The 57671-nt window shown below is 53.1% G+C and carries 44 protein-coding genes, 1 tRNA gene, 1 pseudogene and 1 CRISPR repeat array (2 of these 47 cut by a window edge); of the genes and pseudogenes, 29 read left to right on the top strand and 17 right to left on the bottom strand.

The features are described from left to right. The 4 genes in view from cas7c to cas2 are tightly spaced (at most 23 nt apart) and all read left to right on the top strand, a layout consistent with a single transcriptional unit that may run on beyond the window. Positions 1–365: the 3' portion of a type I-C CRISPR-associated protein Cas7/Csd2 gene (gene cas7c / locus M6D81_RS18325; RefSeq protein WP_262678361.1), read on the top strand. 514 nt of this gene lie to the left of the window's left edge; 365 of the gene's 879 nt are visible here — the last part of the coding sequence; the start codon falls outside the window, past its left edge; the stop codon is at positions 363–365. A 19-nt stretch (positions 366–384) separates the two neighbouring features. Beyond that, entirely contained in the window at positions 385–1053 is a 669-nt protein-coding gene (cas4, locus tag M6D81_RS18320) for a CRISPR-associated protein Cas4 (RefSeq protein ID WP_262678360.1), read from the top strand. 23 nt (positions 1054–1076) lie between these two features. After that, positions 1077–2108 (top strand): type I-C CRISPR-associated endonuclease Cas1c, encoded by a 1032-nt coding sequence (gene cas1c / locus M6D81_RS18315; protein WP_262678359.1) that lies wholly within the window; start codon positions 1077–1079, stop codon positions 2106–2108. Between the two features lie 12 nt (positions 2109–2120). Continuing rightward, complete coding sequence (gene cas2, locus M6D81_RS18310; protein WP_262678358.1) at positions 2121–2411, top strand: CRISPR-associated endonuclease Cas2; 291 nt, start codon at positions 2121–2123, stop codon at positions 2409–2411. Positions 2412–2583: 172 nt separating this feature from the next. Continuing rightward, positions 2584–5832: a CRISPR direct-repeat array (repeat unit 32 nt; unit sequence GTCGCTCCCCATGCGGGAGCGTGGATTGAAAC). Positions 5833–6030: 198 nt separating this feature from the next. On the opposite strand, the gene M6D81_RS18305 is transcribed toward cas2, so the two are convergent. Then, positions 6031–6780 carry a GNAT family N-acetyltransferase gene (locus tag M6D81_RS18305; RefSeq protein ID WP_262678357.1) on the bottom strand — a complete coding sequence of 250 codons (750 nt, stop codon included), beginning with the start codon at positions 6778–6780 and terminating at the stop codon, positions 6031–6033. 246 nt (positions 6781–7026) lie between these two features. Here M6D81_RS18305 and M6D81_RS18300 point away from each other — a divergent pair, with 246 nt between their 5' ends. The 4 genes from M6D81_RS18300 to M6D81_RS18285 all read left to right on the top strand — a co-directional run bounded on the left by M6D81_RS18300 (position 7027) and on the right by M6D81_RS18285 (position 15467). Next, complete coding sequence (locus tag M6D81_RS18300; RefSeq protein ID WP_262678356.1) at positions 7027–7659, top strand: hypothetical protein; 633 nt, start codon at positions 7027–7029, stop codon at positions 7657–7659. A gap of 356 nt (positions 7660–8015) precedes the next feature. Then, positions 8016–9803, top strand: a complete 1788-nt coding sequence (locus tag M6D81_RS18295) for an S-layer homology domain-containing protein (RefSeq protein ID WP_262678355.1) — start codon at positions 8016–8018, stop codon at positions 9801–9803. Between the two features lie 28 nt (positions 9804–9831). Beyond that, on the top strand, positions 9832–13947 hold the full coding sequence (locus M6D81_RS18290; protein ID WP_262678354.1) for a cohesin domain-containing protein: 4116 nt from the start codon (positions 9832–9834) through the stop codon (positions 13945–13947). A gap of 149 nt (positions 13948–14096) precedes the next feature. Continuing rightward, complete coding sequence (locus M6D81_RS18285) at positions 14097–15467, top strand: extracellular solute-binding protein (protein ID WP_262678353.1); 1371 nt, start codon at positions 14097–14099, stop codon at positions 15465–15467. A gap of 110 nt (positions 15468–15577) precedes the next feature. Here M6D81_RS18285 and M6D81_RS18280 read toward each other — a convergent pair whose 3' ends face one another. The 3 genes from M6D81_RS18280 to M6D81_RS18270 all read right to left on the bottom strand — a co-directional run bounded on the left by M6D81_RS18280 (position 15578) and on the right by M6D81_RS18270 (position 18189). Next, positions 15578–16375 carry a M55 family metallopeptidase gene (locus M6D81_RS18280; RefSeq protein ID WP_262678352.1) on the bottom strand — a complete coding sequence of 266 codons (798 nt, stop codon included), beginning with the start codon at positions 16373–16375 and terminating at the stop codon, positions 15578–15580. 494 nt (positions 16376–16869) lie between these two features. Next, positions 16870–17769, bottom strand: coding sequence for an RNA polymerase sigma factor SigJ (gene sigJ, locus M6D81_RS18275; RefSeq protein WP_262678351.1), 900 nt, complete (start codon positions 17767–17769; stop codon positions 16870–16872). Between the two features lie 15 nt (positions 17770–17784). Beyond that, the gene (locus M6D81_RS18270) at positions 17785–18189 is read right to left on the bottom strand and encodes a hypothetical protein (protein WP_262678350.1); all 405 of its coding nucleotides are present in this window, start codon (positions 18187–18189) and stop codon (positions 17785–17787) included. 45 nt (positions 18190–18234) lie between these two features. On the opposite strand from M6D81_RS18270, the gene M6D81_RS18265 reads away from it, so the two are divergent. The 5 genes from M6D81_RS18265 (at position 18235) to M6D81_RS18245 (ending at position 24083) form a co-directional block, all read left to right on the top strand. Further along, positions 18235–20061 carry a cache domain-containing sensor histidine kinase gene (locus M6D81_RS18265; protein ID WP_262678349.1) on the top strand — a complete coding sequence of 609 codons (1827 nt, stop codon included), beginning with the start codon at positions 18235–18237 and terminating at the stop codon, positions 20059–20061. Positions 20062–20084: 23 nt separating this feature from the next. Continuing rightward, on the top strand, positions 20085–20849 hold the full coding sequence (locus tag M6D81_RS18260; protein ID WP_262678348.1) for a response regulator transcription factor: 765 nt from the start codon (positions 20085–20087) through the stop codon (positions 20847–20849). 105 nt (positions 20850–20954) lie between these two features. Beyond that, positions 20955–22262, top strand: a complete 1308-nt coding sequence (locus tag M6D81_RS18255) for an ABC transporter substrate-binding protein (RefSeq protein ID WP_262678347.1) — start codon at positions 20955–20957, stop codon at positions 22260–22262. A gap of 68 nt (positions 22263–22330) precedes the next feature. Then, positions 22331–23245, top strand: a complete 915-nt coding sequence (locus tag M6D81_RS18250; RefSeq protein ID WP_262678346.1) for a carbohydrate ABC transporter permease — start codon at positions 22331–22333, stop codon at positions 23243–23245. After that, entirely contained in the window at positions 23229–24083 is an 855-nt protein-coding gene (locus M6D81_RS18245; RefSeq protein WP_262678345.1) for a carbohydrate ABC transporter permease, read from the top strand. Before M6D81_RS18250 ends, M6D81_RS18245 begins: the two co-directional genes overlap by 17 nt. 176 nt (positions 24084–24259) lie before the next feature. On the opposite strand, the gene csaA is transcribed toward M6D81_RS18245, so the two are convergent. Next, entirely contained in the window at positions 24260–24589 is a 330-nt protein-coding gene (gene csaA / locus M6D81_RS18240; protein WP_262678344.1) for a chaperone CsaA, read from the bottom strand. A 101-nt stretch (positions 24590–24690) separates the two neighbouring features. On the opposite strand from csaA, the gene M6D81_RS18235 reads away from it, so the two are divergent. The 4 genes and pseudogenes from M6D81_RS18235 (at position 24691) to M6D81_RS31855 (ending at position 28419) form a co-directional block, all read left to right on the top strand. Next, positions 24691–25170 (top strand): DinB family protein, encoded by a 480-nt coding sequence (locus M6D81_RS18235; protein WP_262678343.1) that lies wholly within the window; start codon positions 24691–24693, stop codon positions 25168–25170. Between the two features lie 166 nt (positions 25171–25336). After that, positions 25337–26488 carry a glucose 1-dehydrogenase gene (locus M6D81_RS18230; protein WP_262678342.1) on the top strand — a complete coding sequence of 384 codons (1152 nt, stop codon included), beginning with the start codon at positions 25337–25339 and terminating at the stop codon, positions 26486–26488. Positions 26489–26595: 107 nt separating this feature from the next. Then, positions 26596–27234 (top strand): annotated as a pseudogene (locus M6D81_RS31860) (glycosyltransferase); the annotation flags it as partial. A gap of 135 nt (positions 27235–27369) precedes the next feature. Then, entirely contained in the window at positions 27370–28419 is a 1050-nt protein-coding gene (locus M6D81_RS31855) for a glycosyltransferase family 2 protein (RefSeq protein WP_262678373.1), read from the top strand. Positions 28420–28482: 63 nt separating this feature from the next. On the opposite strand, the gene M6D81_RS18215 is transcribed toward M6D81_RS31855, so the two are convergent. Continuing rightward, the gene (locus tag M6D81_RS18215) at positions 28483–29700 is read right to left on the bottom strand and encodes an RCC1 domain-containing protein (RefSeq protein WP_262678341.1); all 1218 of its coding nucleotides are present in this window, start codon (positions 29698–29700) and stop codon (positions 28483–28485) included. Between the two features lie 14 nt (positions 29701–29714). Further along, positions 29715–31691: an S-layer homology domain-containing protein gene (locus tag M6D81_RS18210; protein ID WP_262678340.1), complete on the bottom strand. Its 1977-nt coding sequence runs from the start codon at positions 31689–31691 to the stop codon at positions 29715–29717. Between the two features lie 330 nt (positions 31692–32021). Between M6D81_RS18210 and M6D81_RS18205 the strand changes: the two genes are divergently transcribed. From M6D81_RS18205 to M6D81_RS18195, 3 genes are read left to right on the top strand one after another with little or no spacing between them, the layout of a single operon-like run. After that, on the top strand, positions 32022–32393 hold the full coding sequence (locus M6D81_RS18205; protein WP_262678339.1) for a hypothetical protein: 372 nt from the start codon (positions 32022–32024) through the stop codon (positions 32391–32393). Next, a complete protein-coding gene (locus M6D81_RS18200) occupies positions 32390–34138 on the top strand; it encodes an ABC transporter ATP-binding protein (protein WP_262678338.1) in 1749 nt (582 codons plus the stop codon). Before M6D81_RS18205 ends, M6D81_RS18200 begins: the two co-directional genes overlap by 4 nt. A 1-nt stretch (position 34139) precedes the next feature. After that, positions 34140–36278: an ABC transporter ATP-binding protein gene (locus M6D81_RS18195; RefSeq protein ID WP_262678337.1), complete on the top strand. Its 2139-nt coding sequence runs from the start codon at positions 34140–34142 to the stop codon at positions 36276–36278. 58 nt (positions 36279–36336) lie between these two features. Here M6D81_RS18195 and M6D81_RS18190 read toward each other — a convergent pair whose 3' ends face one another. Further along, positions 36337–37212, bottom strand: a complete 876-nt coding sequence (locus tag M6D81_RS18190; RefSeq protein ID WP_262678336.1) for a helix-turn-helix domain-containing protein — start codon at positions 37210–37212, stop codon at positions 36337–36339. Between the two features lie 134 nt (positions 37213–37346). Here M6D81_RS18190 and M6D81_RS18185 point away from each other — a divergent pair, with 134 nt between their 5' ends. Further along, complete coding sequence (locus M6D81_RS18185) at positions 37347–38009, top strand: peroxiredoxin (protein WP_262678335.1); 663 nt, start codon at positions 37347–37349, stop codon at positions 38007–38009. A 136-nt stretch (positions 38010–38145) separates the two neighbouring features. Then, positions 38146–38667 (top strand): GNAT family N-acetyltransferase, encoded by a 522-nt coding sequence (locus tag M6D81_RS18180; protein ID WP_262678334.1) that lies wholly within the window; start codon positions 38146–38148, stop codon positions 38665–38667. 72 nt (positions 38668–38739) lie between these two features. On the opposite strand, the gene M6D81_RS18175 is transcribed toward M6D81_RS18180, so the two are convergent. Beyond that, complete coding sequence (locus M6D81_RS18175) at positions 38740–39600, bottom strand: phytanoyl-CoA dioxygenase family protein (RefSeq protein WP_262678333.1); 861 nt, start codon at positions 39598–39600, stop codon at positions 38740–38742. Positions 39601–39846: 246 nt separating this feature from the next. Here M6D81_RS18175 and M6D81_RS18170 point away from each other — a divergent pair, with 246 nt between their 5' ends. Further along, entirely contained in the window at positions 39847–40740 is an 894-nt protein-coding gene (locus M6D81_RS18170; protein ID WP_262678332.1) for an AraC family transcriptional regulator, read from the top strand. 45 nt (positions 40741–40785) lie between these two features. On the opposite strand, the gene M6D81_RS18165 is transcribed toward M6D81_RS18170, so the two are convergent. Then, positions 40786–41646, bottom strand: a complete 861-nt coding sequence (locus tag M6D81_RS18165) for a helix-turn-helix transcriptional regulator (RefSeq protein WP_262678331.1) — start codon at positions 41644–41646, stop codon at positions 40786–40788. Positions 41647–41748: 102 nt separating this feature from the next. On the opposite strand from M6D81_RS18165, the gene M6D81_RS18160 reads away from it, so the two are divergent. Further along, a complete protein-coding gene (locus tag M6D81_RS18160) occupies positions 41749–43284 on the top strand; it encodes a sulfatase family protein (protein ID WP_262678330.1) in 1536 nt (511 codons plus the stop codon). A gap of 145 nt (positions 43285–43429) precedes the next feature. On the opposite strand, the gene M6D81_RS18155 is transcribed toward M6D81_RS18160, so the two are convergent. The 5 genes from M6D81_RS18155 to M6D81_RS18135 form a co-directional block, all read right to left on the bottom strand. Further along, positions 43430–43726, bottom strand: coding sequence for a hypothetical protein (locus M6D81_RS18155; RefSeq protein ID WP_262678329.1), 297 nt, complete (start codon positions 43724–43726; stop codon positions 43430–43432). 573 nt (positions 43727–44299) lie between these two features. Then, positions 44300–45025, bottom strand: a complete 726-nt coding sequence (locus M6D81_RS18150; RefSeq protein ID WP_262678328.1) for a hypothetical protein — start codon at positions 45023–45025, stop codon at positions 44300–44302. Then, positions 45022–45732, bottom strand: coding sequence for a fluoroquinolone export ABC transporter permease subunit (locus M6D81_RS18145; protein ID WP_262678327.1), 711 nt, complete (start codon positions 45730–45732; stop codon positions 45022–45024). The genes M6D81_RS18150 and M6D81_RS18145 overlap by 4 nt, the downstream gene beginning before the upstream one ends. Further along, positions 45729–46586: an ABC transporter ATP-binding protein gene (locus M6D81_RS18140; protein ID WP_262678326.1), complete on the bottom strand. Its 858-nt coding sequence runs from the start codon at positions 46584–46586 to the stop codon at positions 45729–45731. Before M6D81_RS18140 ends, M6D81_RS18145 begins: the two co-directional genes overlap by 4 nt. Before the next feature lie 5 nt (positions 46587–46591). Beyond that, on the bottom strand, positions 46592–47212 hold the full coding sequence (locus M6D81_RS18135) for a TetR/AcrR family transcriptional regulator (RefSeq protein ID WP_262678325.1): 621 nt from the start codon (positions 47210–47212) through the stop codon (positions 46592–46594). A gap of 478 nt (positions 47213–47690) precedes the next feature. On the opposite strand from M6D81_RS18135, the gene M6D81_RS18130 reads away from it, so the two are divergent. Further along, on the top strand, positions 47691–48092 hold the full coding sequence (locus tag M6D81_RS18130; protein WP_262678324.1) for a secondary thiamine-phosphate synthase enzyme YjbQ: 402 nt from the start codon (positions 47691–47693) through the stop codon (positions 48090–48092). A gap of 1683 nt (positions 48093–49775) precedes the next feature. Here M6D81_RS18130 and gluQRS read toward each other — a convergent pair. After that, on the bottom strand, positions 49776–50750 hold the full coding sequence (gene gluQRS / locus M6D81_RS18125) for a tRNA glutamyl-Q(34) synthetase GluQRS (RefSeq protein ID WP_262678323.1): 975 nt from the start codon (positions 50748–50750) through the stop codon (positions 49776–49778). A 92-nt stretch (positions 50751–50842) separates the two neighbouring features. After that, positions 50843–50919: transfer RNA gene (locus M6D81_RS18120), tRNA-Asp, on the bottom strand. 278 nt (positions 50920–51197) lie between these two features. Here M6D81_RS18120 and M6D81_RS18115 point away from each other — a divergent pair. The 4 genes from M6D81_RS18115 to M6D81_RS18100 form a co-directional block, all read left to right on the top strand. Beyond that, positions 51198–52826, top strand: a complete 1629-nt coding sequence (locus M6D81_RS18115) for a response regulator transcription factor (protein ID WP_262678322.1) — start codon at positions 51198–51200, stop codon at positions 52824–52826. A gap of 575 nt (positions 52827–53401) precedes the next feature. Then, a complete protein-coding gene (locus tag M6D81_RS18110; RefSeq protein WP_262678321.1) occupies positions 53402–54979 on the top strand; it encodes a HAMP domain-containing methyl-accepting chemotaxis protein in 1578 nt (525 codons plus the stop codon). A gap of 25 nt (positions 54980–55004) precedes the next feature. Continuing rightward, complete coding sequence (locus tag M6D81_RS18105) at positions 55005–55445, top strand: chemotaxis protein CheW (RefSeq protein ID WP_262678320.1); 441 nt, start codon at positions 55005–55007, stop codon at positions 55443–55445. A gap of 15 nt (positions 55446–55460) precedes the next feature. Beyond that, positions 55461–57671, top strand: partial view of a chemotaxis protein CheW gene (locus tag M6D81_RS18100; protein WP_262678319.1) — the 5' portion only. It continues 363 nt past the right edge of the window; the window shows 2211 of its 2574 coding nt (coding positions 1–2211); its start codon is at positions 55461–55463; its stop codon lies off the right edge, out of view.

Below are 57671 nucleotides of genomic sequence, written 5' to 3'. Positions count from 1 at the left end.
CAGAGAAGGAGCGCACGATGGGGCGCAAGAGCATTGTACCTTATGGCTTATACCGGATGGAGGGCTTCATCTCGGCTCCGCTTGCGAATCAGACGAACTTCGGAGAGGAAGATTTGGAACTGCTATGGTCAGCGCTAGTGAATATGTTCGATCATGACCGATCCGCATCGAGAGGCAAGATGGCTGCGCAGAAACTGATCGTATTCGAGCATGATTCGAAGCTTGGCAACGCTCCGGCCCACAAGTTGTTCAAGCTCGTTCAAGTCGAGCGCAGACCGGAGTCGGAAATGCCACGTTCTTTCGACGATTATGAGGTGACAATTGGTGATGCGCCTGGCGGCGTAACCATATTGGAGAAGCTGTGAACTGATAGGGGGCGGGGCGATGATAGTGGAAATAGAATCGGATGATGATTATCTTATGATTTCGGGTATTCAGCATTATGCCTTCTGCCCCCGTCAGTGGGCATTGATTCATATCGAGCAGCAGTGGAAGGAGAATGTGCTGACGACTGAAGGCAATGATGTGCATGAACGGGTGGATGATGACAACTTCGATGAAACCCGAAAGGATAAGCGCATCGTTCGCAGAATGCCCTTGTTATCGGAGGAATACCGTATACGGGGATTCGCAGATGTCGTTGAGTTTAAACGGGTCGATCTGGATACGCCTGGAACAGTCAAGCTGGAAGGACGCGACGGCTGCTGGCTGGTAAAACCGATTGAATACAAGCGTGGCAAGCCGAAATCGGACGATCGGGATGCGTTGCAACTATGTGCACAAGCGATGTGTCTGGAAGAAATGATGCATGTAGAGATTACAGTAGGTGAAATCTATTATAACGAGATTCGGCGGCGAGAGAAAATTGAGCTGACAACAAGGTTGCGAGAACGAGTTATCGAAGTGATTGGACATATGAGAGAGTTGTATGATTCGGCTCATACGCCTAAAGCTGTGTATAAAAATCATTGCAAATCATGCTCGCTGTTCACATTATGCAAGCCTAAGTGGAGTCAAGATCATGCGAGATCAGCAGCTTATTACGTTAAGTAGGCGATTAAGGAAGAGGTGGAAGCATGAGACGATTGCTGAACACCTTATATCTCACTATGGATCAGGTGTATGTGAGCTGCAAGGGCGAGACATTACTCGTTCGTGCAGAAGGCGTGAAGGAAATACAATTACCCATTATTAATCTGGAATCTGTCGTCATATTTGGGTATCAGGGGATGAGTCCAGAAGCGATGAGTCTTTGTGTGGAGAATAACGTTGCGCTTATCTTTCTCACGCCTGCGGGAAAATTCAAAGCTAGAGTGACTGGGGAGACGACGGGCAATATTCATTTGCGTCGTACGCAATATCGTTGGTGTGATCAAGCGGAGCAGTCTCTGCGGCTTGCCAAACGGTTTATTTACGCCAAGATCGTGAATGCTCGTGTCTCAGTGAAACGTACCTTGAGGGATTATGGGGATCGGGTGGATGTGCAACAGTGTGAGCGAGTTGTGTCATTGCTGAGCAGACAATTAAGAGAAGTTGAGCAGAGCCAGACTTTGGATGAGCTGCGAGGGGTAGAAGGGTTGGCTGCCAGACATTATTTTTCCGCGCTTCCTGAGCAGATTATGGCAGATCGGGCGGACTTCCCTTTCATGGGGAGAGTTAGACGACCGCCGAGAGATCGCGTGAATGCTTTGTTATCATTTTTGTATACATTACTTGCCAGTGATGTGACTAGCGCTTTGGAGACGGTGGGACTAGATCCTCAAGCTGGTTATCTTCATCGGGATCGGCCGGGAAGGAATGGGCTGGCATTGGATTTAATGGAAGAATTTCGCGTGTACTTGGTGGACCGGTGCGTATTGACGCTTATTAATCGGAAGCAGGTAGTGCGCGATGATTTCATTGAGAAAGAATCGGGAGCATTCGTACTGACGGACGACGCTAGGAAAGTTGTGCTGACTGAATGGCAGAAGCGCAAGAAAGAAGAGATTCGTCATCCTTTCTTCGATGAAAAGATAGCGATCGGATTATTACCGTATGCGCAAGCGATGTTGTTAGCACGACATATGAGGGGTGATTTGGATGATTATCCACCATTCTTCTGGAAGTAGAGGAGAACGCTTATGATGGTGCTCATTACTTATGATGTCAACACATCGTCGGAGGGAGGACAGCGAAGGTTGCGTCATGTAGCCAAGACCTGCGAAAATTACGGTCAACGTGTTCAGAATTCCGTATTTGAGTGTTTGGTTGATCCACAGCAGTTTAAAGAATTGCAATTGAAATTGGAGAAAATCATTGACCCGTCCGTAGACAGTTTGAGATATTATCAACTAGGAGCGAAATGGAAGAGGAAAGTCGAGCATGTCGGTGCGAAGCAAGGTTACGATGTGGACGGCTTGTTGTTGATTTAATTGTGCGAACCCCAAGTGAACATGAAAACCCGGGGAGGTTCGCAATCCCTTACTGGGACTGGGGTTACGGGCAGTTTTCAGGGAATCGGACATACGGTTTTTTTGCAAGTTCAGGGGGTTCGCGCAAATTGCCTTATTACTCCTAGAGCCATCAGGCTTTTCTAGGGATGCTGTCGCTCCCCATGCGGGAGCGTGGATTGAAACCGCTATCATCGGCGGGCGCTCCGAATACTACCGGTCGCTCCCCATGCGGGAGCGTGGATTGAAACTCACATACGATCAAGTTGCCGTAATCCCACCTGGTCGCTCCCCATGCGGGAGCGTGGATTGAAACCCGCAGCCTGATTCTCTCTTCTCTGTTCCTTCTGTCGCTCCCCATGCGGGAGCGTGGATTGAAACGGTTTTTAGGCAGCAGTTTGACCACCGCCTCGCAGTCGCTCCCCATGCGGGAGCGTGGATTGAAACCGTTATCGATCAAAAATACCACCCGGTCATTTAGTCGCTCCCCATGCGGGAGCGTGGATTGAAACTGTTCGTCGCCCATTCAATCAGCCGTTGCTCATGTCGCTCCCCATGCGGGAGCGTGGATTGAAACATTGCGTCTCCCACCTTTCTTCACAGTTTGGGGTCGCTCCCCATGCGGGAGCGTGGATTGAAACAGCTCAGTGAAGTGGTCCTTTTGCTTTTGAATGGGTCGCTCCCCATGCGGGAGCGTGGATTGAAACAGCTCCTCCGTCTGTTTGGCGCTAAATTGCACGTCGCTCCCCATGCGGGAGCGTGGATTGAAACATTGTCTATGGAATGCGTTGGATCCTTAACATTGTCGCTCCCCATGCGGGAGCGTGGATTGAAACTAGCGGCTTTGGGTATCCAGCGTAATGCTTTTAGTCGCTCCCCATGCGGGAGCGTGGATTGAAACACTGACTGCGGGATCTTTACGCGAGCAGCTACAGGTCGCTCCCCATGCGGGAGCGTGGATTGAAACTTCAAACCACTTTCTTACTTCTCGTTCTCTGTGGTCGCTCCCCATGCGGGAGCGTGGATTGAAACAAATTCATCGTTCTCATGAACACCATGGGCCATGTCGCTCCCCATGCGGGAGCGTGGATTGAAACGCTTGTTGTCTCGCCCTTCTTCCGGTGCATGTCCGTCGCTCCCCATGCGGGAGCGTGGATTGAAACCATTTCTCGGCGGCATTGTGCCGCTTTTACATGGTGTCGCTCCCCATGCGGGAGCGTGGATTGAAACTGTTTCGAACTCGATCTGCAACGTAAATTCGCCGGTCGCTCCCCATGCGGGAGCGTGGATTGAAACAGCAATAGTCAGGTAGTCCGTGCCGGTAACGCCGTCGCTCCCCATGCGGGAGCGTGGATTGAAACCTTATTGGTCAATGTCTGGAGAGGTAAGCGGTCAGTCGCTCCCCATGCGGGAGCGTGGATTGAAACCTGTAACAGTATCACGAACGCCAGATGTACTAAGTCGCTCCCCATGCGGGAGCGTGGATTGAAACTTACGCCTTCGTACTTTACCAGCAGTTCGCCCCGGTCGCTCCCCATGCGGGAGCGTGGATTGAAACCGCAGGCAGATCGTTGACTGTGAGCGGGACAAGTGGTCGCTCCCCATGCGGGAGCGTGGATTGAAACCGCAGGCAGATCGTTGACTGTGAGCGGGACAAGTGGTCGCTCCCCATGCGGGAGCGTGGATTGAAACATGGTGCTGGAGGAAGTGGTGTAAATCTCTGTATGTCGCTCCCCATGCGGGAGCGTGGATTGAAACCTCCAGGAGCGTAATAGAGACTCGTTTTGTCTGTGGTCGCTCCCCATGCGGGAGCGTGGATTGAAACTGATTGCGATGGGTTGCTACTGCTTCGGCCTTACGTCGCTCCCCATGCGGGAGCGTGGATTGAAACTCAAAAGGTTCATCGTACAGCGGCAGTACCCAGGTCGCTCCCCATGCGGGAGCGTGGATTGAAACTTTACTAAGAAGTAGTGATCAAGTTCAGCAATTGTCGCTCCCCATGCGGGAGCGTGGATTGAAACACTTTCACAATATCAAAATGAAAGTAGTCTGCAGGTCGCTCCCCATGCGGGAGCGTGGATTGAAACCCTTCACGCATTTTGTTATATGCCCACTTTGCCGGTCGCTCCCCATGCGGGAGCGTGGATTGAAACTTGAAATCTTTTGAATGCTCCGCTCATCGTCCAAGTCGCTCCCCATGCGGGAGCGTGGATTGAAACGTCGTATAGGCTGAGTGAATCCAGTTGAAAACAGTCGCTCCCCATGCGGGAGCGTGGATTGAAACAAAATCCTCTCTTGCTCTCGCTGCATCTGCCGTGGTCGCTCCCCATGCGGGAGCGTGGATTGAAACGACTTCCATCCCTCGTTGAATCTGGTACGTGTACGTCGCTCCCCATGCGGGAGCGTGGATTGAAACACGCTCTTTAATCTTCTTTACTGAGATAGATCCCGTCGCTCCCCATGCGGGAGCGTGGATTGAAACTCAGTTCAGCAGTCACCTGCTCGTCAACCGCCAGGTCGCTCCCCATGCGGGAGCGTGGATTGAAACACAATATGGGTCACTCGCGGCATTCGTCACACAGTCGCTCCCCATGCGGGAGCGTGGATTGAAACCAAAGTATCCGCAGTATCTCCCGTGCGCGATCAGGTCGCTCCCCATGCGGGAGCGTGGATTGAAACTATAGGGGCTATTGAACTAACATCAACGTCTGTGTCGCTCCCCATGCGGGAGCGTGGATTGAAACCTATGTTTGCAAAAGTTATTGCCGAAACCTTGAGTCGCTCCCCATGCGGGAGCGTGGATTGAAACCTCGAATCGACTCAATTGTAATCCCCCCGCGCAAGTCGCTCCCCATGCGGGAGCGTGGATTGAAACTAAAGCTTAAAGCTGACAAGATGGCGGTTGGAATGTCGCTCCCCATGCGGGAGCGTGGATTGAAACTAAAGCTTAAAGCTGACAAGATGGCGGTTGGAATGTCGCTCCCCATGCGGGAGCGTGGATTGAAACACAGTTTTGGGTCTACAAGGCGATACACCGCCCTTGTCGCTCCCCATGCGGGAGCGTGGATTGAAACATGAATGACTGCATAATAATAATTCTTTGAATCGTGTCGCTCCCCATGCGGGAGCGTGGATTGAAACTGTGTCGGTCAGTTCGTTGCGGTCGAACTGATCGTCGCTCCCCATGCGGGAGCGTGGATTGAAACAATATCGGTGCCGCATGTTGAGCAATGTTTAAACGTCGCTCCCCATGCGGGAGCGTGGATTGAAACCTTGAGGATATCCTGAGCGATACCGTTTATCTTGTCGCTCCCCATGCGGGAGCGTGGATTGAAACAATGCTTTCCCAAATGAAAATATAAGATCAGAAAGTCGCTCCCCATGCGGGAGCGTGGATTGAAACTGCATAGCTGCGTAGGTTGCATTTGATAGCATATGTCGCTCCTCAAGCGGGAGCGTGGATTTCCCTTTATTGTTCATGATTTAAAGGAGAATTATGGTTCAGGATGCGATGAATTCAGCTCAACCTCGATTACCCAATCGAAGCGCTGGCGAACGCACAGCTGAACTGGACACCCAGGCCAGTTCAGCAATCTCCTGATTATCGATCTTCAGCACATATCCGATACCAATACGTATACTCTTCCTTATACCCCAGCTTGGCGTATAGCCTAATCGCAGGCCTGTTGTCCGCCACGACTGCCAAGTAGCTGTGCTTGGCGCTATTATCGCGTCCCCAGTGCAGCAGATGCAGAATCATCTGCTCGCCATATCCGCGATTGCGGTGCTGCGAGGCCGTTACAATGTCGTACAAGCCGATGTATTCTCGTTCCACAACACCTAGTCCGCAAGCCACAATCTCCCGTGCATCATCATAAAGCATAATGTATCCGGTTCGCCCTTGTATTTTTCCCAGCATTTGTTCCATCGTATGCCTATGCCTGCTGGTCACGCCGCTGAGTCGGCTATAAGTGTCCAGCCATTGTTTACTTGCCCGTTTCTCTAGCGATACGGATGTTATGACAGGGACTTTCACCTCATCCAGCGACCGCGTCTGCACACTTGTCCGATCCACGATTTTGTACCCTCTACCTGCCAGCAGTTCATCCAGACGGGGCGGAGAAGCGAAGGAAGTCAATTTAAAGATGGCAGGCTGCTTCATGACCTTGTAGCGCTGCTCGCATTCGACGATCTTCTCATCAAGCGGAAGATATGAATCATATAGCGGACTAATGGAGTTAGCTCGCTTCGTATAACCGCTAGAAAAGCGCAGCAACCAGCCGTCATAGACGACAGTTGATAATGACGGCCAACCGTTTAAGGACAATTCTTCAATAAATTTGGCATTCACCTTATTCTCTCACGCTCCTTTATTTGTATAATAATACGAAAAAATGATTATATATACAACGCTAAGGATGGACTATCCGTATAATGTTGGAGATGTAGCATCATGTCATTAGCAACGGAACGCGTGTTGTCCTGCACTCTGAATCCCGGCATTCAAGAATTGGCAGGGCTTTGCTGGGCTCAAATGAAGGCGCCGCCATTTAGTTCTCTCTCCAGAAATGGTATGATGGAGTGGGTGGTGTATACAATGACGAAAGAAACGGCGCAATCGAAATCGACGGCCGGAAATAACGATCAAGCAGCGAATAACAACGAGAAGATGGTTGAATTGCTGAAGGCCCTTTATCACAACGGCATGACGGCTTTGAAAATGTTCTTTGATGACGTATCCGGACAAGTGATGAATCAGGAAAGATACGGTCCGATTTTTGTGTTTCAAGTGACAGATGCTGATAAAAATGCGTATGCTTGCGGATTTTTCTTGAAAGAGCTTGTCGCAAGATTCCAGTCGGGCAACGACCCTGCACAATGGATGGCTTCCTTCTACTTCGAGATGATGAAGGCGGAAGGCGGCAAGCCGCTTCCTACTCCGCCCTCAGGCGAAGAAGCGACAAAAGCGTTTATTGATCGTACGCTCGTTCCGCATTGCATAGAAGCGGTTAGAGGCGAATTCGCGCCGGAGAGCGTTCATGCAGGTCTTGGCATCGTGCCGGAGCAAGGCCCGGTATTCGAAGCCGGATTCCGCGACATAAAGGACGGAAACAATGTGTGCGCGGTACCGTTGCATGTATTAATGGCTTATTGGCATTTAAATCGCGACCCTGCCGATCTCTTGATTGAGGGAATGTACAATATTCGCGAACAGAATAAGAAGTCATAATTGTTGATTATCAATAACGAAATTTTCATTGCTGAAATGCACCTTGCCTATCAGGTTTGCAGTCGGACATTGCCGGCGGATAGCCTCATATCGCATAGGTGCATTTTTTGGTGTTCTGATTTTATTCAGGTCATATCATCTTCTTCATTCCACAAAAAAACGTAATATTAGAGATTGACAGCGCTAACAAAGCTGAAATATGATGGGATACGAGACGGATATGATTCAGATAAATACCAAAAAAGAGATTGTATAAAGGAGGGGGGATTGGCGGAAGGAGGATTAGTTGATTCGAACAGGTGCAGAGGGGAGTAGGCAGGAAATGAAATCTGGAAGAATAGAGGTGGCGCAACGGAATGAAGAAACGATTGGCAATGGTCGGGATTATCTCAATGCTTACTGCATTTATAACGGTTGGCGGCGCGTCGGCGAGCGCAGAGGCGAATGCCGGGATTAAGCTGTCCGTCGGCAGTGCGTCAGTGGAGTTGGAATCCATGGTGGATATCGCTGTGGAAGCGACAGATGTCGCCGATTTATACGCTATTGAAATACGGATTAGATATGATTCAGATTACCTGGAGTATCGCGCGGGTGAAATTTCCGATAGCTATACAGGACTGGACGCTGAGAAGGTGGAGGAAGGTACGCTATTGCTCCCGCTGGTCAGAAAAAATTCGGAGGATGAAGTGTTGCATGAGAACGTTGCTTTAGCTGCGCTCCGATTCTACGCTCTGAAGAGCGGAACGACGGAATTGAAACTGGAAAGTGTGAAAGCGGTTACGAGTGAAATTTACCTGAACGATCAAGGGAAGGAGGATTTGCGCACTCTGCCGTTGCAAGTACAGTCGTCGCTCAAGCTGTCGATTGTCCATGACTCCGGGACGGAAGAACCGGGCAATCCGAGCGTGCCTTATGTGCCGGTTGGCAGAACAGGGGATACGGCGGATTCATTAATAGATGCATTGAAAGGTGCGAGCGACTTCGCCGTTGCGGAAGAGATTGCAGACAAGCTTCTGCAAATGGTGCGCAAAAATACTGCGGTGGAGCAGAAGAGCAAGATCGGGCAAGCGTTGCAGAGTTATGTGGACGGGCAGCTTCTATGGACCAGCGAGACCGGTGTGGAACAGCTGACTAAAGCACTCGAGCAGATCGAGAGGCTGAAGAAGCTGGCGGACGGCAAGGGGATAGAACTGAAAGCAGACGAAGTGAAATTGGCTGTGAAGAACGGGGTTGTGAAGTTGGCGCCGGAAGAGATTCGCGGTCTGGACCTTAAAGGACGTCTCCGTCTGACGGAACAGAAGCTGGAACGAGTCGTTCAGGAGGGAGCTGAGTTGGAGCTGTTATCGGGGATCAGATTGCAGTATACGCTGGAAGACGGCTCGCAGGGCAAGATGAAGCCTTATCGGGTGACAGTTCGTGTGCCTGTCGCTTCCGCGGACAACGACTACTTGGGCTTGTACCGTTACGACGAGACCGCTGAGCGCTGGATTTATGTAAGAGATGCGGTTCGCGAAGCAGACGCCTTCTCCGCGCAAGCCGACGAACCGGGCATTTACGCAGCAATTGCGTACAGGAAGAGATTTGAAGATCTTGCGGGGACTTATGCTGAGGCAAGGCGGGCGATTGAAATACTAGCATCACGTCACATTATTGCCGGCACCGATGAGATGCATTATTCTCCTGACCGCCACGTGACGCGCGCCGAGATGGCCAAGCTTCTCGTAGGAGTGGGGAATCTTCCGTTGCGAACTCCATCGGGCAGCTTCTCCGACGTTCCGGCGGATGCTTGGCATGCTTCGTACATCGCCGCTGCGGAAGCGGCCGGATTGGTGAACGGGTACGCGGATGGCAGCTTTCAGCCAGATCGGGTTGTAACAAGAGAGCAGGTTGCTGCTATCGCGGTCTCCCTCTATGAAGCGGCCGTGGGGCAGATCGAGGCGCCTTCTCCAGAGGAGTACGCTGACGATTCCGGCATAAGCGAGTGGGCGAGGAAGGCCGTCTACAAGGCGAAAGCGGTCGGACTGCTTACGGGTGCGGGGAGCAATCAATTCCATCCGCAAGCGGCGATGAGCAGGCAAGATGCGGCGGTCATACTGTTGCGACTGTCCGAGCATCTGAAGGTGAACAGAACGGAAGGTCAATAAGACAAGACTCGAAAGGGCGTGATAGGGAATGAAACGGTGGTATAAACGGTTCGCTGGCGTGGCGCTGACATTGGCATTGATCGGGAGCGCCTTGCTGACGCTTCTGACGGATGCGGACAGAGCGAGCGCCAGCTCCATCGCGAAGCTGTCGGGCAGGGAATTCGGCGCGGCTGTCAGCAAAGGTCCGCAGGCGTTCTCAGTCAGCTTGAACGATGCGGTGGTCGGGCAAGAGGACGGCAGAGATGTCATGTATACGACGGTATCGACGAACAATGCCGTATTTAACGTGATAGATATTAAAGACAACAAACTGCTGCGCTCGTTCGCTCTGACGGGGGTGCAGCAAGTATGGCGTCATTCGATTGCCCCGGACGGAACAGTCTACATAGGGACAGTCTCTTCTCCCGGCAAGGGCGAACTGTGGAAGTACTCGCCTGTCACGAAGACGGTTGTCAATCTGGGCGAGCCGCTGCCGGGCGAGAAGTCGATCTGGTCGATGACAGTGGCGCCTGACGGCAAAGTGTACGGCGGCACGTTCCAGCGAGGCGAGGTGTTCCAGTACGATCCCGGCACAGGCTTGTTCCGCGATTACGGCTCCATGATCGATGGCCAGCAGTACGTGCGCTCGATGGCTTATTATGAGGGTTATCTCTACGCGGGCATTGGCTCGCAAGGGGATATTATCAAGCTGGATGTCGCTACGGGCGAGAAGGAATCGATTTTCGGCCCTGTGCCCGGCATGCTGGGTGTTGCGCCGGAGGACGTACCGTTCGTTTACGATATGGCGATCGTGGACGGCTATTTGCTGGCGAAGATTCAAGGCTCCGGATTCATGGATCTGCTGTTCTACGATATGGGAAGCGGACAATGGATGCCGAACCGGATCGGCAAGAGCGCAGAAGGCGGCCTAACGGGTACGGGCGTGTTCAACTTCAATCAATTGGAATCCAGGGACGGGAAGATCTATCTCGGGGCGAACGGCCATATTACCGAGATCGATCTGGCTACGCAGACTGCTTCTTCGACAGGAATTGCATTCGGAAGCTCTATGCGCAGTGCGGCATGGGTGACGTTCGACGACCAGACGAACTTTCCGGGCGAATCGCTAGTAACGATGCAGTCAAGCGGGAAAATGACAATCTTTAACTTCACCTTGGGCACAAGGACCGACCGGGTATCCGTCGTGAACGGGGTGCCGATCGCGCGCCACAATCTGGAGCGAGGGCCGGACGGCAAGTTGTACATGAGCGGCTATCCCGGAGGACTGATCTCCGTATTCGATCCCGGGACGGATGAGACGGTCAACTTCCCGCTTGGGCAGGCGGAAGGGATGGCCGCGCTGGGCACGGACATGTACTTCGGGGTATATCCCGACGCCATCGTCTATAAGCTGGACACGACTTCCCCATCAGCTCCGGCGGCACAGCAGCTATTCGAGATCGAGCATGATCAGGACCGCCCGTATATTATGAAGGCTTTCGGAGACAAGTTGTACATCGGCACCATTGCGGGATACGGCAAATTGCCCGGGGCGCTCACGATCTACGATCCCGCTGCGGGCGGGGTGGAAGTGTATGAGAATGTCGTAACCAATCAGGGTATTGTTGGTCTGGCGGAGAAGGACGGCATATTGTTCGGTTCCACCACGATTACTCCGGGGTTGGGGGTCGAACCGACAGAGCAGATGGCGAAGATATTCGTCTGGGATACTGCGCAGAAGAAAAAAATAATAGATTTCACCTTGAATATTCCGGAGCTCGACAAGCCAAAGCTGATCAGCGGACTGACATTCGGAAGCGACGGCCTGCTATGGGGCGCTGTGGACGGCGTTCTATTCGCCATGAATCCGGACGATTATTCCGTCGTGAAGTACAAGGACATCTATCCGGCGGTCAAAAATTATGGGATGTGGCGGCCGATCCATACGCATTGGGGCGAGGACGGACTGCTCTACACGGATCTTGCGGGCAAGCTCACAGTCGTCGATCCGAATACGATGGAACATGTGACGCTTCCGTCCCTTGGTTCAGCCGTTACCTTTATGACGATCGCCAAGGATGCCGATGGTCAGGAGAATATCTACTACTTGAAGGATGATGCCCTCGAGCTGATGATGATCCCGGTGACCGACGAGGTTGTACAGCCGCTTATGAAGCCTGTTCAATACGCTTACACGGCCAACACATCCTTCGACAATGAGCCTCTCGGCAACTGGAATCCGTTCGGCGCGATTGACGCCAGCTTGTTCTTCGGCAGAAGCGAGGACAGAAGCCACAGCGGGACTGCAAGCTTCAAGATTGTGGACAATTCCAATACGCTGGGAGGAAGGTATACGACATATCCGGTCGCCGTACAGCCGAATACAACATACACCATTAGCATGTGGCACTACGTAGCCGAAGGGCAGTCCAGCGACGACGCCATACTTCAAGTCTATGTATATGACTCTGTGAGAGGCAACCTGGCTGATTACAGAATGGATGTGACGGACAGAAGCTTGACGCAGCGGTGGGTGCAGGAGAAGGTGACGTTCACAACGCCGTCCAATGCCGACCATATCCGCATTATGCCGAACAGCTCGGCCTGGAATACATTCACGGCTTATTATGACGATGTCACGCTTACTGTAGAGACCGATGCTTCGAATCTACCAGGTGAGCTGGCGCTTGGCGATGTACCGGGAATGGTAGTGAAAGGCGATACGATTTCTATCCCCGTGCTGGTGAATGCCGCGAAGTCGCTGCACAAGGTTCAAGCCATTATGACGTACGACGAGACGTTGTTCGACTTCGTCAGCCTCGAGCCGTCGGATTCGTTCAAGAACGGTCATGACGTCAATGTGAAGGTTCATACGGATGTGGCCGGTACGGTGGATTTCAATCTCTCCCATACGGATGCGGCGAATGCCGTGACCGCAGATCGTGTAGAGGCAGCAATGCTGGTTCTCGAGGCGAAGGAAGCGGCCGCCGGGACAAAGCTTGTCTTGAAGCGAGGATCGGAGCTGTCGGCAAGCGCGCCATATGGCGGAGTGCTGAATGAAGATGTGGTGAAGGAAGTGGCAATCGGTTCCGGTCTGCCCAAGGTGAAGGTGACGGTACCCGTCACGAACGACTCGTTCGAGCAGCCGCTGGCAAGCGGCGTTATTCCAGGCTGGAGCAAGCATTATGCAGACGGACTGGACTTCGCACTCAGCACGGAGAGAAGCCGCAGCGGCAGCTCGGCCTTGAAAATCGTGGATGAAAGCACATCGACGATGGGAGGGTATATGTCGTATCCGCATGCGGTTCATGCCAATCAGAAGTATGAGGTCAGCATGTGGATCAATATCGCGGATGGCGAAGCGTCGGATGATGCCGTTATGCTGGTATATGCGTATGCGGCAAGCGGCTCTGATCCTATCGCCACTTACCGGATCGATGTGAAGGCGGAAGATCGCGACAAGCGGGACGCTTGGACGCGGCAGTCGGTAGAGTTCGTGACGCCGGACGATGCGGCGAAGATACGGTTCATGCTGTACAGCTCCGCCTATAATACGTTCACTGCTTATTACGATGATATCGCGCTGACTACAGAGCTCGAGACGGCTGACACGACAGGTGCGCTCATGCTTGAGGCGCCATCGGATCATGTGCTGGTCGGCGATCGGGTCGAACTGCTTGTCTCGACGAATGATGCGGTTGACGTGAGTAAAGTAAGAGCGGGCGTGACCTTTGATGCAGACAAGTTCGAATTCGTCAGCTTCGAGCCATTGAATGGATTCGGCAACGCGATAGCTCCGAATGCAAGCGAGGCTGGCGTCATACGGTTCCAGATTGCTCAGAGCGGTAGCGGCGCCGTCAATGGCGATGTGGATATCGCCAAGGTGATGCTGAAAGCGAAGGACGAAGCTGAAGAGACCGCCGTTCTGCTGGAGAGCGGGGCGGAAGTGTCCAGCACGGCTTATGGCAACAAGTCCGCCGTGCTGGAGGAGCAGCCATCCGTAGATCTGGCCATAACGCGCGTCGATTCCACTTACGTTAAGGCTGCGGCGCAAAGCATAGGCGATGAGCTCGCAGAGGCGAATCGCAAGTTCGATAGGAACGGCGACGGCCGGATTGATATCGTCGATGTCGCACTATTGTATTTGAAGCTTTCGGAGAGATAGGAAGCGAAGTGTCTGGCGAGAGGCTGTCCCGGGGGCAGCCTCTCTTGTCCCGTTGGATCGTTTGACAGCCGGCGGAAGTGAATTTAACATAGTAATGATGCCGGATGAACAGGTTCCGGCATGACATTGTTCACGAGGAGTCCATAGGTATGAGTAAGCCAAGCCGTACGACCTTTCGAGAGCGGTTAACGGATTTCACCAATAGATTGCGGGAAGAGATTATTGCGGGGAAGCGCGAGCCGGGACAGTATCTGCCTTCCGAGGCTGCTCTCAGCGAACAGTTTCAATTGAGCAAGAGTTCAATAAGAAAAGGGCTGGATACGCTCGTAGAAGAAGGGTTGATCGAGAAGGTGGCCCGAATAGGCAACCGTATCGTGCAGAAGGTTGAAGAACCTGCCGTGATTCTGAATCTGGGTTATTACTCTTCGCTGGAGAAGGAAAGCATGATTCTGCAGCTTGTGGAGCGCTTCCATGCGAAGTACCCGCATATTCGCGTCAAGCTGATTCCGCTTCCCTACGATGAGGAGCATCAGACGGTTAAAGTTTTTTTGCAGCAGGGACTGATTGATGTTGTCACACTCAACTATTCGGACTTCAGCTCGCTTAACGAGACTGGGGAGCAATTCTTTGAGCCGTTAACCGCCAATCCCGGCATCTATCCGCACTTGACGGAGACCTTCACGGCTTCGGGCGAGTTGTTCGTTCAACCGTTCATTTTCTCGCCTGTCGTGCTGTGTTACAATAAGGACCACTTTGCCGAAGCGGGTTGTCTGGAGCCGGACAGCAGCTGGAGCTGGGAGCAATTGGTCGAGACAGCATCCAAGCTGACCAGCCCGTCCAAGGAGAGATACGGTTTTTGCTTTCATGCGCTTTCGGAGAATCGGTGGCCTGTATTTTTGCTGCAGAGCGGCATTCAGTTGAATCGCGACAAGGCTGTGGAGCTGCACAGCGGGGACAAAATTAAAATTATGGAAAGCGTGAACGTGTTCCGAAGCATTATTTCCGATAAGAATGTATTCCCGTTCTATTTGTCCGAGAATGATGCGGATGTGGAGAATCTGTTTTTGAACGAGAATGTGTCCATGATTATGACTTCTTACTTCAGTCTGAATTATTTGTCCGATGCCCCGTTCCGGTACGATATCTCTCCGCTTCCGCGCATCCATGACCCGAAGACGCTGCTTCTTATCATCGGTCTGGCGATTAACAAGCGATCGAGATGCAAGCACGAAGCGCGCCTGCTCGTCGAGCATATGGTGTCTATGGATTCCCAGCTGGCGATACGGCAAGGGACGTTAAGCATTCCGAGCCTGAAGCCGGCAGCCGAATGGAGCGGCGAGGAGCATGGCAATCGTCCGTCCCGCTATCATATGTATCGGGAGATCGTCCCTACTTATCATCTGTTTACCGATATCGGGCTGGACAGCGAGGGGATGGCTTCCTTCAGGCATGCACTGAAGCTGTATTTGGCCAAGATGGAGGAGCAAAAGTTTTATGACAGGATCGATATGATTTTGTGAAATCAGACCTGAATTCCTGCCGCCAGCTGGGCCCCGGTAGAAGCCGAGGCCTGTAATCGCAGCTTTTGCGGCATACCGGGACTTTCAGAGGGAGAGCAGCTGTGCAATTTTTAAAATACCATCGCCAGCAAATCCGTCAACGACTCATGGCGATAACGTGCCGTTACGCCGTCGATTCGTTCCGAATGGACGTTGTCGTATCTGCGGCTGTCCGCCTGTTCGGTATGGTGGAAGCGCATCGTCACTTCATACGGACCGGGCAAGGCGTAAGGCTGGTACCGCGCTGGTACGTTCTCGACAGCGGCTTTCACGGCTTCCTTCAGCTCCGCATGAGAGCGGGCGAGCGGCTTGATGATGGCGGAATGCCGCCCGGTAGCCGTCTTCGTAGCGTATACGGATACATGGCCAAGCTCTTCCTTCGCTTCCTTGCACGTCTTGTCATCGCCGGACACGAAGCATACGGGAACCCCTTGCAGCCCGAACAAGAGAGCATCCAGTCCAATCTCGCCGATCATTCGCCCGTTCAGCTGGACGGATTGCCAGCCTTGCGAAGACATCGTGTGGTCTCTGACCGCTTCGCGCGTGCCGCCCATTGCATGGTAGCCGATAAGTAGCGCGGCTGCGAAGTCCGAAGTAAGCCCGGGGAAGCGATGCTCTATTCGCGTAGCTCCCATAGCGTAGTCTGCAGCGGGATGAAGCAGCTCCGGAAGCAGATTATATCCGCTTGCATGTGCATCCTTCACAATGATCTGAGTAGCTCCCGCTTCTACCAGCGCTTCTGTAACAGCGTTAACCTCCAGTGTGAGCAGTCGCCGCGCTTCCTCGTATAACGCTTCTCCCCGGAATAGCTGCTCCCGCAGCATAATGCCGGATATCCCTTCCATGTCTACGCTTACATAAACCTTCATGCGTTCACCGCCTGTTTCGTTTAGAATGTCTCTTGAATATCGTAGTTGCTAGACTAGATTATCTGAGTTGCTAGAGTTGTCCAATATTGTATATTTTCTTCGGAGAGGATGCAATCCCATCGGGGCAATCCGGTTCAGATTGGCGTGGAGAATAGCGTGGAGATCGCACACTGAGCTGTACCGGAAAGTTTAATGGATTTTATGCAGTTATGATAGTTGAAATCTACGAATTTACACCTTTTAAGTGGAAAAGGTACAGTTAAAACCGCTTATCCCGCACACGATTCCAACGATTGCTCAAAATAACAGCATGAAATCCATTTCATTGCGATAATATGGTTCATTGTGGAAGAATACCTGAGTACCTTATATTTACTTTTGATTTCTCATGCCAACTCAAAAAGGACTTTCTCAAGAGTCTGATGAAATCCGGTTAGTTGTGTTTGGGAGGAACGGCTAGTGGCTGAGAGTTAGTGGAATGGAGCGAAAATAAGCTAGGGCATCTGCCCCAGCTTATCCGGATTGCGCACCATATAGAGGTAGCGGATGCCTTCCGGCGACCAGGCGATAGAGATCGCCGTAGTCCAGCGGCCGCCTTCGCTTACGCCGAATCCGAGCTCGCCGTTAATGATGAGCGGCACCAATGTCGCATCCGCAACCTGTGAGGACTGGAGCTGCGACATGAGTCCGATAATGAACGCCGCTACGCGATCAGCTCCGGCAATCGGCCTGACGGCGGCATGTACCTTGCCGCCTCCATCCGAGAAGCAGACGGCTTGCTGATGCAGCCACTGAAGCACCTGCTCGTGGTCGCCGGAATAGACGGCTCTCAGGAAGCGCTCCGACATGAGCCGCGCTTCGGGGAGCGGCGGCGGATCTTGCGGCCTGTCGCTCTGCAGCTTCTTGCGCGCCCTGCTCATCAACTGGCGGCACGAAGCCTCCGTCCGTTCCAGCATGGCTGCGATGTCGGGATAGCTATAGCCCATTATGTCGTGCAGCAGGAAGACTGCCCGCTCGCCCGGGGACAAGCGCTCCATCATGACGAGCAGCGCGTAGCTGACGGCCTCTGTATGAACAAGCGTATCGCTAACATCCTCCGGATAACGCGCAACTTCGGGCTCCGGCAGCCATGGCCCGACATAGTTGACACGCTTCATCCGGGCCGACTTCAGTACATCCATGCTGCGATTGACGATCATGCGAGTCAGGAAGGGCCGAGCCTGCGAGATGTCGGCAGGATTCAAGCTGTGCAGGCGGACGAACACATCCTGTACGATATCTTCCGCTTCCGTATAAGAGCCCAGCATGCGATAAGCGACAGCCAGCAAATATCGCCGGTGTTCGCCATACCATTGCGTCAGCCAATCTTCCCGAACAGGAACGTCCTTCTCCATTTGTGCCACCCTCCATCAGTTAGACAATACCAGCTCTGAGGCCTTCTCCGCGCTTGCCGCGCAAGCGTCCAGCAGCAGACCTTCTTCTCCCGTCCAGTCGCCAGCCGCATAGATGCAAGTCAAGCCGGTGCGCACAGCGGGACGATCCAGTGTGCCCCGCAGCACTGTCGTCGGCTTGGCTTCATCTGCGGTGATCTTCTTATCAGTATACCGCATAGCGTGGATGACTGCATGATCCTGATGCTCGGTCAAGTGCGACCGCTGCGGGTGGACGGAGAAGTTCAGCGGCCCGTGCCTGCCCGGCGCACGGAGCTTCCTTTCGGTCGAGGCAGCCCGTTCGGATGGAGGTCGATTCAGAACACCGGCAACGTTCTCTGAGGTCCCAAGACGATGAATACCGACGGATTGTGACAGAATCACAGAGATCATCTATAATAGGATTTATTTTTGAAGGCGATCCGAATTATGCACAATGGGGTGATTGACATCAGAAGCATCAAGGGATGGTCATCAAGATTAAATTTTCGCAAGAAGCTGCTCATATTGTTTATAGCGTTAATTCTGCTGCCATTGAGCCTGCAGGGAGCAGTGACGTATCGATACTTTTCCTCCACGATGGACGACAAGACAGAGCGGTACACTATTGACCTCGTCAGGCAGATCAACTTGAATCTGGACCGGGCATTGCGGGAGATGCAGCGCTTGTCTCTTATGCCGGTGTACGATGAGAAGGTGCTGTCCATATTGAAAAAGTACGACGGGACGATGGGCGATGCCGATCGGGCATCCTCGGAGGATTACCAGAAGATGAAGCTGTATACGTCCGCACAGGCATATAACCGGGAGGAGATCCGCGGCATTCATATCGTAAGCAACAGCGGCATCTTCTTCTCCAATGTCGATGCCATGGATGTGCCGAACGTCTGGGATGGAAGAGGCGACGCCTGGTTCGATGAAGTAGAGCGCTCAAGCGGCGCTTGGGTGCTCGTTCCCCAGCATAAGCCCTCCTATTACCTGAAGCCTGTGGCAGAGCCTGTGATTTCCGTTGCCAGAGCCATTCGCGAACCGAGCACGCTGGAGAGGATCGGCTACATCATAATCGATATGAAGCTGACGGCTTTCCGTACGATTCTGGCTAATCTGAACTTCGAGCCCAATGCGCATTTGATCATCATGGACGGCAATCAAAGACTGTTGTTCGAGACAGAGCGTCAGGCGGGTGTATCCGCTTACGAGGCATTGCTGCAGAACGGCAGCTCCTTCCATCTGAACCAGACGGACAGAGTCACATTGCATGAGGTGGACTATATGCTGGTTCAACAGCATTCGTCTTATTCGGGGGTGTCCGTACTGGGACTTATTCCGACGAATATGATTCAGAAGGAATCCCGGCAGCTGGGCTTGTTCACGATGTGGTTCGCCTCCTTGTGCGTGCTTGTCGCCGTGCTTCTGGCCATCATAGTGGCTTATCGGCTTACTCGCCCGTTAATTCGGTTGAAGAACCGCATGATCTTAGCCGAGCAAGGCCAATTCAACCAGCGAATCACAATCGAGCAGCAGGATGAGCTTGGTCAGCTGGGAAGGGGCTTCAACCGGATGATGGAGGAGATTGAGCGATTGTTCAAGGAGGTGCTGCTGCTGGGAGTCAGGGAGAAGGAGGCGGAGCTGGCAGCTCTGCAAAGTCAGATTCGTCCTCATTTTATTTACAATACGTTAGAGTCGATCAGCATGATGGCTGTAAGGAGCGGGGCGATGGAAGCTTCCGATATGGTATCTGCTCTTGGGAGGCTGCTGCGCTATACGATAGATAAGGCGGATAGGCTGGTGCCGCTGCGCGAAGAGATGCAGTTCGTCAGGTCATATGTGCAGATTCAGCAGATGCGATACGGCGAAAGGCTTCGTGTGGAATATGATATCGAGGACGGGGCGGAGCATATTCTCATCCCCAAGCTGACGATTCAGCCGCTAGTTGAAAACGCTGTATTCCACGGCATTGACCCGAAGGAGCGGGGCGGGCAGGTATGGATTTCCGCCCTGTGCCTCGAGGAAGTATTGCTCATTACGGTGCGAGACGACGGTGCGGGACTGGAGGATGCGGAGATAGCGGAGTGGAATGCTCGCCTGCGGGAACGCACCTCCACGAACAGTTGGAAGAAGGGGGCCGGGCATGGAATCGGCATTTCGAATATTTATGAGCGAATATCGTTTATTTACGGAAATCAAGGCGATGTAACGGTAGACGGAAGCAAAGGATACGGATTGACGGTTACCGTCACCATTCCATTGACATAAGTCAGCATTGAGAGGTGAGCGATATGTATAAGGTTCTGCTTGTAGAAGACGAGAAGGTGATACGTGAGGGGCTGAAGGAGCTCATCCATCAGTCAACGGGTGAATTCGCGGTCGTTGCCGAAGCAAGCGGCGGGGAGAAAGCGCTGGAGTATCTTCGCATGGAATTGCCCGACTTGCTCATGACGGATATACGCATGCGGGAGATGGACGGACTGACGCTGGTTTCCAAGGTGAAGGAGATATACCCGGCTCTGCCGGTAATCATCATAAGCGGTTACGGAGAATTTCAATATGCGCAGAAGGCGATCAATTACGGTGTCAGGGAATACTTGCTGAAGCCGGTCGAACGCCTTGAGTTGGCAGCGGCGCTGGATAAAATCAAGCGGCTGCTGGACGAGTCAAGAGGCGTAAGTTATTGCGGTGCAGGGGGAGATGAGAGAGGAGCAGAAGGCGGAGAGGACGGCAGGAAAATTATTCGTGACGTTAAAGATTACGTCAAGCTCCATGTCGACGGCGATTTGCGCCTGCAGACTGTGGCCGGGATTGTTCATCTGAACGCCTCCTACTTGAGTCAGTTGTTCAAGAATGAGACGGGAATGAACTATTCCGAATATGTCTCGACGATCCGGCTGGACAAGGCCAAGAGCCTGCTCTCGCAGACGAGCCTGAAAATTTATGATGTCGCCAGACTTTCGGGCCATCAGAGTCCCAAGCATTTCATGCTGATGTTCAAGCAGCAGGAAGGGATGACGGCGACGGAGTATCGCGATCGGTACGGCTCGAAGTAAGATACGAAAATTCCGTACCATTTCTGAAGCTCACGTGATTTCTTCCATTCACGCATCCTCCTATACTGAAGATGTTCGAGAAAACAAGAGATGAGGGGGAAAGGTATGAAGCGGACAATCGCATTTGCTATTATTGCTTTTTTGATGGCGCTTACAGTCGGTTGCAGCGGCGGGGGGAATGAGGACAAGCAGCCTGCCGGAGGTAACGGCAATGAAGCTGGCGGCGAAGAGACGGTCGAGCTCAAGTTTTTGATGTGGGGCAATCAGGCGCATATGGACCTGTATAATGACTTGATTGACAGCTTTACAGAGAAGCATCCGCATATCGCAGTGAAGATGGAATCCGTGCCTTATCCGGATTATCAACAGAAGGTATCCGTACTGGCAGCGGGGCAAGAGCTGCCGGATGTCGCATGGGTGGCGGAACGGATGGTGCCGCAGTTCATGGCGAACGGCATATTGGCGGATGTATCCGGCTTCAAGGACGACGAAGCGTTCCATATGGAAGATTACATTCCGAGCACCCTGGACCTGTTCCGCAAGGGGGATGAGCTGCTGGGGCTGCCATTCTCCACGCCTCCGTCCGTCATGTTCTATAATGAATCCCTGTTCCAAGCGGCAGGCTTGACGGACCCCAATACATTGGCGAAGGAAGGCAAGTGGACTTGGGAGGAATTCGAGAAGGCGGCCAAGGCCATTACGAATACGGATGTGAAGAATCGTGTCTACGGCGCCAACTTCTTCCGGGATTGGAGTACATGGATTGTGCTGTCCTCTTACTCCTGGTCGAACGGCAGCGGGCCGTTCAACGCGGATATGACGCAATTTACTTGGAACGACCAATTCGGTGTCGAGACATTCAAGATGCTGGAGAGAATGATGTTCCAGGACGGCTCTCATCCGAAAGCGGGTGAACAAGTGTCCTTCGAGGCAGGCAATGTCGGCATGTTCTTCGATGTGTACAGCTATGTATCCAAGGCGAGGGAAGTGACAGACTTCGAATGGAGCATCGCGCCTCTTCCATCCGGGTCCGAGGGCTCTGTGCCGATGCTGGGCCAAGCCGGTTACGTGCTGTTCAAGGATTCCAAGCATCCTGAAGAAGCGAAGCTGCTGTTGAAGCACTTTGCCGGTCAGGAGGGCATCCAGGCTACATCGTCATTCTTCGTGCCGCCGCGCGAGTCTGTGCTTGAATCGGAGCTCTTCATCAATCAGCCTAACAATCCGAGCGAGGAGCATATTCGTCAAGCGGTCATCGAAGAGATGAAGAAGGCCAGAATATTGCCGGGCCATATCAATTGGCAGGTTATCGACAATGCTATTCTGCAAGGCTTTGACCGCTTATTCGGTCAGGCTATGCCTGCGGAAGAGAATTTGAAGCTGATGGAAGAAGAGGTTAACCGCAGCCTGCAATAAGAGCTACGGGTAATAAGCAGTCGGGGACGGTTCAGCTTGAACCGTCCCCTTCCTTAAGGGGGATGCGGATGAGAGACGCTAACAATAAACGAAGGAGAGGACCTCTTTACCGGGAAGCGCAGTGGTCTGGATGGTTGTTTGTTTCTCCGATGGTGATTGGATTTATGCTGTTTTTGTTCTTTCCCATGGCGATGTCGTTATACATGAGCTTGAATGAATGGCCTCTGCTGGGCGATCACAGGTTTATCGGATTGGAGAACTATAGCGAAGTCGCAGCAGACAAGCTCTTCTGGCAAGTATTCGGGAACACGGTATATTTTACGGCGGGGCTTGTCCCCTTGAATATCGTGCTGGCCTTGCTGCTGGCCTTGCTGTTGTCCAAGCCGCTCAGAGGAATAGGGCTGTTCCGTACGGCTATATTCGTACCGGTGATGACCTCCCTGATCGTGTGGGCGATCGTGTGGAAGTATATGTTCGCCACAGATTCAGGGCTCATTAATCAACTGCTTCTTATGCTTGGGGTGCAGGGGCCGTCTTGGCTGTACGATACGAAGCTGGCGATGCCTGCGGTCATTGTTACGAGTGTGTTGAAAAATGTCGGACTCAATATGGTGCTGTTCATTGCGGCGCTGCAGCAGGTGCCGCGCTCCCTGCATGAAGCAGCCGTTATTGACGGTGCGGGCAAAGTGAAGTCGTTCTTCAACGTGACTCTCCCCATGATTACTCCGACGGTGTTCCTGACGGTAGTTATGACGATTATCGGCTCATTGAAGGTGTTCGGACAAATCTATGTGATGACCAAAGGCGGACCAAGCAATAGCACGAAAGTGCTCGTCTATTATATTTGGGAAAAAGCGTTCAAGCTGTTCCAGCTAGGCTACGCTTCCGCACTGGCCTATATTTTGTTTATCGTCGTTTTGCTGTTGACGCTGCTTCAGTGGCATTTCAGAAAGAGGTGGGTATTCCATGAGAGTGAAGCGTGAAGCCGCCGTCTCGGGCAGAGTAGAAGCCGCAGCGGTATATGCCGTATTGCTGCTTGTATCGGGCGTAATGCTTATTCCGTTTTTATGGATGATCGGCACATCGCTTAAGGAGCCGCAGCATATTTTTTCATACCCGCCGAAGCTGTTCCCGACAACGTTCCAATTCCACAACTACGCGGAAGTGTTCGAGCGCATTCCGTTTCATCTGTTCTACTGGAACAGCCTGTATATAGCCGCTTTGGTAATCGGAGGCACGGTCTTTTTCGCTTCGCTGGCCGGTTATTCCTTCGCAAGAATTCCGTTCGTCGGGAGGAATATCGTATTTCTGATCTTGCTGAGCGCCATGATGATTCCCCATGAGGCGACGGCAATTCCGATGTTTCTGTTCATGCGGGAGCTGGGCTGGATCAATACGCATATTCCGCTAGTGCTGCTGCCCATATTCGGCGCCGGGGGCGTATTCGGCATATTCGTGATGCGGCAATTTTTCATAGCCATTCCGAAGGATTTGGAGGAGGCCGCCATGATCGACGGCTGCTCGCGCTTCCGCATTTATGCTCAAATTATGCTTCCTATCGCGAAGCCGGCTATTGCCACGTTAACGATTTTTACGTTTGTAACCAATTGGAACGAATTTTTTGACCCGCTGATCTTTATTAACGATCGTGAATTGATGACACTGCCGTTGGGCTTGTCCTTGTTCACGGATGAAGTGGGCACCGCATGGCATCTTCTGATGAGCGCTACAGTTATGGCCACACTTCCATTGCTGATCGTGTTCTTCCTGGCGCAGCGGCACTTCATCGAGGGGGTAGCGATGACCGGACTGAAGGAATAGCGCTCGAACCGCCGCATATCGAACAGTATGTGCGGTGTTGGAAGGCGGGCTGCGCAACGAATGGCAGCCTCCTCCTTACCCGATTGACGCTATCCAATCCGATAATCGCCATGCATGAACTATAAGCTGTCTTGCTGATTCTGTCCCGACGCGCGGATGGATTGAGCGAAGCTCCGTCATGCAACAGGCGTGCCGTTCCCGACAGGCTGATCGGGCTTCAGCAGGACAACATCTCCTTCGCCTGGCACTCCGCCCAGCACCAGTACCTCAGAGCGGAATCCGGCAATTCGCCTTGGCGGGAAGTTAACGATCGCCACAACTTGCTGGCCGATGAGGTCCTCTGCCTTATATCTCTCCGTAATTTGCGCCGACGATTGTTTTATGCCGAGCTCTCCCAAGTCAATTTCCAGCTTAATGGCGGGCTTGCGCGCTTCTGCGAAAAACTCTGCTTTTACGATCGTTCCGATACGAATATCCAGCTTGTGAAAATCCTCAATCGTTGTCACTGTTCATCCTCATTTCTTGTTCGTATTGTTGGCTAATTATTGTCTATTTCCCATATAATTGGTATAGTAAACCTGAAAAACAAGCAAAGGGGCTGCGGTTATTGCATGCAACGGATTTATTCTTATTGAATTGTGAAGAAGTTAGGCGCAGAAGCATTATGGTGTGGAAAGCGATACCGGATGACATGCTGCATTGGAAGCCGGACAAAACCGCCATAACCTGTGCCGAGACGATTAGGCATTTGCTGCAGGGCGAATTTCTATTTCATCAAGTTCTTGTCGGAAGAGGCGGCAAGGCGCTAATCGGTTTGCACAACCCTTTCGAAGGGAGGGAGTTCCAATCGGTCGATGACGAAATCGCATTCGCGCAGCCTTATCGCGAGCAATTCCTGGCTTATATTAAGGGCGTTGATATAAACGACTTGAACAGCGTACAAATCGACCTGCAAGATGAAGGCGGCTATAGGAGACCGCTTGGAGATATGCTGCTGCGCATTCCTTACCACGAGGCGATTCATACCGGACAGCTGTTGAATTATATGAGAACGATGGGGGTTGACCGCCCGCAAATATGGGATTGACAGCCGTCATTAGAGTCTGCCGGTCAGCTTCTGCCACAAGCTACAGATCTAAGGATAGCATAATTATTCAGCATGAATGATCGTTATAATCAAATTGTACCAGTTGTCACGATCACAGCTTCCGCTGTTTCTTCCATTTACGAGAGGTGTAGGAGGGACACGATATATGAAAGCGATTGCGTTAACAGGAGGGCTGGAGCTTCAAAAGGTAGACTTGATCAATGCGGAAATGCCGGGGAGACGCTATCCGGGCGATGTGCTTGTGCGGGTGTTGTCAGTCGGACTGGACGGCACGGACAGGGAAATCATCACTTCGGGGTACGGCGTTATGCCGGAAGGCGAAGACAAGCTTATTATCGGCCATGAGATGCTGGGCGTTGTCATGGAAGCCGACAAGGGGACGGGCTTTCGGGCCGGCGATCTCGTCACCGCGCTTGTGCGACGGCCTTGCCGGGACTATTCCTGTGCAAGCTGCCGCAACGGACAGCAGGACTTCTGCGAGAGCGGCCAATATACGGAGCGCGGCATTCGGGCGGCGCACGGATATCTGAGCGAGTATATCGTGGAAGACAGCCGATATCTGGTGAAGGTGCCTGCGGATTGCGCCGCGTATGGCGTGCTGATCGAACCGCAGAGCATCGTGGAGAAGGTGTGGAATCAGGTGCTTCGCATTCAGCAGCGTCTTATATGGCAGCCGCAAGCGGCGCTCATTGCCGGCTCCGGTCCACTTGGCTTGCTGACAGCGCTCGCTTGCAGAAGCCTTGGGCTCGATACGCATGTATGGTCCAAGTCGCCTTCCGATAGCGTGAATGCCGAGCTGGTCAGGCAATGCGGGGCGGTCTATGCGGAAGCAAGGGACGAGGGGGAGACGTTGACGGAATACGCGACGGCTGCAGGGCAGACATTCGATATGTTATGGGAATGCAGCGGGCATACGCCTTATATCTTCGAAGGCATGAGGCTGCTAGCAAGCAATGGCGTGCTGGCTATGCTCGGCGTCAGTGCAGGAGATCGTCATATTAGGATTCCGGCGGATCTCATTAATCAGGAGATTGTGCTGCGCAACAAGTGTGTGATCGGCTCCGTCAACGCTTCGCGCAAGGATTTCGAGACGGGCATTCATCGGCTCGAGGAGATCGAGCGGCAATTCCCGGGTATCCTGCAAGGGCTTATGACGGAGAGAATGCTTATAGATGAGGTGCCTGGAATCGACTTCGCGACCATTCGCATCAAGGCGGTCGTCGATCTTGCGCCGCCTTCGGAATGGCCGGGTCTGATACATGCGGAATGCCGCCCGCGTTACAGCTTCTCGGTGTAGCTGAATGAGTTGTTCAATAGTTGTTAAGCGGCATGCCCTACAATAGAGCGATCGGCAGGAGAAGAGTGCCAGCAAATTAACGAACGACTATGGGGTGAGTGCAAGCCATGAGCAAGATGACAGATATTGTACTGCTGGCCGAGCATGAAGAAGCGGTGCATGAATGTGTGGTGAACATCAGGCTGGCGACGGAAGAGCCTTATCGGCTTATTGTCGTTGTCGCTGAGGAGCAAGTCGAGCTGCTGTCCTGGCTTCGACAGAATAAGCAAGTGCATGTCGTGCCGGCGCGTTCAGGATACAGTGTAGCGGAAGGGTATAACCTGGGATTGAAGGAAGCCCGTTCCCCATTCGTTGTGTTGATGAGAGAGCATATGTATGTGACGGAGGGATGGCTTCCACGGCTTAGCCAATGTCTGGAGGCCAATGAGAGCGCAGCGGCTGCAGGTCCGGTTAGTCATGGCTTGAGCGGCGTTCAGCATTGCTCGCTGAATACGGACAATACGTCGGCCATGATTCATTATGCGGAGGGCGTAGGCATTCATTATCGGAATGAATATATTCGCGTAACTCGTCTGCTGGGTCATCTGATAATGGTTCGTCTGGAAGCGATGCGGCAACTGGGCGGCTTCGATGAGCGGTTCCAGGGGGAATCCTTCGAAGATGACGATTGGAGCTATCGGGCGCTGCTTGGCGGCTACGATCTCTATGTGGCCAAGGATTGCTATATCCGTTATGAGCGGCACTATGGTCCGTTCGCGGACAATCCCGGTGCCTATCAGGAGCAGATTCGGCGCAATGGCGGCATTGCGGAGGAGAAGTGGGGGTTCCGTATTGACCCGGTTCTCGATCAGTGGAGATGGCCCGTCACGATCAGTCTGTGCATGATTGTCAGAGATGAAGAGCAGACGCTGGAGCGTTGCCTCAGCAGTGTCGCTCACATCGTCGATGAGATCGTCATTGTCGATACCGGCTCGAACGACCGTACGAAGGAGATTGCGGGCAAGTTCACCGGCAACGTACTTGACTTTCAGTGGATCGACGATTTTGCCGCCGCCAGGAACTATGCGTTCGGGCAAGCGACGCAGCAGTATATTTTGTGGCTGGATGCGGACGATGTTGTATCCGCGGAAGACGGAGAGAAGCTGCTTGCCTTGAAGAACTCGATGGCGTGGTATACCGATGCCGTGTCCATGAACTATCAGCTGGCGTTCGATCAATCCGGACGCGCTGTATCCAGTCTGCGACGCAATCGATTGGTGAAGCGAAGCAACGGATATCGATGGGTTGGCGCTGTACATGAATATCTGGAAGTGTTCGGCCGAATTCAGCATTCAGACATCGGAGTTGCGCATCAGCGCATGCATAAGCAGTCTTCGCGCAATTTGAGCATCTACGACAACATGGTTCGCGACGGCAAGCCTTTCTCTGCAAGAGACTTGTATTACTATGCCAACGAGCTGATGGATCATTCCTTATGGGAGCGGGCGCTGGGGCGATACGACGAGTTTTTGGAACGAGGAGAAGGCTGGATCGAAGACCGCCTGCAAGCTTGCGGCAAGGCTTCGGAGTGCCTCTGCCAGCTGGGGAGAGTGCAGGAGGCGAAGGAGAAGGCGCTTAAGGCGTTCACGCTCGCCATTCCCCGGGCAGAGATCTGCTGCCGTCTGGGCTATTATGAATTGGAAGCCGGACAATACGAACACGCCGTCTATTGGTACAAGCTGGCTCTGTCGCTGGACAAGCCGCTCGATCCTATGGCGATGCTGAATGAATCGTGCTGGACGTGGCTGCCCCATCTGCAGCTGTGCGTATGCTACCACAAGCTGGGCCGGAATGGGCTGGCCGCGAATCATAATGAAGCTGCTGCCGGTTATGTGCCGGAGCATGAAGCCGTTCGCCGGAATCAGCAGTACTTTCAACAACTGAATGCATAGTTCAAGTGTACAAAGGGTAAAAACCCGACCTCTTGAAGGCCGGGTTTTTACCCTTTGCTGTTATTATTGTTGGTTTATGCTTGTCAACGGTTGCGGAGTGAACGCATTGGCTGCGCCGGCATGACCAAGCTGCCCGAATGCATTGGAGCCCCACGCATAATACTGACCGTCGGTGCCGATTGCGCCGCTGGTATAGAAGCCGGCGTCAATGCTGGTAGCAGTCAGACCTGGTACCTGCACGGGAACCGACTGATGCTGGGGAATGCCGGTGCCGCTCTGTCCGTATTGATTCGCTCCCCAGGCCCACACGCTGCCATCCGATTTCAGCGCCAGGTTGTAGTACATGCCTGCGGATACGGATTTCACATCGTTAAGAAGGGATACGGCAACTGGCTTGTCACTGTAACTATCTGCCATGCCGCTTCCCAGCTCACCGTAGTTGTTCTGTCCCCATGCCATTAACGTGCCGTCCTGCAGCAGAGCGATGGAATGATAGAAGCCGGCAGATACAGCTTGGACTTGCTGCAAGCCTTCCACTAGCACAGGCGTGGGCGAATGAACCGCAGTTCCGTTCCCTGCTTGTCCGAAGTCATTGGCCCCCCAAGCCCATACATGGCCGTCCGCCGTGAGGGCGAGACTATGGTAGCCCGTGGCGGACACGGCAACGATGTCGGAGAGTCCCGCTACCTGCACGGGAACCGAACTGTGAGCCGTGCCTTCATAGCCGAGCTGCCCGAATGCATTGCTTCCCCAAGCCCATACGGTGCCGTTATCCTGCAGAGCCAGCTGATGGGAAGCCCCTCCGGCAATTTGTACAATGTTTTGCAAGGAAGACAAAGCCGTCAAATCGTTCGTGTCGACAAGCTGCCCGGCTCCTGTAGCAACATGGCTGCCGCTCCAGGTCCATACGGTGCCGTCTTTCAAGAGAGCCATATTGTAGCTGCCGACATGCGCATCGACAACGCCGCTTAGCGGGATGAGCTCGGGTTGGCTGGACGAGGCGTAGCTCACTTCCGTGTTAAGACCGCCCCATACCCATAAGCTCTCATTGTCGTCGATGACGGCGCTCTTGCCGAAGCCCATCGATATATGGGGATAGGCAGAATCAGTGACGGTGACGTCATAAGGCTTCGATGCATACGTAGCATTGGTTACCGATGTGCGCAAGCTTGGATCTGAGGAAGTATCCTCATTGCCGCTCGTTATGCCCGATGGAACAAGCAGGCAGCCTATCGTTAACAGAGCGATCCAGTATGCCGCCCGGTTGCGTTTTATTTTCATGCTTATCGCCCCCTTTAAATGCCGCTAAATAGCTTTTCGACCATAATGGAAGCTCCTACACTCGGGGCAAGATTCAATGTGAATGGAACCGCCGAGTTGTTGCGCAATGTAATGACATCTCCTGCAGTTAACGGAAGCAAGACGAATCCGGATGTTTGTCCAACATTTGTTAATAAGGAAATGTTAGAGGAGGTATCTACCGTTCCGTTAACGGCTACCGCCAGTGCTGCTCCGATTCCTGCGGTATATGAAATGGAATAGCTGATTTTATAGACGCCTGTCTCAGGGACTGTGATGGTAGTGGTGCCAGCCGTATGAAAAATGGATTTCAAAGGGCCGTTATTGCTTAACGGGACATCTGCTCCTCCTACAACAGTAGCATCCGCTATAGTTGCCATCTGATAGATATAGCCGGCGGCTGAAATTTCGCTGGTTCCTGCCGCTCCAGTAGCGCCAGTAACACCTTGCGCACCTGTTGCGCCAGTCTGTCCTTGAATACCCTGCGCGCCAGTAGCGCCGGTCGGCCCAGTAATGCCTTGCGCACCAGTGGCACCGGTCTGCCCTTGAATACCTTGAGCTCCAGTAGCGCCAGTCGGCCCAGTAACACCTTGCTCGCCTTGTGCACCAGTGGCGCCGTTCACGCCTTGCGCACCTGTTGCGCCAGTCTGTCCTTGAATACCCTGTGCGCCAGTAGTGCCAGTCGGCCCAGTAATGCCTTGTGCGCCAGTGGCGCCGGTCTGCCCTTGAATACCTTGCGCGCCAGTAGCGCCGGTCTGCCCTTGAATACCTTGCGCGCCAGTAGCGCCATCCGGCCCTTGAATGCCCTGCTCACCTTGCGCTCCAGTCGCACCGGTTGCCCCAGTCGCCCCAGTCGCCCCAGCCGGCCCTTGAATGCCTTGCTCGCCTTGAATGCCCTGCTCACCTTGTGCGCCAGTTGCACCGGTTGCTCCAGTTGCTCCTTGAATGCCTTGCTCTCCCTTAGCCCCTTGAACACCTTGCGACCCTTGCATGCCCATTTCGCCAGTCGCGCCAGTCGCACCAGTCGCGCCTTGAGGTCCCGTCGCTCCTTTCGGTCCTTCCGGGCCAACCTCTCCTTGGATGAGGAAGGGGATAATTTCAATTAGCCGGGCCTGATTGTCCTGGTGAATGATCGATACCTTCTGATCGGCTGCAAGCGCATCCTTGGCCAGTTGCTGGGACGAATCGGACATGTAAATCATGGTGTCGTCCGTCACTTGATATGTACTTGTCATGCTTCCATGGCTTAACGTAATGCCGCGTGCATCGACAGATGAGATAACTCCGATGGCCATAGCGTTGCTTAAGCCAGAGTCTTCACCGTTCTCATTTTGAATGATATAAGGAATAATGCGATTAAGCATAACGGCGATTTGGGCGCGCGTTACAGCTTGCTGTGGAAGGAACGTACCTTCAGGGTAACCGGTAATAATCTGATATTTAGCCGCTGTGACGATGTAGTTCCTCAGTTCGGGAGCGGCTTCGTCAATGTCGGAGAACTGTGCCGATGCCTCTGCGTCCGCATCAATGCCGATTGCACGGATAAGAAGCCGGGCGATCCACTCTCTGCTTGCGGCTTGTTTCCCCCATACTTCCGTATCCGCTTGTTGCTCTTCGTCGGCGTTAAGCAAGCCATGCTCGGTAGCGATAGCGATGAACGGCTTGGCCCATGTGTCCGCTTGCAATGCGTCGGTATTTTCTTCCTGGGACGTCTCTCCTGCTTGCAATCCAAGCAGCTGTACAACCATTTTAATCGCTTCCTGATGGGTGACCTGCTGATTCGGTTTGTACGAATCGTTGCCTACGCCCGTCACAATATCCAATAGCGCAAGCTTCTCGATTGATTTCTTCGCCCACTGAACATCCGTCGTATCCTTGAAAATATCGTTAGCGGCGAGCGCTAACTGCGCTCCCGGCGTAAGCGATACGATAGCCAGTGAAGCGATGGATGAATTTCTTATCCATTTTTGCATTCTTTCTCTCTCCTCTCAATTTTGCAACACAATATGACAATCACTGCTTTATTCTGACAGGTATCGCTTAAAATCTACTGAACAAATCCAGTCTATCGGACTATTCGTATCGTTATATGTCGTTGAAAAGAAACTAACGGATGCGAGAGAGGCTATGTCAATGAAGATGGGGGGATGAAATGTCTAACGGACGCAGGTGACGCTATTTTCGCGAAAAGCCTACAATTCGGCATGAATTTGTGAAATAAGCTCTGTAGCGACCGCTAGAAATGAATGACATCTCGAATATCAATAATAGCGATGATAGCAACCGTTAGAGCAAGCGATAGGGTGACGACAGATAGAGCAGCCGTTACAGCAACCGCAATAGCAACCGCAATAGCAACCGCAATAGCAACCGCAATAGCAACCGTAATAGCAACCGCAATAGCAACCGCAATAGCAACCGCAATAGCAACCGCAATAGCAACCGTAATAGCAACCGTAATAGCAACCGCAATAGCAACCGTAATAGCAACCGCAATAGCAACCGCAATAGCAACCGTAATAGCAACCGTTAGAAGCTGCTGCTCACAGCTAATCGACAGTAGATCAACTATGAGCAGAATAATCCATGAATGTAAGCTTGAATATCCATATTATTGCACTCGGATGAGGAGTAAACTTATTCCTATAGCGAAAAAGGGGGCGATAAGAGCGTGAAAATAGAGCCGTTATTTAAGCAGCATGTGATGGGGCACAAGCTAAGATACGCTATTGGTGCAGCATTATTATCCATATCTTGTCTGCTCCTGTTAGTTATTCCGCAGCTTCTGGGACATTTCACAGACGGCTTGCAGACGTTGACTCTAACCGCGAAAGAGATTATTGCCATGGCGCTGTGGATCGTGGCGATCGGGCTGCTGGCCGCATTCTTCCGCTCGGCGGGACGCATCAAGCTGTTCGGTCTGGCGAGGGAGCAGGAGAGGAAGCTGCGCAACGACCTGTTCGCCAAGTGGGAAGGGTTGTCTAGCGAATATTTCAACCGCCAGCGGATCGGGGATTTGATGGCCCATGCCGTTAATGACATTAATGTCATGAGGGAAGTAGGCACAATGGGCGTATTTATGACGATCGAAGCGGCTGTTCTTATTGGCGTGGCGCTTATCGCTATGGCCGGAACGATTCATATCGGCTTGACGCTTCTCGTGCTATTGCCGCTTCCGGCTCTTACGTATCTGGCCTACCGCTTCCGCTATCGCATTCAGCAGAGAACGACGCATGTGCAGGAAGCGATCGGACAGCTGACTAGCCGGGTGCAGGAGTTCTGCGCGGGCATTCGAGTCGTCAAGGCTTACGCGCAGGAGAAGTCCGAGCTGAACAAGTTCGAGGAGGACAGCTGTCATAATATGGAGATGAACGATCAGCTCATTCGCTCCAATTCTTCTTTTTCCTCACTCAGCCAAGTTATTGTCGGCGTAAGTTATTTGTTGTCGGTTGTATTCGGCGGGATGCTCGTCTTGAGGGGCGGCATCAGCCTGGGCGATTTTGTTGCTTTCAACACTTATTTGACGATGCTGATTGTACCCGTCGAGAATTTGGGGAAGGTTATCAACACGTTCCAGCGGGGAAGAGCGGTCGATATCCGGCTGCGCCATATTTTAAGCACAGAGCCTGCTGTATCGGATGACGAAGATGTTGAGCCGGTAGCCGGGGGCATAGGAGGCAAGCTGGAATTTCGGAACCTGAGCTTCCGATATCCCGATCAGCAGCAATTGACTTTGAACGATATTACGCTCACCGTTCCGCAAGGGAGCTCCCTCGCGATTGTGGGCAAGGTCGGCAGCGGCAAGACGACGCTTGTCCAGCTGCTGCTGCGCTTGTACAATCCGCCGCAAGGGACGGTATTCATAGACGATAGAGAGATCGGGACGATACCGCTGCAGCAGCTTCGCGAGTCCGTCGGCTTCGTGCCGCAGGAGCATATGCTGTTCTCGACGACAATAGGCAACAATATTGCCTTTCATCCTAACGGCTATACGAGCGAGCAGATTGAGGAAGCGGCGAAAGTCGCGCAGGTGCATGACAATATCATTGCATTTCCCAGGAAATTTGACACCTCGCTGGGCGAACGCGGCGTCTCGTTGTCCGGCGGTCAACGGCAGCGGGTAAGCATGGCAAGAGCGCTTATCAAAAAACCGTCGATACTTGTATTCGACGACAGCTTGTCGGCTGTGGATGCGGAGACGGAAGAGCACATATTAAACGGGCTGAAGGCGGTTATGAGGGGAAGAACGACGATCATTACGAGTCATCGTCTATCAGCTATCCGGCATGCCGACCAGATTATCGTGATGGATCAGGGTCGTATCGTGGAACGCGGGAATCATCAATCTCTTATGCGGCTTGGGGGCATCTACGCTTCCATCTACGATATGCAGACGATGAACCGCGAGATGGGGGGATAAGATGGACATTCATGCCGAACGGCAGTTGAAGCAAGTGAACGACAAGCAGCTGTGGGGCAAAATGCTGCGGTTCGCGATCCCTTATTGGAAGAGTATAGCGCTTTCATTTCTATTCGCCTGGCTGATAGCCGTCGCGGCGGTTACACAGCCTCTTATTGTGAAGATGGCGATCGACGACCGGATTAACGGCATTTTTAAACCGATGGTTGCGATTGCCGGGGACGCGGCGCATCAGCCGGATCTCCAATCATCAGTGCAAGAAAAGCCGGTTCAATTGGAAGGAATGACTTATTATCGCGTGAATAGAGAAGCCGGCACCTGGCCGGCGGATACGCATTCGGCGCAAATTATCGCATTCGAGGGACAATACTACTTGCTGGATGGCTGGGTGGAGAACAGGGAACAGCTGACTCTGCAAGCGGACGGGGAGGGAAGCGCCGTTACTGCCCGATCTGAAGCGAGGACATGGCAGGGGAAGCGTTTGTCGAAGGACGAGGTTGACGCTTTCCGCAAGCAGGATGTTCCGGGCTTCATCACGATCGCCGCTCTGTTCCTGCTGAATGTAGCCGTAGCGGGCTTGTTCACGTACTGGCAGTCCAATCTGCTGCAGATGACGGGTCAGCGCATTATTCATGATATCCGGATGGCGATGTTCCGGCACCTGACCAGGCTGCAGACCTCTTTCTACGACCGCAACCCCGTCGGCAGGCTCGTCACCCGTGTCGCTCACGATGTGGAAGCGGTCAACCAGCTATGCTCGCAGGTCATTGTTAACATGGCTAAGGAGATATTGCTATTGCTCGGAATAGCGGCGGTCATGATCTATTTGGACATTGAGCTGGCGCTTGTATCCTTCGCCGTCATCCCCATTATGGTAGTCGCTACCTATTTTTTCAAAGGTGTCATCAGGGAAGCCCAGCGTTCGGCACGCGCCAAGCTGTCTCGGCTGAATTCCTTTCTGGCGGAAAGCCTCAGCGGAATGGTTGTCGTGCAGATGTTCACCCGCGAGAAGAAGCAGTTGGAGGAGTTCAAGAAGCTGAACAATGATCATTATCTGGCGGTTATGAAAGCGATGACGAGCAATTCCATCTTCAATCCCATGATCGGCTTCTTCGGCAATCTTGCGCTGGCCTTGGTCGTCTGGTACGGCGGCGGCTCGGTCATGGCCGCGGGTGTCACCTTCGGGGTCGTGTACGCGTTCACCACGTATGTGCGCCAGTTTTTCCAGCCGCTCATGTCGCTGGCGGACCGTTACACGCAGATTCAGACGGCGCTTGCTTCCGCCGAGCGCATCTTCGAGCTGCTGGACGAGAAGCCGCTTATCCGGAACAGGGAGTCGGCGGTGAAGCTGTCGAAGCCGCTGCAGGGAACGATATCGTTCGATCGCGTCTGGTTCGCTTATGAAGAGAAGGAATGGGTGCTGCAGGATATCAGCTTCGACGTCATGCCAGGAGAGACGATTGCTTTCGTCGGGGCGACGGGAGCGGGGAAGAGTTCCATTATCGGCTTGATTAATCGCTTCTACGACGTGCAGAAGGGGAGCTTGCGCCTGGATGGCCATGAGCTTAAGAATATCGATCTGGAGCAGCTTCGCACATCGATCGGCATCATTCAGCAGGACCCGTTCATCTTCACCGGCAATGTATATGACAACATTCGGATGAACCGCAGCGGAATAAGCGATGAGGCGATTCGCCGGGCGGCAGCGGAGCTGGATATGGAGGACTTCATTGCCAGGCTGCCGGAAGGGTTCCAGACGCGGCTTGGCGAACAAGGCATCGGCTTGTCGTCCGGGCAGCAGCAGTTGATCGCCTTCTTGCGCGTCTACGTCAGCAATCCCGATATACTCGTGCTTGACGAGGCGACGGCCCATGTGGACACGGAGACGGAGATGGCGCTGCAGCGCGGATTAATGCGCATGTCGCAAGGCCGCACGACGCTGATCGTCGCCCACCGTCTCTCCACGATCCGTCATGCCGACCGCATTATCGTCATGCACAAGGGACGCATACAGGAGATGGGCAACCACGAGGCGCTTATGAGCCGACGCGGCATATATCGCAAGCTGTATGAGCTTCAGAGCGGGGAACGGCAATCGGAGCATCATCAAGATCAGCGAATGCATACCAGCCATGCTTGAGCGGGGCCGGTGCATAGTGTCAATGAAGTCGAGGGAAGTCCAATTGGCTCCGGAACCGTTACGGTTTCGGAGCCGTTTTATGCTGTATCGCATATTGGGAAGGGGCAGAACCGACGTTTTTTTTGAACAGGCGGCTGAAGTATAGCTCATCGCTGTAGCCGATGCTCTGTGCGATCGCTTTCAGCTTGTAGTCGGACAGAACGAGCAGCTCCTTGGCCCGGTCCATCCGGATTTGCGTCAAATAATGGATCGGGCTGTATCCCGTATACTTTTTGAACAGTCTGGAATAGTGGCTGGGACTCAGGCCGGCCATTTGGGCCAGCTCCTCCACAGAGATGCTTTCGTGATAATGATGAACCATATAATCGATCGTTTTCTCAATGACAGTGTTCGTATGTCCGGTGACGATCTGGGATCGCAGATCGGAGACGATATGGGTCAGCATATCCAGGAATAGAATGCGTTGCCGCATAAGCACGATTTGGCCGCGCCTCTTGATCAGTCCGCACAGTTGCTCTCCGTGATGAAGGATCGGCAGCGGATTCTGGATGGAGTAACAGCCCGATAACGGGAAGGCAGGCGTCTCAGCGTCATCTCCGCTCCCGCGACTGTCTCCGGCTTGCCACCGGCCGTCTTCATAATAGGATAACGTATGCTGGAAGCGGATGAAGAAGAATTCCAGCGGTGTGTCGCCTTCCGCTCTGCGTTCAATGACCATTCCCGGCGCGATGGCGAACAGCTTTCCCGACTCCGCAGCGTGAGCAGTGCCGTCCAGCGTGAACGTTCCCTTGCCCTTGGCAATAAGCCACAAGCTGTGAAATCGGTGCGTGAACGGACCGTTGCTCCAGCCCGGGTCTTGTTTCTTATGACCGGCCAGCACGATATGGAAGTTCAATTTGTTGAGCGCGCGCATGACTTCTCCCGGTTTAATCATTAGCTGCCCCTCCTTATGTTCCGACTAACCCCTATGTGCCAAGTATAGCAGAATTGAAAAGTAGGCAGGACAACGTTTCTGGGCGGATGTCTTTGAATAGGATGGAGCAATGAAGAACGGGAGGTAAAGTCCACATGACAGAAGAACGTGTGCCTTTCATTGGCGACCATTTTCCGAAATCGTTCGTCCATACGACGTATGGCGATCTTGTGCTGCCTGACGCTTATAAAGGGCGTTGGTTTATTCTATTCAGCCACCCGGGCGACTTCACGCCTGTATGTACAACGGAATTCGTCGCCTTTCAAAAGCTGATGCCTGAATTTCAAAAGCTGAATACCGCATTGATCGGCTTGTCGGTTGAACAGGTATTCAGTCACATCAAATGGGTGGAATGGATAAGGGATCATCTGGATGTACAGATTACATTCCCCATTATTGCGGACGGTCTCGGCACGCTGGCCAAACATCTCGGCATGATACATCCCACAATGGGAGCGCGGACGGTGCGCAGCGTCTATATTGTCGATCCGGAAGGGATTATTCGCTTAATGCTGACCTATCCGGAATCGGTAGGGCGGAACATCTATGAAATATTGCGCGCTTTGCAGGCTCTGCAGGTGACGGATGCCCAGCATGCCGCATCGCCTGCGAACTGGCCGCATAACGAGCTGATCGGGAGCAATCTCATCTATCCGCCGCCGCGTACAATCCCGGAGGCCGAGGAGCGATTGAAGCAGTCGCAAGAAGGCGAGCTGAGTTGCTACGACTGGTGGTTCTGCGTCAAGAAGCTCGAATAGCCGCCGGAGAACAGGCCGTTGTCCTTGCAAGGGATAGCGATAGCAGTAGCCGTTATGAGCGAAGGTTGAAATGGAAGCTTGGGGACGGGTATGATAAAGACAAGAATGCAGAACCGGAAGAGGAGCGCACCGCATCATGAGTACTCATTATATCCAATTAGCCGATCCCGGACCTGAGCTTGCCGAAGTGTTCAGCCGCTGGGAGACTGATCCCGCACTTGTCCCGTTAACCCGGCCCAACCGGAGCAAGACGGAGCTGGAGCAGCTGCGGATCGTGACGCAAGAAGAGTTGGCAGAACGCCTGCAAGCTCATCATATCTACTTGATTTACTCGGACAATGTATTGGTTGGCGAGATGAACTACATGATCGATCCTGGACATCTCTACAAAAAAGAAGAGGGAACTGCCTGGATCGGCATTACCATTGGAGAGCCGGAAGGCCGTGGCAAAGGAATCGGCGGCGAGGCGCTTCGTTATTTGGAGCAGCAAATCAAGGCGGAGGGGCTTCGCCGGATTGAACTGGGCGTGTTCGAATTCAACAGTCAAGCCAGGAAGCTGTATCGGAAGCTGGGCTACGAGGAGATTGGCCATATTCCAGATTTCACCTACTGGCAAGACCGCATGTGGTCCGATATCCGGATGGAGAAATATCTATAACGGCTTGCAGCCTCCAACTTCGCATGAAGCGCGAGAGTTGGAGGCTTATTTCTTTCACGCCGCTTGACCTTGTTATTGCTCGCGCTCCGGGCGTTCGGCCATCCAATCCTCCAGAGCAGCCACGCGTCCGGGATGAATATAGCTTCTGGCGAGGAAGCCGGCGCCGTGCTGCGGCATCGGGTCCTGATCCGTCGGCTGATAGCGCAGATCGACGCTCCAACGGACTTCCTGCGAACGGTTCGGCGTGGACATGTGCAGGCATCGGTCATTGAACAGAATGGCCGAGCCCGCCTCTACCGGCAACACGACCGTCTTCGTCTTGCCCAGCTGATCGTCGCGCAATGCGGTATAGCCGGTGCCGGTGTGCGTCTCTTGATGCCATTCCAGCAATTTCTTCCGATGGGTGCGCGGCTTGATATGCAGGCAGCCGTTCAGCTCCGTCGCATCGACAAGCGGAATCCATACCGTAATGACGGGATTGGAATTGGCGTCCGGCCAGTAGGATTTATCCTGATGCCAAGGCACGGCTCCCGCTGCGACATTCGGCACCTTCGGCCTGACGTTGTAGACGGGATTGGCGAAGATCTCCCCGCCGATCAGCGACTCTACGGCATCCAGTATTTTCGGATTGCTCATCAGGGTGAAGTAGCCGGGGATGCGGTCGCGCCAGCTGCGCCCGTATTTCAGGAATTCGGCTTCAGTCAAATGCTTGAACAGCTCGGCGAGTCGGTTCGGGAACGGCAGGTGCTCCAGCTTGTCGGCGATGAGTCCGTCCCGGTACAGCTCGTCTGCGATCTGAGATACCTTCGCCATCATCGCTTCCTTCGGGTGCCGCATGTCCTCCTCATTCAACAGATTCGGCAATACGATATATCCTTCCGTGTTGTATTGCTCCAGCTGTTCCTTCGATAAGCTCCCTTGTATTGTCGACATAAGTTTCCCCTCCTGGAAGTTGTCATAATTACGGACCGGAATGTCCGGTTATTGGCTGCGGTTGCATATTCAACCGCTTTCATTTGGAATGTCTTCATTGTAGCGGATGGGAAGAGGTCTGTATTTGCATGGAATTTCGAGGATTCGTATTTTTTTCCGGTCGTTTGGAGAGATGGCCGCCATTCCCGGAGAAGCTTTTTTTCGATATGATGGGAGTAGATAGGATCGGAGGGGGCGAAGCAACAGATGGGGAAGGATAGGAAGGACATGATGGAGATGGCGGAAAAGAAATGGAAGGACGTGTCGCCAGATATCCGGGTAGCGCATCATTATATATTCACCGGCATTGAAGCCGAGAGGAACCGTTACGGGTATTGTTACGCCTTCCATCTCGTCATTAGCGGACAAGGCTATGTCATCATCCATGGACGGAAATATCCGGTGAAGCGGGGCAGCCTGTTCGTCGTGCCGCCGCATACGCTCCATTCCTTCGAGACCGATCCTGATCAACGGCTTGCGTCCTACAATATCTATTGCGAATTATGGCATGCCGCTCCGGATTCCACGATTCATCTATATTACTCTGTGAAGGAGCGGGAAGAGCGCCACGCTACCGCAATTGTCCCGGATATGCCGATTGCGAGAGTGCAGCCCGTTCTGGAGCTGCAGCATGTGCCGTTCTTCACGGAGTGGTTCGCCCATATGGTGCGAATTCATCTGCAGCCTTTTCCCAACTCCGGGGATGCTGTTCGCGCCATGCTGTACGCCTGGCTGATGGAGTTGACAAGCCACGAGGCGATGCTGAGGGTGATGGACTTCCGCATCAAGAAGATATTGGAGCATATCGACGCACACGCATCATGGGAGCTGAATTATGCGCAGCTGCTGGCATGGAGCGGACTGAAGAAGACGCAATTCAATGACCTGTTCAAGCAGAGCACGGGGCTGTCGCCGAACCAATTCCTCATCCATCGCAAAATGAAGCAAGCTGAGACGCTCCTGATGGAGACGGACTTGACTGTCACCGATATTGCGGAGAAGCTGGGCTATACGACGCTGCATCACTTCTCCAAGCAATTCACGGTACACTTCGGCATCTCGCCGGCCAGCTTCCGGAGCGGCGGGCGTGCGCCCGGATAGCAACTAGCCCGAACGCGTCAAGGGCGTAATGCGGAGCTGTCGCGGCTATTGCCTGCGGTAGGCTGTCGGCGATTGCTTGTAATGGCGGGTGAACGCCCTTGTGAAGGCGAAGGGATTCCCGTAGCCCAGCGAATAAGCGATTTCCGTAATGGAAGCATCTGTCTCCTTCAGCAGCTCTGCCGCTCTTCGCATGCGAATGGCTGTCATATACTGCAGCGGGGATTGTCCCACATGCCGGGAGAACGCGGAGGAGAAGTAATTCCGGTTCATGCCGGCCATTGCGGCAAGCTGTTCCACGGTCAGCCCTTCCGTGGCATGAAGCTCCATATGCTGCAGGCTTTGCGCCAGCCATCCTTGCGACCTTGGCTCGGAGCGTGTCGACGGGTGCTTCAGCAGTTCGGCAAAAAAATGCATAAGCTCTCCTTGTATCCGGATGCCCTGCCGAAGCGGCATGCCGGGATGGCTACGCTCGCGGATATGGCAGAACAAGGCGTCCAGCAGCGCTTGCAGAGCAGGCGACCAGCGTCCCCGCAAGCAGGGAGATTCCGTCGTCACGCCGGCTTCCTGAAGCAGAGCAGCTGCGCCCGGCCCGTCGAAGACCAGCCAGCTCAGGCGCAGACTGTCGCAATCGGCGCTTCTTCGATAGGTGTAGGTGTGATCGGGGAATAAACAGACCAGATCTCCCTCTCTTGCTGTGATGCGCATATCATCGCATTCGAACAGCAGCTCTCCCTCTATCACCACGTGAAGGCTGTAGCAATCCATCCGTTTCGGTCCGGCCTGATAGCTGGGCTTCGCAATGCTCCGGCCGCCCCGCACCATCCACAGTTGTCCGCTTTTTTCCCACTCGCTTGGCGTATGATACAGGAATTCCGCCCGCTCATGCCCGTAATCCTTTAGCCTCATTCGTAGCCCTCCTGCTGACAAAATGGTATTTCAATCTGATATTCGGATATGTCATTCAATCGGAAATCCCTTTATAATTGTAGCATAGGAGGCGAAATTGAGATGAAAAAGCCTAACATTCTGCTAATTACAAGCGATCAACAGCATTGGGATACAATCAGCGCATTGGGGAGCGAGGTCCATACGCCGAATCTGGACCGGCTCGTACGCGAAGGAACGGCATTCACACGGGCCTATTGCCCTAACCCGACTTGTACGCCAAGCCGCGCATCCATTATAACAGGCATGTACCCGAGCCAGCACGGGGCATGGACACTTGGCACGAAGCTGCTCGAGGACCGTCATACCGTCGGCGAGGATTTCAATAAAGCCGGCTACAAATCGGCCCTGATCGGCAAGGCGCACTTTCAGCCGCTGACTTCAACGGAAGAATATCCTTCGCTGGAATCCTATCCGATAATGCAGGATCTGGAGATGTGGAAGGGCTTTGACGGGCCGTTCTATGGATTCGACCATGTGGAGCTGGCGCGCAACCATACGAATGAAGCGCATGTCGGCCAGCATTACGCCATCTGGATGGAGGAGAAGGGCTGCACGAATTGGCGCGATTATTTCGTAGCGCCTACAGGCAATCTGGACCCGACCATTACGTACAAGTGGCCGATTCCGGAGGAATACCATTACAATACGTGGATTGCGGAGCGGACGAACGCAATGCTGGAGCAGTATAAGGAGAACGACGAGAACTTCTTCCTGTGGTCCAGCTTCTTCGATCCGCATCCGGAATATTTGGTACCGGAGCCGTGGGATACGATGTACGATCCCGACAGCGTTACGGTTCCGTCCATTACGCCGGGCGAGCATGACAACAATCCGCCGCACTTCGGCAAGACGCAGGAAGAGAAGCCGGACTTCTCCGATCTGCTGGAGAGCGGCTACGGCATTCACGGCTACGGTTCTCATCTGTTCTATGGCTACGGGCATAGGCAGAAGCTGGGAGATTACGACAAGAAGAAGCTGATTGCGGTCTACTATGGCATGATCAGCATGATGGACAAGTACATCGGCCAGATACTGGACAAGCTGGACGAGCTGGGTATGGCGGACAACACGATCGTTGTATTTACAACCGATCACGGCCACTTCTACGGCCAGCACGGCTTGCAGGCGAAGGGCGGCTTCCATTACGAAGATCTGATCAAGCTGCCGTTCCTGGTGCGCTATCCAGGACATGTGCCGGCGGGTGTCGTGTCTCCGGCGATTCAGTCGCTGGTGGATCTGGCGCCGACCTTCCTATCCTTCTGCGATCTACCTATCCCGCATGCGATGACGGGGGTGGATCAGAAGGACGTATGGCTCGGGCGCAAGTCGCAAGCGCGGGATCATGCGATCTGCGAATTCCGGCATGAGGCGACGACGATTCATCAGAAGACGTACGTGGACGAGAGGTACAAGATTACGGTTTATTATAATCAGACTTATGGTGAGATTTTCGACTTGCAGGAGGACCCCGGAGAAGTGCGCAATCTATGGGACAATCCGGAGTATGCTGCGCTCAAGAGCGAGCTGTTGCTGAAATACGCCTGGGCCGAGCTTGGCAAGGAATCCATGCCGATGCCGCGCATCTGGCACGCATAAGCATTGAAAGGGCATCAGCGTGGAGCTGATGTCCTTTCTTCTTGGCTGCTTTCCGTGCTCCAGCCGATGCGCCCTAGCTTGCAGTCCTGCATCTGAATGCTTTCATGCTCTGACTACTGCTGCGTGTGTTGCGGAAGCGAAGGCGTTACGATCGGAATAATCCGCGGAGCCATCTGAATACCGGTTGAATAAGCTCCTTCGCCACCCAGAGAAGCGGAGGATAGAGGAGACTGAGCCAGAGCCAGCGAAGCGGAATGTATAACACATACCGCGTCAGCCACTTTAGCGGTGTATACACACCGTATCGCCATAGGGGAGACAGAATGCGGTTAATCAGGAAGGTGCCCAAGGGTGCGAGGAAGCGCCCCCATACCTCTCCCAGCCAATAAAGCGTACGTACGAACAAATAAGAAATACCTCGCAGAAGGAGGTATATAGGCATATGAGTACTCCCACCACTTACCGATGCTATCGCTTCGGCTGAAGTGGGGGTTTCTGATGTATCATTCCATATTTCAGGATGCTTAACATCAGTGGAGTTGACACGTCGATAGCAGGTATACCATCCAACCCCTCTATCCCATTGGCAAATGCCTTTGGGAATACATGCGAGCTTTACTTAAGTGCCTAAGCATCAAATGTACAGTCTCAGCTCGTGTAGGCGGCTTGAACATTTTACGTAGCAGAGCCAAGTTGTACCTGCTACAACCTCATATGTTCAGTTATCAAAGAACGTATGTTCTGAAATTTATTATATCAGAGTATTCATGATGCTCCAACCCTTTCTTAATCATTTTTTTGACAGTGGACGCTAGATGAGTCGATTCACCTCGCCACTTGCAGAAGTGGAAGCCCTCTCGACTAATTTGGATAGATGACGAAAACAATTCCTCGCAGCAAATATTTCACACCATTAACGACTTGTTGCAGCATATCGCTTCTTTCCTCTCACCGAGTTCCGTAATTTCCATTGTTCCCCATCATATCACGTAACGGGCGGTCATGTCCTGCGTCTTCAGTCACTTCGTATCAGGAAGCTCCTTCTCAACCAGACCAGCAGGGCAATATGCAGCGTCAGGCCAATTATGAATGGCCCATAGGCATGAAGAGTCGCGGCTCCATCATCGGTAAGCAGCAGCCGTGCAGGCCAATACGTGGGCAGAGGTGCTGCCAGCAGCTGCCAGCCACCGGGTACGAACTCCGCCACAAGCGGGCCGGCAATGAATAAGCCGCCGAGCTTGGACAGAGCCAGTCCTTCCACTTTGTTCGCGGAGCATGCGGCGAGGAACAGGCCGAAGCCTGGCGCCTCCAGAGCGAGCAGCAGCAGGGCAAGAGCGCTTTCGGCTCGCCATGCGGCCAGGTCGGACAGCCAGAGGAACAAAGCAAGAAGAATAAAGCTCAGCAAAGAAGGAAGCAGCAGCCGGTATCGGAGATAACCCCCTCTTCTTAAAGGGGTGACGGCATAGTAAGCAACGAGATGCTCATCCCGCTCATCCAGCATCATCAGTCCCGTCATCATGCCTGCCAGCATCGGAATAGTGGTAGCGAATAGCGCAGCGGTGAAGTGGCGATATTCATGTAACGAAAAAGACATGTACGTGCTCAGCCAATTCGCCGCGACCGGAAATCCGAAGCGTGCGAGCAGTAGAAGAGCAAGAGGGCCGATCACCAAGGCCAACAGCACCGGATCTCGCGCGGCATGTCGCAGGTCTTTGAGCAGCAATGCGCGGTAGATGTTCATTGTCGTTCCCTCGCTTTCTCTCGTTCCAGTACATACCGCTCATAAGACGTTCTAGCCCAAGCATAAACGGCCGCATTCCACAACAGCAAGACGGCGAACGCATGAAGCAGCTTGAGAGGGGGAGGGAGAATATAGGCCGACTGCAACAGAGTGAGCGTGCCCTCCGTAGGAAGCAGCAGCATGATCGGACTGTCCCAGATTCCGAAGAAGCGAAGCAGCGGCAGGACGAACGGCAGAGCGTACAGCTGAGACATAAGAAGAAAGGCGTTGACCGTTCGATGACGTGCGCCGACACCGATAGACAGCAGCGTCATGAAGGTGGAGGTGAGGATGACGCCAAGCGAGAAGGATAACGGGGCATCTGGCATTCCGGCAGCCGGCAAGTGAATGGCCCAAGCAGCCGCGAGCGATAGCAGGGCGAGCGAAGCCGCTTTCGCCAGCAAATATTCCCCTATGCGAAGAGGCGAGGCGAATAACGGGCCATGAATGCCCTGATCCCGTTCCAGCAACAGGATGCCGCCGGCCATAAGCAGTCCCAGCGCACTGGGATCGCTGAAGGTGAGCAGGACTGCCGCTTGCTCGCGTAGCGGCTCCGGGATGAATTGGACGAGCAGCCAATAAGCTGCGCAGACGACCATATATACCGCATAGAAGCCATGACGCCATTGGAAGCGGATATCGAATGTGAATGCGGAGAAGGCTCTCATTGCAGCTTCCTCCCTGTCACCTCGATGAATATTTGCTCCAGCGACGCTTCCTGCGAATGAATCGTTTCCAATGGGAACTGCCTGATAGTGTGCAGGAAGTCCGGATTGTCGCCGATGCCCTCCAGAGAAAACTCCGTTCGCGCCAGTACGCCATCATTCCTGCGGTATTCGACAGCTAAGCGCTTTGTTCCCCTGCGCACCATCAACTCACGGGGGGAGTCGATCAGCTTGATGCTTCCGTCGACAAGGAAAGCGATCCGGTCGCACAGTTCCTCCGCAACTTTCATATGGTGGGTGGTAATGATGACCGTCTTGCCCATCGCTTTCTGATTTCGGATTAATGCTTTCATGCCTTCGGCATGACCGGGGTCCAGTCCGGATGTCGGTTCGTCCAGGAACAGGATTGCCGGTTCATGCAGCAATGCCCGGCAGAAGTTCAGCCGCATCTTCATGCCCTTGGACAACTGAGATACTCTCATACCGGCAGCGTCTTGGAGTCCTACTTCCCGCAGCAAATCCATCGGATTCACGGCTTGCTTCTTATATAAGGAGCCGAATAGCTGCAAGTTCTCCAGCGCGGTGAATTTGGTATAAAAGTTAGGGAATTCGAAGGCGACTCCGATCTGTTCATTTAAGGCGGAATCGCTTGTGCGGATTTCGATGCCCATCATCTTCGCGCTGCCCTCGTAGTTCTTCAAAATACCGGTTAGAATTTTTTGAAGCGTGCTCTTGCCGGCGCCTGAGGGACCGAGGATGCCGAAAATTTCGCCTTCTGCGATGCGGAAATCCAACTGATGGAGTGTGCGTTCCCGGCATCGGGGATAGGCGAAAGAAAGTCCGTTCACTTCGATCATGCGAGTCACTCCCCTTCCCGGCGGCTCTTGGCGGTCATCCCTTCCGCCAGCACATCGATCAATAGCTCCATCGTGGCGGGGAAGCGGACTTCGCCGATCTCTTCACGATGCATGGTCAGCAGGACAAGCGAACGGATCATGCTGACGATTGTATCGGCTCGTTCGCCTGCCATAAAACCGGAAGCTTGCCAGCCGGATATAAGCGGGAGAAGCGCATCTCGATCCTCCTCGAAATTACGCTGCAGTAGTTCCGCCGGTAGTTTGCGGAGCAGAGGCTCCAATTCTCGCTTGGCCATCATGCTTCGCAGCAGCGGGCTTTCCTCGATCATGGCAACCGATTGCCTCAGAAACTGTGCGACGACTTCCTTTGTAACGGGCCGACTTGGCGGGAAGAGGCTCAGCATCGTATCTCGTATGCGCTTCTCGTCTTCCAGCATTAGCGTGTAATACAGCTCTTCTTTCGATGCGAAGAAGTGGTAGAATGAGCCTTGCGCGACTCCGACGGCGGTTGTGAGGTCGCCAATGCCCGTTTTTTTGAGTCCGTAAGCTGCGAATAGGCGGCGGCCCTCCTTCAGCAGCTTTTGCCGAATCCAGTCGCGTTCGTCGTCAGTAAACTTTTTTGGCATGCGGCATACACGTCCTTTGATTAGTGATGGTTGTACGTTGTGAGGGCAATTCTGTCCTTTTCCGTGAACCTGTGAATATAAATAATATTTATTCATAGAATAAATCCGGAACAGCCTTGATGTCAATAGGGCAATCTATCAGGGGAAGCTTCTTCTTAATGAGTGGAGTGAGTCTCATGGGTAGGGTTAGCAAGGATTCATCGAGGTAGGATCTATGGGAGTAGTTTCGTTTAGCGGTTAGAGTTTCCGGGAGCGGGTTAATAAGGATTTCGAGGCAGGATCTATGGGAGTAGTTTCGTCGATACGCCGTGAGCAGATTTGTTGAGAGATTGGTGCCATGAGCCATTATGCTGAGAGATTCACTGACAATAGATCTCCGCAGGTGGTGGAATTGATTTCATTGCGCTAAAATAGGAGCGATGAAATCACAGGCACGAATAAAGCTCGAACGAGCAGGACAACGAAAGAAGGGGATAGTATGAGAAGCTATACATTGACGACGACTGCACATGATGCAATGGTGGAAGTGACCGACAAGGTAAGAGAGGCCGTTAGCGAAAGCGGCGTTCGGGAAGGGTATGTTATTGTGTATTGTCCGCATACGACAGCGGGCATTGCCATCAATGAAAACGCCGATCCTGATGTGTGCCGGGACGTGCTGAGAAGGTTGGACGAAGTGTATCCATGGACGCATGAGAAGGACAGGCATATGGAAGGGAATACGGCGGCACATCTGAAGGCAATTACGACGGGAACGAGCCAGACGGTGCTCATTTATAATGGCAGGCTTGTGCTGGGAACGTGGCAAGGGATATATTTCTGCGAGTTCGACGGACCGCGTACGAGAACCTTCCATGTGAAGGTTATTGGCGAGAAGTAGCAGGATATCCGCACTCTACCGATGAGCGATGCTGTGATGCAGCTAGTTCCTGTTCACAGTTGATGGATGAGGAGTGACGCTGTGGTGCAGCTAGTTCCTGTTCACAGTTGACGGATGAGAATGATGCAATGATGCAACTAGTACATGTTCGCAGTTGATGGATGTGAATGATGCAATGATGCAACTAGTACATGTTCGCAGTTGACGGATGAGAATGATGCAATACAGAAACGTAACTATAGTGGTCATCCGAGATGTCGAAGTATGTAATGTACAGCTATCTTGGACTTGAAAAATGCGTTCTGAAGAAATACTTGTGCTTGTGCAATGAATGGAGTTCATAAGTCGGGAGTCGGGATGTTGGGAAGTGAGGAGGAAAGTAGTGGTCTTGGGTTTGTACGAAAAATCGTATTAAAGTGTTGGATCAGACGTCGAGATCGGGTGGTTTGTACGAAAAATCGTACAAAAGTGTTGGATGAGGCGTCGAGTTCGGGTGGTTTGTACGAAAAATCGTACAAAAGCGGTGGATGAGGCGTCGAGTTCGGGTGGTTTGTACGAAAAATCGTATAAAAGCGGTGGATGAGGCGTCGAGTTCGGGTGGTTTGTACGAAAAATCGTTACTACTTAGCTACTAAGCAAGTAGGAGCTTATCGCTCAAAATGGTCACATAGAAGCGGAAAAGTAGTGGGAATTGTGCGCTATCGCTCATTTTGCTCACATAGCTCCATTAAGCGTGCCTCGTACCGCCGAAAAGTAGGAGCTATCGCTCAAAATGGTCACATAGAAGCGGAAAAGTAGTGGGAATTGTGCGCTATCGCTCATTTTGCTCACATAGCTCCATTAAGCGTGCCTCGTACCGCCGAAAAGTAGGAGCTACCGCTCAATATGGTCACATAGAAGCGGAAAAGTAGTGGGAATTGTGCGCTATCGCTCATTTTGCTCACATAGCCCCGCCAAGCTTGCCTCGTACCGAATGGACCTAAGTAGTAACGAAAAATCGTACAAAAGCGGTGGATCAGACGTCGAGATCGGGTGGTTTGTACGAAAAATCGTACAAAAGTGTTGGATGAGGCGTCGAGTTCGGGTGGTTTGTACGAAAAATCGTACAAAAGCGGTGGATGAGGCGTCGAGTTCGGGTGGTTTGTACGAAAAATCGTACAAAAGTGTTGGATGAGGCGTCGAGATCGGGTGGTTTGTACGAAAAATCGTACAAAAGCGGCGGATCAGACGTCGAGATCGGGTGGTTTGTACGAAAAATCGTACAAAAGCAGTGGATCAGGCGTCGAGGTTGGGTGGTTTGTACGAAAAATCGTACAAAAGCAGTGGATCAGGCGTCGAGGTTGGGTGGTTTGTACGAAAAATCATACAAAAGCGGTGGATCAGACGTCGAGGTTGGGTGGTTTGTACGAAAAATCGTACAAAAGCGGCGGATCAGACGTCGAGTTCGGGTGGTTTGTACGAAAAATCGTACAAAAGCGGCGGATCAGACGTCGAGGTCGGGTGGTTTGTACGAAAAATCGTACAAAAGCGGCGGATCAGACGTCGAGGTTGGGTGGTTTGTACGAAAAATCGTACAAATTCATACGCCGCAGCGCGCACTCTCTCGGTGTAAGTGGCACTTACCTCCGGGAAGTTGATAACCATCGCAGCGCCCCCCTTCCCGCACGACACGCCGCTGCCGCTCTATCCGCCATTCCCATCGAATAGCCACGTCCGCAGCTCCGAAGTGAACACCAGACTGCCGCGCGCCAAGCGATCCGTATGATAGCAGGAGACAAGCTCGCTAGCCTTCACCGGCTCGGGATGTTCGATCCAGCCCGCCAGATAAGCGAGCAGGCCGATAATGCGCTCCGGAGCAATGCCGGCATCATTCAGCGAGGCCAGCGTGATCGACCTGTCGCGCTTGGACAGTCTCGGATTATCCTCGTCCCCGATCAGTGGGATGTGTGCGAAGTCGGGGGCCTTAAGCTCCAGCGCTTCATACAGCGCCAGCTGCCTTGGTGTGGAATCCAGCAAGTCTGCGCCTCGCAGCACGTCCGTAATACCCATCATGGCATCATCCACCGTGACGGCAAGCTGATAGCTGAACATGCCGTCGGCCCGCTTCACGACAAAGTCACCCAGCGACTCCCCGGCAAAGCATTGCTTGCCCGCTATTCCGTCCTTGAAGCACGATTCTCCCTGAGGCATCTTGAAGCGGAGAGCAGGCTTCTTCTTCAGCGCCCTCCGTTCCCGCTCCTCTCTCGTTAGATCGCGGCACAGACCGGGATAAGGAGCGCCTTCCGAGCTTAAGCCATGCGGAGCGCTGGCGATGGAAGCCAGCTCGCTGCGGCTGCAGTAGCATGGATATAGCAGTTCCAACTCGCGCAGCTTGTCCAGAGCTTCTTCATAATAGGCTTCGCGCTTGCTCTGCTCGTACGGGGCATGACTGCCGCCCGTATCCGGCCCTTCATCCCAATCCAGCCCCAGCCAGCGCAGATCCTTCAGACACTGCTCGGCGAATGCGGGCCGGGAACGGGGCTTGTCGATATCCTCGATCCGCAGCACAAATCCGCCCCCGCAATGCCGCATTTGAAGCCATGCGGCGAGCGCGGCGAACGCATTGCCGATATGGAGCGGCCCCGATGGCGTCGGGGCGAACCTTCCGCGTCGATTCATGTATTCCCACATCCTTATATATACAAAAAAAGAGCAGCTGCATCGCTCTGCTCGTTACGAATGTTACGCTATGTTGTTTGCAATTAGGCTAATGGCGGAGCTGACGGGATTCGAACCCGCGGTCTCCTGCGTGACAGGCAGGCATGTTAGGCCTCTACACCACAGCTCCATGAGATTAACCAGTTGGACACAAGAGAGATCATATCATGCCTGCCTACCTTTTGACAAGCTTTTTTTACCGTACCCGAAAAAGATGCATCCAGCTTGGCAAGGAAAATGTGAACGTTCCATTTGGAAATAAAATTAAACTGATACCTAATCAAGAGTTGTGAAAAAACCAACTAACGAAGTCGGGATAATATGCCGATATAAAGAATAAGCATGGATTGAGTATCTGCCTATCTAATATGCAGCACAGATTTTCATACATAAGGTGGGATCGTTCCAATGAATCGACAACTACTGGAGCAATTGGGGCATCTGCAGGACGTGTATGGCAAGGCTTGCAGGCTTCCGATCACGATGACGGATCATGCGGGAGAGCATCTGACGGCAACGGCGAACCGGGAAGGTACTTCCTTACAGTTGCTGGCCGAGCGATTTCTCGCGTCTTCGCAGCGGGCGCAGATTTTGAAGGACATCTGTTATATACACAATCCTATCGTTTATCAGACCGAGTATGGTTTTAAAGTGATTATAGCTCCAGTCCAAGCGGGCGGGGGCAAAGTATCGTATATTTGGGCCGGACCCATCATTGAGCGGCAAAGCCGGCAGCTGATTGAACATGCATGCGGTACGGTTCGCGACAGTGCGTATATCCGATTGGCTCTTATGAACATACCGGATACGTCCGAAGAGCAGAAGCAAGAGATCCTCGAGAGGTTGTACCATATGGCGGGCATTTGCTCGACGATGCTGCAACAAGCCGAAATGCTGGCGGCGACGGAACGGCAACTGGACGAGGTGCACCGTTTTTTGCAAGATGAGCATGAAGATGCTTATTCCGCCGAGGAAGCGACAGAGCTTTTGCGAGAAATGCTGGAGCTTGAATTCTCGGGTTATGCCTGTATGGATGATCGCGACGGACGATTCTGCATCGTTCATACATCCGGGGGACCGCCTTATCACTCGCTTGGCGGTTGCCGGTTTTCACTCGGGGAGGGTTTTCTTGGACAAGCGGCACTTGCGGGCGAAGCGAGAATTTGGGAACGGATAACCTGGGACCCCCGGACGGATTTCTTCGCAGAGCGCGGCATCTGGCTCAAAGGTCTGATTGTGTACCCCGTCAAGCATCATCAACGCATCTGCGGCTTATTGTTCGGCGGGGTTGTCTCGGACCGGATCATGTCGTCGCACGGTGTTGCGCTTGGCGGCGTGCTTGCAGGCGCATTCGCCAAGATGATAGGCGGCAAGCATACGGAGGAACATCCGCATAGACAGATAGCCTACTTGCCCTTCTTGGCGGAGATTGCAGGCGCACTAAGCGCACGACGGGATGTAGAGCATGTGATGCATACATTGGCGGATGCCGTATTGACTGTACAAGGTGCATCAGTGTCGATCGTCATTCAGAGGAAGCATGAAGAGGGACCCGTCTATATCGTATCGAAGGGGCAAGAACGCGGCGGAGCCGCATGCAGGCTGGAATTTCCGATGCTTGATTCCTTTGACAGGATGATTGGCGTTATGACGGTTTGTTTGGATGGACAGGAGACTTGCGAGGGACAGCATGCCTTCCTAACCTTGCTGGCTCTGATGGGTGGCTTGTTTTTGGAGGAGAGGCTGGGGGCTGTATCATCTTCTCCGCATCAGTCGTCCGATTGTCGGGATGCCGCATCATCCCTTGTCTTGAGACTGGAGCTTGATAATCCTCTTACTGCAAGGGAGAGGGAAGTGCTGGGGCATGTTCTGCAAGGGTTGAACAATCAGGAAATCGCCCAGACCCTGTTCATTAGCGCCCACACAGTGAAAAATCATATGACCAAAATCTATGAGAAGCTGGAAGTGACCGATCGCACGCAAGCGATGGCCAAAATCTATGCTGTGGATGTGCCTCGACTTCGGCTTCGTGCGTAACGTCAGCAAGCTTATTCCGCCGGGAAGCGGAATAAGCTTTTTTCCTATAGAGCGTATTATAAGTTTAGTGGTCCTTGCAAAGTACCCCAATAAACTTCGACGCGGAGCTCCACTTTGGAGACTGCTGCAAAAGTCGTACTTTTAAAGAATTGGACTATTTTAGGGGGTCATTAAATGTCTCTCCTACCTCAAAACGAGCCTTAGAATCGATTCTGGAGGCTCGTTTTTTGCTCCACTTAAGTTGTTGACATTCCGAATGAGCATTTTTGCAGCAGTCTCACTTTGTGGGGTTATTTTACAACAATTTATATGTCTCCGGCTTAGCGGGAAATTATATTCGATTTGGCGTTTAAACCTACCTCATGCTTACGAAACGAGTTTGCTTTGCAGACTTTTAGGTCGCTCATCTACACTAGGTCTAGAAGTTTTCTCACTTGCCCGTTTCCGTCTATAGGAACAGTTTCCCGTATTGCGTTTCATTTTTGTGAGGAAGGATGGGAAGCGGCGGTGATATCTCTTTCGCTTCTCTCTTGTCACAATAGAGCTAAAACAGATTGACTAACAGGAGGGTCCGCATGAAAGTGACCGTTGGCAAAAAATTATACGCTGGTTTTATCGGCTTGCTGTTGCTCATGATGTTGATCGGGGCAACGGGAATCTATCAAATGTTCAATATGGACAAGAAGACGCAAATGATTACGACAAGCTGGATGCCCGGTGTAGAGACGATTAATAAAATCAGCTATCTGAAGGAATATGTGCTCACATTGACGCTGACACATATACTGTCTACCGATGCCGAGGTGAAGGCGGGAGCCGAGAAGGACCGTGAAGAGCTGCTCGTTCAGCTGAAAGAAACGGCGGATAACTACGAGAAGACTATTTACTTGGATGAGGATCGTGAAAATTTCAACAAAATCATACAGTCATGGTCGGAATTCCTGCCGCTTAACGAAGAGACGATCAGCATTAGCCGCACGAACGATCAGGCGAAGGCGTTCGCCGTCTATGAGGAAAGCTTGACGAAGCTGGGAGGCATGTTCGAGGGGATGACAGTCCTCAATGACTTGAATCACAATGGCGCCATACAGTCAGGCGAGGATTCCCATAATGCGTATCTGTTCGGTGCATGGCTGGCTGTCATATTGAGTGTTGTCAGTATCGCGGCAGGTCTGTTCGTCGCCTTCTTCCTCACGCGCTCTATTACGAAGCCGTTGACATTGGTAACGGAAAGTCTGAGCCATGTGGCGAAGGGCAATCTGACGATACAGCCGATCCAGTTGAAGAGCCGCGACGAGCTGGCGCAATTGGCGAACTCCATGAACGGTATGCTGGCCACGCTAAGAGAGATGATCGGACGCATCCTGGCATCATCGCAAAATGTAGCCGCCGCGGCTCAGCAAATATCCGCCAGCACGCAGGAAATTGCGGGCGGCGCAGGCAGCCAGTCGAGCTCGGCGCAAACGGTGAACGAGCTGTTCAATGAATTGTCCGCCGCCGTCAGAACGGTTGCCCACAGTGCCGAAGCGGCGGCCGAAGCATCCATGGAAGCGAAGGATGTCGCGCTTGGGGGCGGCCGCACGATTGAGGCGACGATGCAGGCGATGACGAAGCTGGAGAAGCAGATGGAGCTGCTGCAGGACGATTCAGGCAAAATCGGACAAATTATTTCGGTCATCGACGATATCGCCGACCAGACGAATCTGCTTGCCTTGAATGCGGCTATTGAGGCTGCAAGAGCGGGAGAGCAAGGCAAGGGCTTCTCGGTCGTAGCCGACGAAGTGCGGAAGCTTGCAGAACGCAGCGGAGAAGCGACGAAGGAGATCGCCAGCATTATTAAAGGCATGCAGGCCAATACTGGCAGCAGCGCGGAAGCCGTGGCGCATGCTGCCGGACTGGCGAAGCAGATCGAGGCGGCGCTGGGACAAATTATGAACAAAGCCACGGATTCCGCAGCGCAAGTGAATGAAATTGCTGCAGCCAGCGAGGAGCAGTCCGCTCAGACCGATGAGGTGCTGACTTCTGTAGAGTCCATCGCCGCGACCAGCGAGCAGACCGCCGCTGCGGCGGAAGAAACCGCTTCCGCATCGCAATCGCTGGCCCAGCTGGCAGAAGAGATGAACGACGCTGTAGCCACATTCAAACTACGCTAATTAGCACGGATATGGGGGGAGCGGCGTGTCGGAAGGCAATGGGGGCAAGTATGTAGAGGTAGGCATTCAAAGCGAGAGGTATGCCATCGCCATTCAAGACATTCACGAAATTATTAAGGTGCAGCAAATGACGGAAATACCCAACAGCAGATCTTATCTGCTCGGCGTAATCAACTTGCGAGGATCGATCGTGCCCGTCGTTAGCCTGCGTATGCGCTTGGGATTGTCGGAAGCGGAGCCTACGCCGGCGAGCCGGATCGTCATTGTGAACGACGGCGGAGAAGCGGTGGGATTAATGGTGGATAGAGTATATCAGGTCATCGCCATCGGGAATATGCAAGCGCCGCCCGAGAGGAGCGGAAGTGCGAGCGGCCGGTTGCTTGACGGCATTGCCAGAGAGGAAGGCAGGCTGATCAGCCTGCTGAAGCTGGGGCCAGTGCTGGACAGTGACTGCAGCAACAGATAGGAAGGGGGTGACGATATGGATTTTCACGCGTCGGAATATATGAGCATATTTCTGGATGAGCTGGACGAGCAGCTGCAGCATTTGGACAGTGGACTGCTCCGGCTAGAGCAGGATTGCCACGACATGGACACGATATCCGTCATATTTCGGGCCGCGCATACATTGAAGGGCTCCTCCGCTGCGATGGGCTTTCACCCGCTGAAGGATCTGACTCACAGCATAGAAAATGTATTCGAGCTCCTACGCAACCGCGAGTTGACGATTGATAGAGGCATGATGAATGTGTTGTTCCGTTCTATCGACTATATCAAGGTGCTGAAGGATGCGATATTAAACGGAACGATTCACGAGGCGGACATTAAGCCGTTCACGGAGCAGCTGGAGCAAATCTTTCGGGGGAATCGGGATAGTCAAGGCGAACAGGAATTGAACTTCCGGGAACAGCCGAGTGAAGGCCGTTATGAAGGAATTCCGCTAGACGAATATGAACGAAATCTGGTGCTGCAGGCTTGCAAGAACGGTTTTCAGGTCATGGCGGTGTCCGTCTCCATCTTGAGCGAGACGGCGATGAAGTCCGTACGCGCTCTTCTCGTCCATAACAAGCTCAAGGAGCTTGGCGAGGTCATCATCGCTTATCCGGCAGCGGAACAGATCGAGGATGAAGAAGCCTTCGACGGCAATCTCGTCTTCATGCTCGCCACGAAGGAGAACAGGTCCTCCATCATGGATGCGCTTGCCCAAGTCTCGCAAATCCAAGGCTATCATATTACGCAGATTAATGACCATAATCTGGACCAATATAGCGAGCGGCCGGTTGCCGGCGGAATCTTAGGTGCGGCTGCTGTAGAAGCGGCACCGGCCATATCGAGCCCCGGCAGGACGGACGGCGAGGCGGACGGGAAGAAGAAGCCGGGCCAGACGGTTCGGGTCGATGTGGACCGGCTGGAGCAATTGCTTAATTTTGTAGGCGAGCTCATTATCGATCATACAAGGATGCAGCAATTTCAAAGCCGCTTCCAGCATCAGTTCAAGGATCATGAAGAAGCGGGAATGCTGAACGATATTGTCAGCCGGTTCGGACGGGTTATCTCCAACTTGCAAGACGGTGTCATGAAGACGCGAATGCTTCCGATCGAGCATTTGTTCAACCGGTTCCCCAGAGTGGTGCGCGATGCGGCGCAATCGGTGGGCAAAGAGGTCGAGCTGATCATGGAAGGGAAGGAAACGGAGCTTGACCGCAGCCTGATCGAAGAAATCGGCGATCCGATCATCCATATATTGCGTAATTCGGTGGACCACGGCATAGAAAACCCCGATGAGCGGGAGTGCGTCGGCAAGACGAGGCGGGGCAGACTGGTGCTGAAAGCATCGCATCAAGAGAACGGGATTGTCATTACAATCGCCGACGATGGACGTGGCATTGACCCGGAGAAGGTGAAGCAGGCATCAATACGCAAAGGCTTCATTACCGCAGAGGAAGCGAGCCGCATGAGCGACAAGGAGCTCGTGCAGCTTATATTCCAATCCGGATTATCGACGGCTGAACGGGTGACCGATCTGTCCGGCCGCGGCGTCGGCATGGATATCGTTCGTTCTCATCTCGAGAAGCTGAACGGCGTCATCGATATCGATACGTCGCCCGGAGAGGGAACCGCCATTACGATCAAACTTCCGTTGACGCTAGCCATCATTCGATCCTTGCTGGTGAAGCTTGGCGGCAGTACTTTCGCCATTCCGCTTGTCAATGTAGTCGAGATCGTGAGGCTGCATGTGCATGAGATTGGGACGGTGCAGGGACGGGAGGTATGCCATATTCGTGGCATGACCTGCCCGCTCATTCGCATGCATCGCAGACTGCAGCTGACGGAGAGTGAAGAGCATTCCGGGAGCGGGCGGCTGTTCGTCGTCGTACTGGGTATCGCGGACAAGCGGGTGTGTCTCGTCGTAGACAAGATGATCGGCAATCAGGAGATTGTCATCAAGTCGTTGGGAGGCTATATCGGCGATGTGCCGTACATATCCGGCGCGACCATACTCGGCGATGGGAACGTCGCATTGATACTGGATGTGGGAGCGATTGTGAAGGAAGAAGGGTCGTCATATGTATCCCAGCACGTGGAGACGGGCGACAATGAAGGGGGAGACAAGGCACATCAGCAGCTGGTTACGTTTAAGCTGGCCGGTGGGCAGTATGCGCTTCCGATTCAACGGGTGAAGGAAATTATC

It is taken from the genome of Paenibacillus sp. J5C2022 (assembly GCF_025567625.1).
GTDB lineage: Bacteria > Bacillota > Bacilli > Paenibacillales > Paenibacillaceae > Pristimantibacillus.
This window is presented reverse-complemented; position numbering and strand designations above follow the sequence as displayed.

Coding starts and splice junctions, on each gene's coding strand:
- cas4 (WP_262678360.1), top strand. CDS start 385: ATGATAGTGGAAATAGAATCGGATGATGATTATCTTATGATTTCGGGT.
- cas1c (WP_262678359.1), top strand. CDS start 1,077: ATGAGACGATTGCTGAACACCTTATATCTCACTATGGATCAGGTGTAT.
- cas2 (WP_262678358.1), top strand. CDS start 2,121: ATGATGGTGCTCATTACTTATGATGTCAACACATCGTCGGAGGGAGGA.
- M6D81_RS18300 (WP_262678356.1), top strand. CDS start 7,027: ATGACGAAAGAAACGGCGCAATCGAAATCGACGGCCGGAAATAACGAT.
- M6D81_RS18295 (WP_262678355.1), top strand. CDS start 8,016: ATGAAGAAACGATTGGCAATGGTCGGGATTATCTCAATGCTTACTGCA.
- M6D81_RS18290 (WP_262678354.1), top strand. CDS start 9,832: ATGAAACGGTGGTATAAACGGTTCGCTGGCGTGGCGCTGACATTGGCA.
- M6D81_RS18285 (WP_262678353.1), top strand. CDS start 14,097: ATGAGTAAGCCAAGCCGTACGACCTTTCGAGAGCGGTTAACGGATTTC.
- M6D81_RS18280 (WP_262678352.1), bottom strand. CDS start 16,375: ATGAAGGTTTATGTAAGCGTAGACATGGAAGGGATATCCGGCATTATG.
- sigJ (WP_262678351.1), bottom strand. CDS start 17,769: ATGGAGAAGGACGTTCCTGTTCGGGAAGATTGGCTGACGCAATGGTAT.
- M6D81_RS18265 (WP_262678349.1), top strand. CDS start 18,235: ATGCACAATGGGGTGATTGACATCAGAAGCATCAAGGGATGGTCATCA.
- M6D81_RS18260 (WP_262678348.1), top strand. CDS start 20,085: ATGTATAAGGTTCTGCTTGTAGAAGACGAGAAGGTGATACGTGAGGGG.
- M6D81_RS18255 (WP_262678347.1), top strand. CDS start 20,955: ATGAAGCGGACAATCGCATTTGCTATTATTGCTTTTTTGATGGCGCTT.
- M6D81_RS18250 (WP_262678346.1), top strand. CDS start 22,331: ATGAGAGACGCTAACAATAAACGAAGGAGAGGACCTCTTTACCGGGAA.
- M6D81_RS18245 (WP_262678345.1), top strand. CDS start 23,229: ATGAGAGTGAAGCGTGAAGCCGCCGTCTCGGGCAGAGTAGAAGCCGCA.
- M6D81_RS18230 (WP_262678342.1), top strand. CDS start 25,337: ATGAAAGCGATTGCGTTAACAGGAGGGCTGGAGCTTCAAAAGGTAGAC.
- M6D81_RS31855 (WP_262678373.1), top strand. CDS start 27,370: ATGATTGTCAGAGATGAAGAGCAGACGCTGGAGCGTTGCCTCAGCAGT.
- M6D81_RS18215 (WP_262678341.1), bottom strand. CDS start 29,700: ATGAAAATAAAACGCAACCGGGCGGCATACTGGATCGCTCTGTTAACG.
- M6D81_RS18210 (WP_262678340.1), bottom strand. CDS start 31,691: ATGCAAAAATGGATAAGAAATTCATCCATCGCTTCACTGGCTATCGTA.
- M6D81_RS18195 (WP_262678337.1), top strand. CDS start 34,140: ATGGACATTCATGCCGAACGGCAGTTGAAGCAAGTGAACGACAAGCAG.
- M6D81_RS18190 (WP_262678336.1), bottom strand. CDS start 37,212: ATGATTAAACCGGGAGAAGTCATGCGCGCGCTCAACAAATTGAACTTC.
- M6D81_RS18185 (WP_262678335.1), top strand. CDS start 37,347: ATGACAGAAGAACGTGTGCCTTTCATTGGCGACCATTTTCCGAAATCG.
- M6D81_RS18180 (WP_262678334.1), top strand. CDS start 38,146: ATGAGTACTCATTATATCCAATTAGCCGATCCCGGACCTGAGCTTGCC.
- M6D81_RS18175 (WP_262678333.1), bottom strand. CDS start 39,600: ATGTCGACAATACAAGGGAGCTTATCGAAGGAACAGCTGGAGCAATAC.
- M6D81_RS18170 (WP_262678332.1), top strand. CDS start 39,847: ATGGGGAAGGATAGGAAGGACATGATGGAGATGGCGGAAAAGAAATGG.
- M6D81_RS18165 (WP_262678331.1), bottom strand. CDS start 41,646: ATGAGGCTAAAGGATTACGGGCATGAGCGGGCGGAATTCCTGTATCAT.
- M6D81_RS18160 (WP_262678330.1), top strand. CDS start 41,749: ATGAAAAAGCCTAACATTCTGCTAATTACAAGCGATCAACAGCATTGG.
- M6D81_RS18155 (WP_262678329.1), bottom strand. CDS start 43,726: ATGCCTATATACCTCCTTCTGCGAGGTATTTCTTATTTGTTCGTACGT.
- M6D81_RS18150 (WP_262678328.1), bottom strand. CDS start 45,025: ATGAACATCTACCGCGCATTGCTGCTCAAAGACCTGCGACATGCCGCG.
- M6D81_RS18145 (WP_262678327.1), bottom strand. CDS start 45,732: ATGAGAGCCTTCTCCGCATTCACATTCGATATCCGCTTCCAATGGCGT.
- M6D81_RS18140 (WP_262678326.1), bottom strand. CDS start 46,586: ATGATCGAAGTGAACGGACTTTCTTTCGCCTATCCCCGATGCCGGGAA.
- M6D81_RS18135 (WP_262678325.1), bottom strand. CDS start 47,212: ATGCCAAAAAAGTTTACTGACGACGAACGCGACTGGATTCGGCAAAAG.
- M6D81_RS18130 (WP_262678324.1), top strand. CDS start 47,691: ATGAGAAGCTATACATTGACGACGACTGCACATGATGCAATGGTGGAA.
- gluQRS (WP_262678323.1), bottom strand. CDS start 50,750: ATGAATCGACGCGGAAGGTTCGCCCCGACGCCATCGGGGCCGCTCCAT.
- M6D81_RS18115 (WP_262678322.1), top strand. CDS start 51,198: ATGAATCGACAACTACTGGAGCAATTGGGGCATCTGCAGGACGTGTAT.
- M6D81_RS18110 (WP_262678321.1), top strand. CDS start 53,402: ATGAAAGTGACCGTTGGCAAAAAATTATACGCTGGTTTTATCGGCTTG.